The sequence below is a fragment of the Erwinia sp. V90_4 genome, from assembly GCF_029967685.1.
In the GTDB taxonomy this organism is placed as follows: Bacteria; Pseudomonadota; Gammaproteobacteria; order Enterobacterales; family Enterobacteriaceae; genus Erwinia; species Erwinia aphidicola.
This window is the reverse complement of record NZ_JASCAQ010000052.1, coordinates 112,639-170,309: the sequence shown is the minus strand read 5'-3', so window position 1 is coordinate 170,309 and position 57,671 is coordinate 112,639. Positions and strand designations below refer to the sequence as shown.

The 57,671-nt window shown below is 56.1% G+C and carries 53 protein-coding genes (2 of these 53 only partly in view); 23 read left to right on the top strand and 30 right to left on the bottom strand.

The features are described 5' to 3' along the window. Positions 1-467 carry the 5' portion of an HMP-PP phosphatase gene (gene cof, locus QLG07_RS14035; protein WP_282469473.1) on the bottom strand. It extends 352 nt beyond the left edge of the window, so 467 of the gene's 819 nt are visible here — the first part of the coding sequence; its start codon is at positions 465-467; its stop codon lies off the left edge, out of view. Positions 468-570: 103 nt separating this feature from the next. On the opposite strand from cof, the gene QLG07_RS14030 reads away from it, so the two are divergent. Both QLG07_RS14030 and queC read left to right on the top strand, forming a co-directional pair. Then, positions 571-2,271: an SgrR family transcriptional regulator gene (locus QLG07_RS14030; RefSeq protein ID WP_282469461.1), complete on the top strand. Its 1,701-nt coding sequence runs from the start codon at positions 571-573 to the stop codon at positions 2,269-2,271. Between the two features lie 65 nt (positions 2,272-2,336). Then, a complete protein-coding gene (gene queC / locus QLG07_RS14025; protein ID WP_048916926.1) occupies positions 2,337-3,032 on the top strand; it encodes a 7-cyano-7-deazaguanine synthase QueC in 696 nt (231 codons plus the stop codon). A 76-nt stretch (positions 3,033-3,108) separates the two neighbouring features. On the opposite strand, the gene QLG07_RS14020 is transcribed toward queC, so the two are convergent. From QLG07_RS14020 to clpX (QLG07_RS13995), 6 genes are all read right to left on the bottom strand, one after another. Then, positions 3,109-3,510 carry a thioesterase family protein gene (locus QLG07_RS14020; protein WP_048916927.1) on the bottom strand — a complete coding sequence of 134 codons (402 nt, stop codon included), beginning with the start codon at positions 3,508-3,510 and terminating at the stop codon, positions 3,109-3,111. A gap of 102 nt (positions 3,511-3,612) precedes the next feature. Next, positions 3,613-3,951, bottom strand: a complete 339-nt coding sequence (locus tag QLG07_RS14015; RefSeq protein WP_282469460.1) for a helix-hairpin-helix domain-containing protein — start codon at positions 3,949-3,951, stop codon at positions 3,613-3,615. A gap of 140 nt (positions 3,952-4,091) precedes the next feature. Then, on the bottom strand, positions 4,092-5,963 hold the full coding sequence (gene ppiD / locus QLG07_RS14010) for a peptidylprolyl isomerase (protein ID WP_133624273.1): 1,872 nt from the start codon (positions 5,961-5,963) through the stop codon (positions 4,092-4,094). Between the two features lie 257 nt (positions 5,964-6,220). Next, entirely contained in the window at positions 6,221-6,493 is a 273-nt protein-coding gene (hupB, locus tag QLG07_RS14005; RefSeq protein ID WP_062744954.1) for a nucleoid-associated protein HU-beta, read from the bottom strand. A 221-nt stretch (positions 6,494-6,714) separates the two neighbouring features. After that, positions 6,715-9,069 carry an endopeptidase La gene (lon, locus tag QLG07_RS14000; RefSeq protein WP_048916931.1) on the bottom strand — a complete coding sequence of 785 codons (2,355 nt, stop codon included), beginning with the start codon at positions 9,067-9,069 and terminating at the stop codon, positions 6,715-6,717. A 190-nt stretch (positions 9,070-9,259) separates the two neighbouring features. Then, the gene (clpX, locus tag QLG07_RS13995) at positions 9,260-10,534 is read right to left on the bottom strand and encodes an ATP-dependent protease ATP-binding subunit ClpX (RefSeq protein ID WP_048916932.1); all 1,275 of its coding nucleotides are present in this window, start codon (positions 10,532-10,534) and stop codon (positions 9,260-9,262) included. Between the two features lie 306 nt (positions 10,535-10,840). On the opposite strand from clpX (QLG07_RS13995), the gene QLG07_RS13990 reads away from it, so the two are divergent. Beyond that, positions 10,841-11,434: an ATP-dependent Clp protease proteolytic subunit gene (locus QLG07_RS13990; protein WP_048916933.1), complete on the top strand. Its 594-nt coding sequence runs from the start codon at positions 10,841-10,843 to the stop codon at positions 11,432-11,434. 72 nt (positions 11,435-11,506) lie between these two features. Here QLG07_RS13990 and clpX (QLG07_RS13985) read toward each other — a convergent pair whose 3' ends face one another. The 4 genes from clpX (QLG07_RS13985) to bolA all read right to left on the bottom strand — a co-directional run bounded on the left by clpX (QLG07_RS13985) (position 11,507) and on the right by bolA (position 15,785). Further along, on the bottom strand, positions 11,507-12,781 hold the full coding sequence (gene clpX, locus QLG07_RS13985; RefSeq protein WP_099754980.1) for an ATP-dependent protease ATP-binding subunit ClpX: 1,275 nt from the start codon (positions 12,779-12,781) through the stop codon (positions 11,507-11,509). A 109-nt stretch (positions 12,782-12,890) separates the two neighbouring features. Continuing rightward, the gene (gene clpP, locus QLG07_RS13980) at positions 12,891-13,514 is read right to left on the bottom strand and encodes an ATP-dependent Clp endopeptidase proteolytic subunit ClpP (RefSeq protein WP_048916936.1); all 624 of its coding nucleotides are present in this window, start codon (positions 13,512-13,514) and stop codon (positions 12,891-12,893) included. 331 nt (positions 13,515-13,845) lie between these two features. Next, the gene (tig, locus tag QLG07_RS13975) at positions 13,846-15,150 is read right to left on the bottom strand and encodes a trigger factor (protein WP_282469459.1); all 1,305 of its coding nucleotides are present in this window, start codon (positions 15,148-15,150) and stop codon (positions 13,846-13,848) included. A gap of 320 nt (positions 15,151-15,470) precedes the next feature. Continuing rightward, positions 15,471-15,785: a transcriptional regulator BolA gene (gene bolA / locus QLG07_RS13970; RefSeq protein ID WP_048916941.1), complete on the bottom strand. Its 315-nt coding sequence runs from the start codon at positions 15,783-15,785 to the stop codon at positions 15,471-15,473. 288 nt (positions 15,786-16,073) lie between these two features. Here bolA and QLG07_RS13965 point away from each other — a divergent pair, with 288 nt between their 5' ends. From QLG07_RS13965 to QLG07_RS13930, 8 genes are all read left to right on the top strand, one after another. Next, positions 16,074-16,652 (top strand): lipoprotein, encoded by a 579-nt coding sequence (locus QLG07_RS13965; RefSeq protein ID WP_048916942.1) that lies wholly within the window; start codon positions 16,074-16,076, stop codon positions 16,650-16,652. Between the two features lie 44 nt (positions 16,653-16,696). Next, on the top strand, positions 16,697-18,184 hold the full coding sequence (ampG, locus tag QLG07_RS13960) for a muropeptide MFS transporter AmpG (RefSeq protein WP_282469458.1): 1,488 nt from the start codon (positions 16,697-16,699) through the stop codon (positions 18,182-18,184). A 523-nt stretch (positions 18,185-18,707) separates the two neighbouring features. After that, positions 18,708-19,646: a cytochrome o ubiquinol oxidase subunit II gene (gene cyoA / locus QLG07_RS13955; RefSeq protein ID WP_048916944.1), complete on the top strand. Its 939-nt coding sequence runs from the start codon at positions 18,708-18,710 to the stop codon at positions 19,644-19,646. A 4-nt stretch (positions 19,647-19,650) separates the two neighbouring features. Beyond that, the gene (cyoB, locus tag QLG07_RS13950; protein ID WP_048916945.1) at positions 19,651-21,642 is read left to right on the top strand and encodes a cytochrome o ubiquinol oxidase subunit I; all 1,992 of its coding nucleotides are present in this window, start codon (positions 19,651-19,653) and stop codon (positions 21,640-21,642) included. Beyond that, positions 21,632-22,246, top strand: a complete 615-nt coding sequence (locus tag QLG07_RS13945) for a cytochrome o ubiquinol oxidase subunit III (RefSeq protein WP_048916946.1) — start codon at positions 21,632-21,634, stop codon at positions 22,244-22,246. The genes cyoB and QLG07_RS13945 overlap by 11 nt, the downstream gene beginning before the upstream one ends. Continuing rightward, positions 22,246-22,575 (top strand): cytochrome o ubiquinol oxidase subunit IV, encoded by a 330-nt coding sequence (locus tag QLG07_RS13940; protein ID WP_004156287.1) that lies wholly within the window; start codon positions 22,246-22,248, stop codon positions 22,573-22,575. Before QLG07_RS13945 ends, QLG07_RS13940 begins: the two co-directional genes overlap by 1 nt. 13 nt (positions 22,576-22,588) lie before the next feature. Next, positions 22,589-23,476 carry a heme o synthase gene (gene cyoE / locus QLG07_RS13935; RefSeq protein WP_048916947.1) on the top strand — a complete coding sequence of 296 codons (888 nt, stop codon included), beginning with the start codon at positions 22,589-22,591 and terminating at the stop codon, positions 23,474-23,476. Positions 23,477-23,636: 160 nt separating this feature from the next. Beyond that, positions 23,637-25,004: an MFS transporter gene (locus QLG07_RS13930; RefSeq protein ID WP_282469457.1), complete on the top strand. Its 1,368-nt coding sequence runs from the start codon at positions 23,637-23,639 to the stop codon at positions 25,002-25,004. A 54-nt stretch (positions 25,005-25,058) separates the two neighbouring features. Here QLG07_RS13930 and QLG07_RS13925 read toward each other — a convergent pair whose 3' ends face one another. Further along, positions 25,059-25,550, bottom strand: coding sequence for a YajQ family cyclic di-GMP-binding protein (locus QLG07_RS13925; protein ID WP_048916949.1), 492 nt, complete (start codon positions 25,548-25,550; stop codon positions 25,059-25,061). Positions 25,551-25,687: 137 nt separating this feature from the next. On the opposite strand from QLG07_RS13925, the gene panE reads away from it, so the two are divergent. Next, positions 25,688-26,608, top strand: coding sequence for a 2-dehydropantoate 2-reductase (gene panE / locus QLG07_RS13920; protein ID WP_133624281.1), 921 nt, complete (start codon positions 25,688-25,690; stop codon positions 26,606-26,608). Further along, on the top strand, positions 26,562-27,158 hold the full coding sequence (gene yajL / locus QLG07_RS13915; RefSeq protein ID WP_048916951.1) for a protein deglycase YajL: 597 nt from the start codon (positions 26,562-26,564) through the stop codon (positions 27,156-27,158). The genes panE and yajL overlap by 47 nt, the downstream gene beginning before the upstream one ends. A 56-nt stretch (positions 27,159-27,214) precedes the next feature. On the opposite strand, the gene thiI is transcribed toward yajL, so the two are convergent. Then, positions 27,215-28,663, bottom strand: coding sequence for a tRNA uracil 4-sulfurtransferase ThiI (gene thiI, locus QLG07_RS13910; RefSeq protein WP_282469456.1), 1,449 nt, complete (start codon positions 28,661-28,663; stop codon positions 27,215-27,217). A gap of 245 nt (positions 28,664-28,908) precedes the next feature. On the opposite strand from thiI, the gene xseB reads away from it, so the two are divergent. From xseB to QLG07_RS13890, 4 genes are all read left to right on the top strand, one after another. Continuing rightward, positions 28,909-29,151: an exodeoxyribonuclease VII small subunit gene (gene xseB / locus QLG07_RS13905; protein WP_048916953.1), complete on the top strand. Its 243-nt coding sequence runs from the start codon at positions 28,909-28,911 to the stop codon at positions 29,149-29,151. Next, positions 29,151-30,050, top strand: coding sequence for a (2E,6E)-farnesyl diphosphate synthase (gene ispA, locus QLG07_RS13900; protein ID WP_048916954.1), 900 nt, complete (start codon positions 29,151-29,153; stop codon positions 30,048-30,050). The genes xseB and ispA overlap by 1 nt, the downstream gene beginning before the upstream one ends. An 18-nt stretch (positions 30,051-30,068) precedes the next feature. Further along, complete coding sequence (gene dxs, locus QLG07_RS13895) at positions 30,069-31,934, top strand: 1-deoxy-D-xylulose-5-phosphate synthase (protein WP_048916955.1); 1,866 nt, start codon at positions 30,069-30,071, stop codon at positions 31,932-31,934. Between the two features lie 75 nt (positions 31,935-32,009). Then, positions 32,010-32,984 (top strand): aldo/keto reductase, encoded by a 975-nt coding sequence (locus tag QLG07_RS13890; protein WP_282469455.1) that lies wholly within the window; start codon positions 32,010-32,012, stop codon positions 32,982-32,984. 49 nt (positions 32,985-33,033) lie between these two features. Here QLG07_RS13890 and pgpA read toward each other — a convergent pair whose 3' ends face one another. The 6 genes from pgpA to nrdR all read right to left on the bottom strand — a co-directional run bounded on the left by pgpA (position 33,034) and on the right by nrdR (position 37,098). Next, positions 33,034-33,540 carry a phosphatidylglycerophosphatase A gene (gene pgpA / locus QLG07_RS13885; protein ID WP_099754249.1) on the bottom strand — a complete coding sequence of 169 codons (507 nt, stop codon included), beginning with the start codon at positions 33,538-33,540 and terminating at the stop codon, positions 33,034-33,036. Continuing rightward, complete coding sequence (gene thiL / locus QLG07_RS13880; protein WP_253538590.1) at positions 33,518-34,495, bottom strand: thiamine-phosphate kinase; 978 nt, start codon at positions 34,493-34,495, stop codon at positions 33,518-33,520. The genes pgpA and thiL overlap by 23 nt, the downstream gene beginning before the upstream one ends. Positions 34,496-34,546: 51 nt before the next feature. Continuing rightward, positions 34,547-34,966, bottom strand: coding sequence for a transcription antitermination factor NusB (gene nusB / locus QLG07_RS13875; RefSeq protein ID WP_048916958.1), 420 nt, complete (start codon positions 34,964-34,966; stop codon positions 34,547-34,549). A gap of 16 nt (positions 34,967-34,982) precedes the next feature. Then, a complete protein-coding gene (ribE, locus tag QLG07_RS13870) occupies positions 34,983-35,453 on the bottom strand; it encodes a 6,7-dimethyl-8-ribityllumazine synthase (RefSeq protein WP_048916959.1) in 471 nt (156 codons plus the stop codon). An 87-nt stretch (positions 35,454-35,540) separates the two neighbouring features. After that, positions 35,541-36,644 (bottom strand): bifunctional diaminohydroxyphosphoribosylaminopyrimidine deaminase/5-amino-6-(5-phosphoribosylamino)uracil reductase RibD, encoded by a 1,104-nt coding sequence (ribD, locus tag QLG07_RS13865; protein ID WP_191149991.1) that lies wholly within the window; start codon positions 36,642-36,644, stop codon positions 35,541-35,543. A gap of 4 nt (positions 36,645-36,648) precedes the next feature. Then, positions 36,649-37,098, bottom strand: a complete 450-nt coding sequence (nrdR, locus tag QLG07_RS13860) for a transcriptional regulator NrdR (RefSeq protein WP_048916961.1) — start codon at positions 37,096-37,098, stop codon at positions 36,649-36,651. 190 nt (positions 37,099-37,288) lie between these two features. On the opposite strand from nrdR, the gene QLG07_RS13855 reads away from it, so the two are divergent. Beyond that, positions 37,289-37,840, top strand: a complete 552-nt coding sequence (locus QLG07_RS13855) for a DUF3251 domain-containing protein (RefSeq protein ID WP_048916962.1) — start codon at positions 37,289-37,291, stop codon at positions 37,838-37,840. Positions 37,841-37,924: 84 nt separating this feature from the next. On the opposite strand, the gene secF is transcribed toward QLG07_RS13855, so the two are convergent. The 5 genes from secF to queA all read right to left on the bottom strand — a co-directional run bounded on the left by secF (position 37,925) and on the right by queA (position 43,396). Continuing rightward, positions 37,925-38,893 carry a protein translocase subunit SecF gene (gene secF, locus QLG07_RS13850; RefSeq protein ID WP_048916963.1) on the bottom strand — a complete coding sequence of 323 codons (969 nt, stop codon included), beginning with the start codon at positions 38,891-38,893 and terminating at the stop codon, positions 37,925-37,927. A 10-nt stretch (positions 38,894-38,903) separates the two neighbouring features. Continuing rightward, complete coding sequence (secD, locus tag QLG07_RS13845) at positions 38,904-40,751, bottom strand: protein translocase subunit SecD (RefSeq protein WP_099754246.1); 1,848 nt, start codon at positions 40,749-40,751, stop codon at positions 38,904-38,906. A 27-nt stretch (positions 40,752-40,778) separates the two neighbouring features. Next, the gene (gene yajC, locus QLG07_RS13840; protein ID WP_048916965.1) at positions 40,779-41,108 is read right to left on the bottom strand and encodes a preprotein translocase subunit YajC; all 330 of its coding nucleotides are present in this window, start codon (positions 41,106-41,108) and stop codon (positions 40,779-40,781) included. A 17-nt stretch (positions 41,109-41,125) separates the two neighbouring features. Beyond that, positions 41,126-42,256: a tRNA guanosine(34) transglycosylase Tgt gene (gene tgt, locus QLG07_RS13835; RefSeq protein WP_048916966.1), complete on the bottom strand. Its 1,131-nt coding sequence runs from the start codon at positions 42,254-42,256 to the stop codon at positions 41,126-41,128. Between the two features lie 69 nt (positions 42,257-42,325). Further along, positions 42,326-43,396, bottom strand: a complete 1,071-nt coding sequence (gene queA, locus QLG07_RS13830; RefSeq protein ID WP_099754251.1) for a tRNA preQ1(34) S-adenosylmethionine ribosyltransferase-isomerase QueA — start codon at positions 43,394-43,396, stop codon at positions 42,326-42,328. A gap of 103 nt (positions 43,397-43,499) precedes the next feature. On the opposite strand from queA, the gene QLG07_RS13825 reads away from it, so the two are divergent. The 3 genes from QLG07_RS13825 (at position 43,500) to QLG07_RS13815 (ending at position 46,299) form a co-directional block, all read left to right on the top strand. Continuing rightward, positions 43,500-44,081 carry an ACP phosphodiesterase gene (locus QLG07_RS13825; RefSeq protein WP_048916967.1) on the top strand — a complete coding sequence of 194 codons (582 nt, stop codon included), beginning with the start codon at positions 43,500-43,502 and terminating at the stop codon, positions 44,079-44,081. A gap of 196 nt (positions 44,082-44,277) precedes the next feature. Then, on the top strand, positions 44,278-44,880 hold the full coding sequence (locus QLG07_RS13820; RefSeq protein WP_048916968.1) for a peroxiredoxin C: 603 nt from the start codon (positions 44,278-44,280) through the stop codon (positions 44,878-44,880). Between the two features lie 144 nt (positions 44,881-45,024). Next, positions 45,025-46,299, top strand: coding sequence for a histidine-type phosphatase (locus QLG07_RS13815; protein WP_282469454.1), 1,275 nt, complete (start codon positions 45,025-45,027; stop codon positions 46,297-46,299). A gap of 100 nt (positions 46,300-46,399) precedes the next feature. On the opposite strand, the gene proY is transcribed toward QLG07_RS13815, so the two are convergent. From proY to phoB, 6 genes are all read right to left on the bottom strand, one after another. After that, on the bottom strand, positions 46,400-47,752 hold the full coding sequence (gene proY / locus QLG07_RS13810; RefSeq protein WP_062818371.1) for a proline-specific permease ProY: 1,353 nt from the start codon (positions 47,750-47,752) through the stop codon (positions 46,400-46,402). A 55-nt stretch (positions 47,753-47,807) separates the two neighbouring features. After that, positions 47,808-49,130 carry a branched-chain amino acid transporter carrier protein BrnQ gene (gene brnQ / locus QLG07_RS13805; RefSeq protein ID WP_253538577.1) on the bottom strand — a complete coding sequence of 441 codons (1,323 nt, stop codon included), beginning with the start codon at positions 49,128-49,130 and terminating at the stop codon, positions 47,808-47,810. 404 nt (positions 49,131-49,534) lie between these two features. Beyond that, positions 49,535-50,635 (bottom strand): cobalamin-independent methionine synthase II family protein, encoded by a 1,101-nt coding sequence (locus QLG07_RS13800; RefSeq protein ID WP_048916970.1) that lies wholly within the window; start codon positions 50,633-50,635, stop codon positions 49,535-49,537. A gap of 236 nt (positions 50,636-50,871) precedes the next feature. Continuing rightward, a complete protein-coding gene (locus QLG07_RS13795; RefSeq protein WP_099754244.1) occupies positions 50,872-51,795 on the bottom strand; it encodes a phosphate ABC transporter substrate-binding protein PstS family protein in 924 nt (307 codons plus the stop codon). A 19-nt stretch (positions 51,796-51,814) separates the two neighbouring features. Then, the gene (gene phoR, locus QLG07_RS13790) at positions 51,815-53,128 is read right to left on the bottom strand and encodes a phosphate regulon sensor histidine kinase PhoR (RefSeq protein WP_048916972.1); all 1,314 of its coding nucleotides are present in this window, start codon (positions 53,126-53,128) and stop codon (positions 51,815-51,817) included. Between the two features lie 23 nt (positions 53,129-53,151). After that, a complete protein-coding gene (gene phoB, locus QLG07_RS13785; protein WP_048916973.1) occupies positions 53,152-53,841 on the bottom strand; it encodes a phosphate response regulator transcription factor PhoB in 690 nt (229 codons plus the stop codon). A gap of 179 nt (positions 53,842-54,020) precedes the next feature. On the opposite strand from phoB, the gene sbcD reads away from it, so the two are divergent. After that, the gene (gene sbcD, locus QLG07_RS13780; protein ID WP_253538566.1) at positions 54,021-55,244 is read left to right on the top strand and encodes an exonuclease subunit SbcD; all 1,224 of its coding nucleotides are present in this window, start codon (positions 54,021-54,023) and stop codon (positions 55,242-55,244) included. After that, on the top strand, positions 55,241-57,671 hold the 5' portion of the coding sequence (locus tag QLG07_RS13775; RefSeq protein WP_282469453.1) for an AAA family ATPase. The gene runs 929 nt beyond the window's last position; only the first 2,431 of its 3,360 coding nucleotides appear in the window; its start codon is at positions 55,241-55,243; its stop codon lies off the right edge, out of view. Before sbcD ends, QLG07_RS13775 begins: the two co-directional genes overlap by 4 nt.

Sequence of the window (57,671 nt, the reverse complement as noted above, 5' to 3'; positions counted from 1 at the left end):
CATAGCGCCTGATAATCAGCAATAAAGCAGACTTTCGTCACCTGATGCGCGGGGATCCGGCGCAGGTCGGTGAGCTGATAACGAAAACCACTCAGCTGATGCGCCCGCAGGATTTCTGGCACATCGTACTGCGTAAACCAGCCATTATCGTTAAACACGTGCAGGCTGGCGCGCGTCTCCCAGTGGCTGTGAAGAACCTGCCAGGCAGCATCGGGAGGGAGATCGCAGGCGTACAAAGGGTTCCCCAGCGGGTCGTGAATGCGGGTGCCGTTGCCGCTGATCAGATACGCCGGCAGATCGTACTGCTGCATCAGCGGCTGCATCTCAAGAAAATGGCGTCCTGTGGCAAACGTGAGATGAACCGGATGCGATCTCAGCGCCCGCAGGCTTTGCAGGGTCTGCTCACCCAGTTTGTGGTCTGGCAGCAGCAGCGTACCGTCCATATCAAAAGCAGCAAGGCGCACCATTTTCTCTCCAAGTGGTCGATTTTTCATCTACCAGGAGTATCCCCTGGTATTTGCGGAACTAATAGTGAATACTTTTTAAAAATTGTTCCGGGTTTGGGGCGAGATGCGACAGCTCAATCGATTGAACCAGTACCAAAGGCTCTGGCAGCACAGCGCCGGGCAGCCGCAGTCCACCAGCGTAAGCGAAATTGGCAGCCGCTGTTTTTGCAGCGAGCGCCATGCCCGAACCCTGTTACGCCAGTGGCAGCAGAGTGGCTGGCTGGACTGGCAGGCCAGTTCAGGGCGCGGCAAGCGCGGCACGCTGATTTTTCTGCAGTCCCCCGCCGCGTTACGCAGCGATCTGATGCTGCAACAGCTGGATAACGGCCAGCCGCAGCATGCGCTGCAAATGGTGGCGCTGGCGCCGGAACAGCTTAGCCAATTACTGCAGCCCTTTATGGGCGGCCAGTGGCAAAATAACCAGCCAACGCTGCGTATTCCCTACTATCGTCCGCTCGATTCGCTGCGCCCCATGCAGCAGGCCGGGCGCGCAGAGCAGCATCTGGCCCAGCAGGTGTTTGCCGGGCTGAGCCGCCTGGCGGGTGATGAGGCCATTCCCGACCTCGCCCATCACTGGCAGGTGAGCGATGATGGGCTAAGCTGGTATTTCTTTTTACGCCCGCAGCTACGCTGGCATCACGGTGAAGCCGTCAGCGCCGGACAGCTACAGCAGCGCCTGCAGGCTATCGTCGCCAGTCAGGTCGGCCAGCAGCTACTCCCGGCGGTAAAAACCGTCTGCGCCGCGCACCGGCTCTGCCTGCGGATTGATTTACTGCGGCCAGACTGCTGGCTGGCACATCGCCTCGCCAGCGTTCACTGCCTGCTGCCCCATCCGGACAATCCGGATATCGGCTGCGGCCCCTGGCGCGTGATGATCAACACACCCGCACTGCTGCGCCTGGAAAGCCACGGCTGGTATCACGCCGCGCACCCGCTGATGCAGGCCATTGAGTACTGGATAGCGCCGCAGCTCTTTGACCGTGAGCTCGGCACCAGCTGCCGTCATCCGGTGCAGATTGCCATTGGCACTCAGCACGAGCTGGCGCAGCTTCAGCCGGTCAGCCAGCGTATCAGCCTTGGCTTTTGCTATCTGGCGAGAGGCCAGCACAGCCCGCTGTCGGCCGCGCAGGCGCAGCAAATTATGGCGCTGGTACATCAGCCTGAAGTGATTGAACAGCTGCCGCTGGAAGAGGGATTAATTACGCCGAGCCGGGAAATGCTGCCGGGCTGGCAGATCCCCGACTGGCAGCCGCAGGCGCAGCTCTCTCTGCCTGCGCACCTTAGCCTGCACTACCATCTGCCGGTTGAACTGCATGCGATGGCGGAAAAATTACGTCAGCTGCTGGCGCTGCATGGCTGTGAGCTGACGCTCTGTTTCCATGCGGCAAAGAACTGGCAGGATTACCCGTCGCTGGGCCAGGCCGACCTGGTGATGGGCGACCGTCTGATTGGCGAAGCGCCGGTGTTTACCCTGGAAAGCTGGCTGCGGCTCGATCCGCTCTGGCCGGAGATGCTTGGCCAGCAGCGCTGGCAGCGCCTGCTGCACCAGCTTGACCATTTACAGCAGCATACTGAACTGACTCAGCGACACGCCGGGCTGCAGGCGCTGTTCCAGCAGCTGATGAGCGATGCCATCATCACCCCTCTGTTTAACTACCGCTATCAGGTCAGTGCCCCGCCGGACGTGGAGGGTATTCACCTGAATGCCTGGGGCTGGTTCGATTTCTCCCGTGCGTGGATCCCGCCTCCGGTTGCTATCTCCTGAGCAGTGCTGTTTTTATTGCGCATCAGGCAGTACCATAGCCGGCAGCAAATTATGAGGAAAAGATAATGAAACGTGCAGTGGTGGTATTCAGCGGTGGGCAGGACTCAACGACCTGCCTGATTCAGGCTTTGCAGCAGTATGATGAAGTGCACTGCATTACCTTTGATTATGGCCAGCGCCACCGTGCGGAAATCGACATTGCCGGCGAACTGTCGCAAGCGCTGGGCGCAAGGGCGCACAAAGTGCTGGATGTCACCATGCTCAACGAACTGGCAGTCAGCAGCCTGACGCGCGACAACATTCCGGTACCGACTTACGACCCTGAAGCCAGCGGCTTGCCAAGTACCTTTGTTCCGGGCCGTAATATTCTGTTCCTGACGCTCGCCTCGATTTACGCTTACCAGATCGAAGCGGAAGCGGTGATCGCCGGCGTATGCGAAACCGATTTCTCGGGCTATCCGGACTGCCGCGATGAGTTTGTTAAAGCGTTGAATCATGCCGTGGCGCTGGGAATGGCGCGGGATGTCAGATTCGAAACCCCGCTGATGTGGCTGAATAAAGCCGAGACCTGGGCACTGGCCGACTACTGGCAGCAGCTGGCGCTGGTGCGTGACCAGACGCTGACCTGCTATAACGGCATTAAGGGCAGCGGCTGTGGTGACTGTGCCGCCTGCCACCTGCGCGCCAACGGGCTGCAGGAGTACCAGCAAAATCCGTCAGCGGTGATGCAGGCGATGAAAACAAAAACCGGACTTCAGTGACTAAAACCAGGGCGAGGCATGCTTAAAACCAGGGCGAGGCATGCCTCGCCCCTACGGGTAGGTTAGTGATATTCAGTCAAGCTAGCATACTTTCGAGGTGGGCTTTCAGTTCCCCTTCCAGCGGCAGCGCTTTCTGGCTGTGCAGATCGATGCAGACAAAGGTCAGCTGCGCATCAGCCACCTCAGTGCCATCGCCATCCAGCGTAATGCGCTGAGCAATCACTCCGCTTTTCCCTCCCAGCTTCAGCAGCTGACTGTCGATATTCAGCACATCGCCCATCACCGCCGGGCGGCGATAGTTAATGTTAATATTTACCACCACAAACGCCAGATTTCTCTGCGTCATCCACTGAAAGGCGCTTAGCTGTTCAAACCACGCCCAGCGCGCTTCTTCGAGGAATTCCAGGTAGCGGGCATTGTTCACGTGTTGATAGATATCCAGATGGTAGCCGCGTACTTTAATGGTGGTGGTTGTCACGATAATCTCCCGATAAAAAAGGCCATACCAACTGGTATGACCTCTGAGATTAGCAGCCAGGCCGCATTTGTTGCAGGTCGAATTAAAGACTCTGGATGCGGATCACAATTTAATATGTGACAGATTCCTTTCCACCAGCGTGTTGCCCATCCCCGGCACCTCTTTCAGCTGATCCAACTGAGTAAAGGGACCGTACTTCTCGCGGTAGCTAACTATCGACTCCGCCTTTTTCAAGCCGACGCCGTTCAGCGCTGCCGCCAGCTCCTGCGCGCTGGCGCTGTTAATGCTTACCTGCCCGGCGCTTTCCGCGCTGCCTTTATCATGCGGCGCCGTTTTGACCTCGGCGACCGCCTCTTTCGGTGCCGCAGCGCTGACCGCGACGGGTAACGTGATGCCGATAGCCAGCGCCAGCGAAAGTGCCTGTAAAGTACGATTAAACATGCTGTTTTCCTCCATGTGTTTGACAGCACCGCCACCCTACTCCCGCACCGTCACCCCGACAAACAGCCGATCCCAGAAATGGAAAAGGCCGCATAAGCGGCCTTTGGGTGTTGCAGTAAGTTGCAGTGAATTTGCGAGGCTTATTGCGCCTGCGCTGCTGCACCGTACTTGATCTTGGCTTCTTTGCGCAGGTTGCTCAGCAATGCAGCGAAAGCCAGCTGGGCATTGTTCTGGGTGATACCCTGAACCATTGCCTGCTTCTGCGCCTCCGGCATGTTGCCGCTCTGCACTTTATCCAGCGCCAGCAGTACGACGTTGCCCTGAGCATCTTCACTGATGCCGTACGACGGCTTGTCTGCGGCTGGCAGTGGCAGCGTGAATGCCGCCTGTGACAGTGCATCCTGACCGGTACGTGCCAGCGTCTGCTGAGCACCGAAGGTCAGACCGGCCGCTTTCAGCGCTTCATCGCCCTTACCTGCTTTCAGCTCGGCCAGCAGTTTCTCTGCCTGAGCTTTCGCCTGCTGCTGAGCTTTCTGCTGCTTCAGCGCAGCGGTGATCTGCGCGCTGACCTCAGCCAGTGGTTTTTCCGCTTCCGGTTTGTGCTCGCTGATGCGCAGTACGAAGGCACGGTCACCATCGACGGTAATAATGTCAGAGTTACTGCCCGGAGCACCGCCCTGACCAACCAAACCGCCGTTGAAGATAGCATCCTGCACCGCTTTAAAATTCAGCTCGGCAGGCACGTTGTCGTGACCAAACCAGCTGGTTTCAACCGCTTTCACGCCCGCAACCTGCTCTGCGCTGGCCAGTGACTCATTGTCATTGCTGGCAGCATCGCTGACTTTGGTCTGCAGTTTGTAATAGGCATCGATGGCTTTTTCCTGCTTCACTTTCGCCGCGATGTCGTCGTGAACTTCAGACAGCGCTTTGATTTTTTGCGGCTGAATATCATCCAGACGGGCAATAATGAAGCCAACGGAAGATTTGATCACCTCAGACAGCTGGCCTTTCTCTTTCAGACCTGCGCCTTTCAGCTCGTCCGGCGTGGTATCCGGCTCAAGCCAGCCCATATCACCGCCGTTACGGGCAGAGATTGGGTCAGCGGATTTCTCTTTCGCCAGTGCGGCGAAGTCAGCGCCTTTTTTCAGCGCATCCAGTACCGACTGTGCTTCAGCTTCGGTTTTGGTCTGAATGATGCTGTAGCGCTCGCGCTGTGGCTGCGTGTAGTCCTGCTGATGTTGATCGTACCAGCTCTGAATATCCGCTTCGCTGACCGGCTGCTGCATGCTGGCTGCATCCAGCTTGATATAGCTGACTCGGAACTGCTCCGGCGACATAAACTCATTTTTATGCTGCTGGTAGTAGCTGTTAATCTCATCCGCGGTCACATTCTGCTTCGCCGCCAGTGCATTGACGTTAATCGTCACTTCCCGCACCAGACGCTGCTGAGCGACCAGCGCTGCCAGCGAGTCTGCTTCGTTCCCCAGCACAAAATCTGTACCGGTAACGGACTGGATCAGCTGCTGAGTGGTCAGCTGCTTACGCAGCGCTTCCGCATACTGATCGGCCGAGAAGCCCAGGTTGCCGATCATGCCAAGGTATTTCGCATTATCAAACTTACCGTTGGTCTGGAAAGCGGGCTGGGTGAAGATTGCCTGTTTGATCTGGTCATCGCTAATCGCCAGGCCAATATCTTTCGCGTACTGGTCAAGCAGCTGCTCATCAATCAGCTGCGACAGTGCCTGCTGGCGGATCTGCTGCATGTAGCCTTCATTGCCTGCCAGCTGAGAGAACTGCTCGCCCAGCATCTGCTGCTGACGAGAACGTTCGCTGCTAAAGGCGCGCTCAAGCTGAGCACGGCTGATTTCCTGACCGTTCACTTTCGCGGCGTAATCACCGTTACCGCCCGTCAGATAACCGCCTACGCCGGTGAGGACGAAGGAAAGGATGATCAGACCCAGTAAAATTTTGAGCACGACATTGTTCGACGCCGCGCGTAAATTGTCCATCATGGTGTGACAACACTCCGCTGTAGTATGAATGTAAAACCCTGCGCTTATCATCCCTCCAGGGACGGACTACGCCGATGCGCTGCGGCAACTCAAAAACAACGTGGAGTTGCACTTTGTCGACAACCGCATTGCGCGTTTGTCATTGAAACATAAAAAAAGGCACATCATTATGCTGATGTGCCCGGTATGTTACATGAGAACGCGCGGGCGATCCTCACTCCGCCGAAGAAATCTGCTTCAACGGCAGCTTAATTAACTTAGTTTACGGAATCTTTCAGTGCTTTACCGGCACGGAAGCCAGGGACTTTGCCCGCAGCAATAGTGATCTCTTTACCGGTTTGTGGGTTACGACCGGTACGCTCAGCGCGCTCACGCACAGAGAAGGTGCCAAAACCAACCAGCGCTACTTCGTCGCCAGCCTGCAGAGATTCGGTGACTGAACCGATAAATGCATCTAATACACGTCCGGCTGCCGCTTTAGAAATATCGGCGTTTGCAGCAATTTTGTCGATCAACTGTGACTTATTCACTCACTCATCCCCTATTATTTTATACACCGTGAGTCGGACTCTTCCGCTCAACTGGGTGCAATCATTTGTTATGGCCGTTTAGCCTGAGTTTGTTGAGCCTCAGAGACTCGCAACCTTGCCGTCACTGGCTTAACAGCACTTAAAGTAGCGGCACATAAAAAAGCTGGCAAGCACCATTTCACTCGCCAGCCTTAGTTTTACAGTGAATTTGCCTTAAATCACTATTTCGCGGTGACAACCTGCATGCCGTAAGGGGCATTTTGCAGGGCCAGAGCCAGAACTTCCTCGATGCGCTTCACCGGGTGAATATCCAGATCGGCAATCACGTTGTCCGGGATCTCTTCCAGATCGCGCTTGTTCTCATCCGGGATCAGCACGGTTTTGATGCCGCCACGGTGAGCCGCCAGCAGTTTCTCTTTCAGGCCACCGATCGGCAGCACCTGGCCACGCAGCGTGATTTCACCGGTCATTGCCACATCGGCACGTACCGGGTTACCGGTCAGGCAGGAAACCAGCGCAGTACACATGGCGATACCGGCACTTGGACCATCCTTCGGCGTTGCCCCTTCCGGAACGTGGACGTGGATGTCGCGCTTCTCGTAGAAATCTGCGTTGATGCCCAGCTTCTCCGCGCGGGCGCGCACCACGGTCAGTGCGGCCTGGATAGATTCCTGCATCACTTCACCGAGCGACCCGGTGTAGGTCAGTTTGCCCTTGCCCGGAACACAGGCGGTTTCAATGGTCAGCAGATCGCCGCCCACTTCCGTCCATGCCAGACCGGTCACCTGACCGACGCGGTTTTCGCTGTCGGCACGACCGTAGTCGAAACGCTGCACGCCGAGGAAATCTTTCAGATTGTCGGCGTTGATTTCGATATGTTTGATCGACTTATCCATCAGCAGGGTTTTCACCGCCTTACGGCACAGCTTGGACAGTTCACGCTCAAGGCTACGCACGCCCGCTTCACGGGTGTAGTAACGAATGATGCCAACGATGGCGCTGTCGTCCACGGTCAGCTCATTTTTCTTCAGCGCATTGCGCTCAATCTGCTTGGACAGCAGGTGCTGCTTAGCAATATTGAGTTTTTCGTCCTCGGTGTAGCCGGACAGGCGAATCACTTCCATACGATCCAGCAGCGGTGCCGGAATGTTCATCGAGTTTGAGGTCGCGACAAACATCACATCGGAGAGATCGTAATCCACTTCCAGATAGTGATCGTTAAAGGCGATGTTCTGCTCAGGATCAAGAACTTCCAGCAGCGCCGAGGCCGGGTCACCGCGCATGTCCGAGGACATTTTGTCGATCTCATCCAGCAGGAACAGCGGGTTTTTAACGCCCACTTTTGCCATTTTCTGGATCAGCTTACCTGGCATAGAGCCGATGTAAGTACGGCGGTGGCCGCGAATCTCTGCTTCATCACGCACCCCACCCAGCGCCATACGCACGTATTTACGTCCGGTGGCTTTGGCAATCGACTGCCCCAGCGAGGTTTTACCCACGCCAGGCGGTCCAACCAGGCAGAGGATTGGGCCTTTGATTTTGCTGACGCGGCTCTGGACGGCCAAATATTCCAGGATACGGTCTTTCACACGCTCAAGGCCGAAGTGGTCGGTATCCAGCGTTTCCTGTGCTTTCAGCAGGTCTTTCTTCACCTTGCTGCGCGCATTCCACGGCACCTGCACCATCCAGTCGATATAGCCGCGCACGACGGTCGCTTCTGCCGACATCGGCGACATCATCTTCAGCTTCTGCAGCTCAGCTTCCGTTTTGTCGCGCGCTTCTTTCGGCATTTTGGCCGCGTCGATTTTGCGCTTCAGCGCTTCGTTTTCGTCCGGGGCATCGTCCATCTCGCCGAGTTCTTTCTGAATCGCCTTCATCTGCTCATTCAGATAGTACTCACGCTGGCTCTTTTCCATCTGTTTTTTGACGCGGTTACGGATACGTTTCTCAACCTGCAACAGGTCGATTTCCGATTCCATCATCGCCATCAGATATTCCAGACGCTCGTTAACGTCGGACATTTCCAGAACGGACTGCTTATCAGCCAGCTTAAGCGGCATATGCGCCGCAACGGTATCTGCCAGGCGTGCAGCGTCATCAATGCTGTTCAGGGAAGTCAGCACTTCCGGCGGGATCTTCTTGTTCAGTTTGATGTAGCCTTCAAACTGATTGATCGCCGTACGCACCAGCACTTCCTGCTCGCGCTCTTCGATTTCCGGCGACGCCAGGTACTCTGCCTGGGCGGTAAAATGGTCGCCGTTATCAGATAACGTAGTGATATGTGCGCGCTGCAACCCTTCCACCAGCACTTTCACCGTGCCATCAGGGAGTTTCAGCATCTGTAAAATTGAGGCAACGGTCCCGACTGAGAAGAGATCGTTAATGCCAGGTTCATCCGTTGAAGCTTCTTTCTGAGCGACCAGCATGATCTTTTTGTCATGATCCATGGCGGCTTCGAGGCAGCGAATTGATTTTTCACGACCGACAAACAACGGAATGACCATGTGCGGATAAACCACTACGTCACGCAATGGCAACACAGGGATTTCAATGCGTTCAGAACGCTCAGGATTCATAGAGCTCTCTCTTAGTTTAATTTCCGCCAGGGTAAGGGGAACCACATCATCCAGAAAAAGTGCAGTTTGACCCACAGGTATCTGAGTATATGGGGATGAACGGAATAGATTCAATGTTGGGGTAACGAGAAAAGCAAAAGGGGGAACATTTTCCCCCTTTTAAGATAACTGACTGGATTGATTTGGTTATTTATTCGCCAGATGCCTGCTGCGCTTCCGGTTTTCCATAAATCAACATCGGCTGGCTTTCACCGGCGATCACCGATTCATCAATTACCACCTTCTCGACGTCGTCAATCGACGGCAGATCGTACATGGTGTCCAGCAGCGCGCCTTCCACGATTGAACGCAGGCCGCGCGCGCCGGTTTTGCGCGACATCGCCTTTTTAGCGATCGCCGTCAGCGCTTCATCACGGAACTCCAGCTCCACGCCTTCCAGATTAAACAGCGCCTGATACTGCTTGGTCAGCGCGTTTTTCGGCTCGCGCAGGATCTGGATCAGCGCGTCTTCACTCAGCTCGGTCAGCGTCGCCACCACCGGCAGACGGCCGATGAACTCCGGGATCAGACCAAACTTGATCAAATCTTCCGGCTCCACCTGCGCCAGCAGCTCGCCTTCGGTGGCTTTCTCTGACTTGCCCTTAACCGAGGCGCCAAAGCCAATCCCGGTGCCGGTATCCACGCGCTGCGACACCACTTTGTCCAGGCCGGCAAACGCCCCGCCGCAGATAAACAGAATTTTCGAGGTATCAACCTGTAAAAACTCCTGCTGCGGATGCTTACGCCCGCCCTGCGGAGGAACCGCCGCCACCGTGCCTTCGATCAGCTTCAGCAGCGCCTGCTGCACGCCTTCGCCGGAGACATCGCGGGTAATCGACGGGTTGTCAGATTTACGCGAAATCTTGTCAATTTCATCGATGTAAACAATGCCGCGCTGCGCTTTCTGCACGTCGTAGTCGCACTTCTGCAGCAGCTTCTGAATGATGTTTTCCACATCCTCGCCCACATAACCCGCTTCGGTCAGCGTGGTGGCATCCGCCATGGTAAACGGCACGTCCAGCAGGCGCGCCAGCGTTTCCGCCAGCAGGGTTTTACCGCTACCGGTCGGGCCGATCAGCAGAATGTTACTTTTGCCCAGCTCGATACCGTTGCTGGTGTCGCCGTTACGCAGGCGCTTGTAGTGGTTATACACCGCCACCGACAGCACCTTTTTCGCCCGCTCCTGGCCGATAACGTAATCGTCAAGGTGGTGGCGGATCTCATGCGGCGTAGGCAGGGAGTTACGCTCACGGTGCGGCGCAACCTCTTTAATCTCTTCACGGATGATGTCGTTACATAAGTCGACGCATTCATCGCAGATATAGACTGACGGGCCGGCAATCAGCTTACGCACTTCATGCTGGCTTTTGCCGCAAAAAGAGCAGTACAGCAGCTTCCCTGAACCGTCTTTGCGCTTCTCTGTCATCAGTTAACCTCATGCCTTATCAACAGACCTGAAGTGGGCTGTCTCATTTATGCGTATCAGCCCTTAATATAGCCCATTTCCCCCGACCAATGGCAGTAAAACTCCATAACACCGGGTTAAAGGTGCACAGGATAGTGCGCAGAGCGCGACTGTACTAAAAGTGAGCAAGCGGCTGAACATGATGCCAGATTTCGATTTAACATGCTGTTTTAGATAAGAAATAGGGGTCAATGTTACTGTTGATTTAGCTGATAATTGGATTATGCTAAACTCTGGTCACTTATGATAATCCGATGGAGTGTAAACATGCCGCAAGAGCCAGAGAAAGAAGAAACCGGCCAGGAAGAGAAGAGTTCAGCGCTGGCAGTCAATAAACTGCTGCAGTCACGCTCTATTATCATTTCCGGTGAGATTAATCAGGCACTTGCCGAGAAAGTTACCGCTCAGCTGCTGATCCTGCAGGAAATGGGCGATGAGCCGATCAAGCTGTTCATCAACAGCCAGGGCGGTCACGTCGAAGCGGGTGATACCATCCACGACATGATCAAATTCGTTAAGCCGAAAGTGATGGTTATCGGTACCGGCTGGGTCGCCAGCGCTGGGATCACCATCTTCCTTGCTGCCGAGAAAAATGACCGTTACTCGCTGCCTAATACTCGCTTTATGATCCACCAGCCGTTGGGCGGCGTGCGCGGTAAGGTTTCAGACATTGAAATCGAGGCCAAAGAGCTGCTGCGCGCCCGTGAGCGTATTAATAAGCTGATCAGCAATGCAACCGGTCAGCCGCTGGAGAAAGTCGAGAAAGACACCGACAGCAACTACTGGATGAGTCCGCAGCAGGCCGTTGATTACGGTATTGCTACTCACGTGGTCAGTAGCTGGGATGAACTGGAAGCCTGATTTACGTGCTCCGGGGATAAAAAAACGGCCCGTATGTTTATACGGGCCGTTTTTATTTGCCTCGCTCGCCGCTTATTCGCCGGAAGCCTGCTGGGTTTCGTGCTGACCGTAGATCACCTTAGGCTCACTATCACCTTCGATAACCTGAGCATCCACCACCACTTTCTCGACGTCGTCCAGCGACGGCAGATCGTACATGGTATTCAGCAGTGCCGCTTCCACGATTGAACGCAGGCCGCGCGCGCCGGTTTTGCGCGACATCGCTTTCTTAGCAATCGCCGTCAGCGCATCCTCACGGAACTCCAGCTCCACGCCTTCCAGGTTAAACAGCGCCTGGTACTGCTTGGTCAGCGCGTTTTTCGGCTCGCGCAGGATCTGGATCAGCGCGTCTTCACTCAGCTCGGTCAGCGTTGCCACCACCGGCAGACGGCCGATGAACTCCGGGATCAGACCAAACTTGATCAAATCTTCCGGCTCCACCTGCGCCAGCAGCTCGCCTTCGGTGGCTTTCTCTGACTTGCCCTTCACCGAGGCGCCAAAGCCAATCCCGGTGCCGGTATCCACGCGCTGCGACACCACTTTGTCCAGGCCGGCAAACGCCCCGCCGCAGATAAACAGAATTTTCGAGGTATCAACCTGTAAAAACTCCTGCTGCGGATGCTTACGCCCGCCCTGCGGAGGAACCGCCGCCACCGTGCCTTCGATCAGCTTCAGCAGCGCCTGCTGTACGCCTTCGCCGGAGACATCGCGGGTAATCGACGGGTTGTCAGATTTACGCGAAATCTTGTCAATTTCATCGATGTAAACAATGCCGCGCTGCGCTTTCTGCACGTCGTAGTCGCACTTCTGCAGCAGCTTCTGAATGATGTTTTCCACATCTTCGCCCACGTAACCCGCTTCGGTCAGCGTGGTGGCATCCGCCATGGTGAACGGCACGTCCAGCAGGCGCGCCAGCGTTTCCGCCAGCAGGGTTTTACCGCTACCGGTCGGGCCGATCAGCAGAATGTTACTTTTGCCCAGCTCGATACCGTTGCTGGTGTCGCCGTTGCGCAGGCGCTTGTAGTGGTTATACACCGCCACCGACAGCACCTTTTTCGCCCGCTCCTGGCCGATAACGTAATCGTCAAGGTGGTGGCGGATCTCATGCGGCGTAGGCAGCGAGTTGCGATCGCGGTGCGGCGCAACCTCTTTAATCTCTTCGCGGATGATGTCGTTACATAAGTCGACGCATTCATCGCAGACATACACTGACGGGCCGGCAATCAGCTTACGCACTTCATGCTGGCTTTTGCCGCAAAAAGAGCAGTACAGCAGCTTCCCTGAACCGTCTTTGCGTTTATCGGTCATTTACTTTCCCCTCATTGTCACACTCACCTTCCCACTTGGGGTCAGCTTCGCAGGCCGCCACCTGAACGGCCTGCAGAGGCAACGGCACTATGTCACAACAACATGTTAATCAGTTACGCTGGGACAACACGGAATCCACTAAGCCGTACTCTACGGATTCGCTCGCCGACAGGAAACGGTCGCGATTGGTATCGCGCTCGATCGTTTCAATCGTCTGACCCGTATGTTTCGCCATGAGTTCATTCATCATGTGCTTGGTTTTGATAATTTCACGCGCATGGATATCAATATCAGATGCCTGGCCCTGGAAACCGCCCAGTGGCTGGTGGATCATCACGCGTGAATTTGGCAGGCAGTAACGCTTACCTTTCGCCCCTGCGGTCAGCAGAAATGCTCCCATGGAGCAAGCCTGGCCCATACAGATGGTGCTGACATCAGGTTTAATAAACTGCATGGTGTCGTAAATCGACATCCCTGCGGTGATCACGCCACCAGGAGAGTTAATATACAGGTGGATGTCTTTTTCTGGATTCTCCGCTTCCAGAAACAGCATCTGTGCGACGATCAGGTTGGCCATGTGGTCTTCAACCTGGCCAGTCAGGAAAATAATGCGCTCTTTCAGCAGGCGCGAGTAGATGTCGTATGAACGCTCTCCGCGAGAAGTTTGTTCAACCACCATTGGCACTAAAGCCATCTGAGGTGCAGTTAGTTCACGTTCGCCGCTGTATGACATTATCGTCTCCTGGATAAATTTCATTTGGCAACACTCTGTAGTGATATTACTTGAGAGCGATCAGGAACACTATGATTCCAGGCCTTACACCCGATGCCGCCCGGACAGTTATCGGGCTGGTGACTTCGTGGTTACGATTTGGGGATGATCCCCTGCTATTTCAAGCATAACAACGTTTTTATCAACTGCTAACCAGGAAAAGTAGCTTACGCGATAATTTGCAGATTAAATGAGCAAACAACCGTTAAAAGTAGTCGGATTTTTCCCTATAAATGACAAAAGCCCGCAACCGGGAGGTTGCGGGCTTCACGTCAACTTACAGATTTGATAATCAGGCCGGCTGGCTCTGGTTCATCAGTTCCTGGAAGTTAGTGGCTTTTTCAGTCACTTTCGCTTTTTCCAGCACGGCTTCAACAGCCTGCTCTTCCAGCGCGACATTACGCATGTTGTTCATCAGCTCGTTGTTCTTGCTGTAGAACTCGATGACTTCTGATGGATCTTCGTAAGCAGAAGCCATCTCTTCGATCATCGTTTTCACGCGCTCTTCGTCAGCTTTCAGCTCGTGGGTACGAATCACTTCACCCAACAGCAGGCCAACAACTACGCGGCGTTTTGCCTGCTCTTCGAACAGCTCGCGTGGCAGCTCAAGTGCCTGCGCTTCGTTGCCGCCAAAGCGCTGTGCAGCCTGGCGCTTCAGCACGTCGATTTCACCGTCGATCAGTGCAGCGGGAACGTCAATGTCGTTCGCTTTCACCAGACCATCGATTGCCTGAGTCTTCACGCGGTTACGCACGGCGCCTTTCAGCTCACGCTGCATGTTTTTACGCACTTCTGCACGCAGACCGTCGACAGAACCATCTTCAACGCCAAAGCGTTTGATGAACTCTTCGGTGAATTCTGGCAGCTCACGCTCTTCAACTTTCTTCAGCACGATTTCAAACTTCGCTGCTTTCCCTTTCAGGTTTTCAGCGTGGTAATCTTCCGGGAAGTTGACGTCGATAGTGAAGGTTTCGCCCGCTTTGTGGCCAACAACACCCTCTTCGAAGCCTGGGATCATACGACCCTGGCCCATCGCCAGTACGAAGTCAGACGCTTTGCCGCCTTCGAACTCTTCACCGTCTACAGAACCGGAGAAATCGATGGTTGCGCGGTCTTCAGCTGTCGCTGCTGCGTCGGTTTCTTTCCAGGTGGCCTGCTGCTTGCGCAGGGTGTCCAGCATGGTGTCAACGTCAGCATCAGTCACTTCAACAACCGGTTTTTCAACTTCGATTGCGTCCAGACCTTTCAGCTCAACTTCCGGATAAACTTCGAACTCTGCAGAGAAAGTGAAGTCTTCGCCGATTTTGTATTCGCCCGGCACATACTGAGGTGCGCCAGCCGGATTGATTTTTTCATTGATGATCGCGTCAACAAAGTTGCGCTGCATCAGATCGCCCAGAACATCCTGGCGAACGGAAGCACCGTAACGCTGTGTCACTACGCTCATCGGCACTTTTCCTTTGCGGAAACCGTCGATGCGCACTTTCTTAGCTACGCTGACCAGCTCACTTTTCACCGCGTTCTCGATCACATCTTTATCAACGGTAATCGTTACGCGACGGCCCAGGCCCTGAGTTGTTTCTACTGAAACTTGCATCTTATTACCTCAAAAAATCACGTGCTCGGTCAACTTCAGACGCCGCCAGTGGTGAACACAGGCGGCGTCTAAGAACCGGGACGGCTTCTGGTGCCAGAACCGCATTCCCTGTTAACAGAAGCGTCCCGAAGACATTCCGGAAAAATAGACGCAGCATTATAGCGACAACGTCTAAGCGAGTCGAGGCTACACGCCCCTCCAAATCGCGCTACTTTTACCCTTTTTGTCGATATTGCGTCAGATAATACTGAGGACAAGGGGTTTTGGCGGCTATAAATGAAAAAACGGCCCGTAGGCCGTTTTCTGTGAGTGCGCTTAATTTACGCCAGGGTTCCGGCGCCACGGCAGTTCGGTGAGGCGGGTACGGTATCCTGTAACCCCTCCCACTCCTTCAAGGTGTAGCTGTGTAATGCCAGTGCATGCACGCTGCCCGCCAGCTCCTCAGACAACACGCCATAAATAGCGCGATGCCGCGTGAGGAAACGCTGATCGACAAAGCTGTCGCTAACGATCACAACTTTGAAATGACTCTCTGCACCCGCCGGCACGTTATGGCGGTAGCTTTCATCATGCACTTCAAGGTGCACCGGCGAAAACGCCGTACGTAACTTTTCTTCTATTTGTTCGCGGATCATACCTGAACTCCTCTGATGCAGAGAACTACGCCCCATCCCTTTAAATCGTAGTCTGTTTTTAGCTAAAACTGGCCCGTTTTACTGAATTTTTCCCACCATGGCAGATAACTCTGACGGCACAAAGAAACCTAACGCGGTTCCGAAGGTCAAAGCGTCACGCGTTCAGATGTCTGAAAAATCCGCAACGCGATGAATTTACGCGCTATCAGGGCTTCCACTGGCTACTGGCGATGTTATGATGACCGCAGTTTTGTCAGCAATACTACTCACGTTATCGAGAAAATAAGCATGTTAAAAAAATTATTTTTCCCTCTGCTGGCCGCATTTATTCTGGCTGGCTGTGCGAGTAACAGCAATACGCTTGATGTAGCACCAAAAATTCAGCTGCCGCAGCGCGACCCAAGCCTGATGGGCATCACCGTCAGCATCAACGGGGCCGATCAGCGCAGCGATCAGGCTCTGGCGAAGGTAAACCGCGACGGCCAGCTCATCACGTTGACGCCATCACGCGACCTGCGCTTCCTGCTGCAGGAAACGCTGGAAAAACAAATGACGGCCCGTGGTTATATGATCGGCCCTAACGGCGCGGTTGACCTGCAGATCGTGGTTAACGGTCTGTATGCCGATGTCACCGAGGGCAACGTGCGTTACAGCATTACGACCAAAGCGGATATCTCGATCATTGCCACCGCGAAAAACGGCAGCAAACAGGTCAAGAACTACCGTCAGACTAACAGCGTTGAAGGGGCCTTCTCCGCCACCAATCAGAAAATCACTAATGTCGTGAACCAGAGTCTGGGCGACGTGATTGCTGATATGGCGCAGGATACCAGCGTGAGCGAATTCATTAAGCAGAACGCGCGTTAATCCCCCCTGGCCCGGCAGGAAGCCGGGCCTGATTTAAGGTCCGTATGTCCAATCACTATCTGCAGATTTTCACCCGGCGCAATTCTGCCCTCCTTCTATTACTCGGTTTCGCCTCCGGCCTTCCGCTGGCTCTGACATCCGGTACGCTGCAGGCGTGGATGGCGGTGGAAAATGTCGATATCAAAACCATCGGCTTCTTTTCACTGGTCGGTCAGGCCTATGTCTTTAAGTTCCTCTGGTCCCCGCTGATGGACCGCTACACGCCGCCGTTTCTCGGGCGCAGGCGTGGATGGCTATTACTCACGCAGCTGCTGCTGATTATCGGCATTGCGCTGATGGGCTTTATGCAGCCCTCACGTGACCTGACCATGCTGGCTGCGCTGGCGGTGCTGGTGGCGTTCTGCTCGGCCTCCCAGGATATCGTTTTTGATGCATGGAAAACCGACGTGCTCTCCGCTGCTGAACGCGGTAACGGTGCGGCCATCAGCGTGCTGGGCTACCGGCTGGCGATGCTGGTTTCTGGCGGTCTGGCGTTGTGGCTGGCAGACCGTTACCTCGGCTGGCAGGCGATCTGGTGGCTGATGGCAGCGATGATGGTGCCCGGCGTGATTGCCACGCTGCTGGCGAAAGAGCCAGACAGCAGCATTGCCCGGCCTAACACGCTGGAAGAAGCGGTCATTGCTCCCCTGCGCGACTTCTTTAACCGTAATAATGCGTGGCTTATCCTGTCGCTGATTGTGCTCTACAAGCTCGGGGATGCCTTTGCGGCCAGCCTGACGACTATCTTCCTGATCCGCGGCGTTGGCTTTGATGCCGGCGACGTTGGGCTGGTGAATAAAACGCTGGGGCTGATCGCGACCATTATTGGCGCACTGGCAGGCGGCGTGCTGATGCAGCGGCTCAGCCTGTTCCGTGCCCTGCTGCTGTTTGGCATTTTTCAGGCAGTTTCTAACCTCGGTTATTGGGTACTTTCAGTCACCGACAAACATCTCTACAGCATGGCTGTCGCGGTGTTTGTTGAAAACCTGTGCGGCGGAATGGGCACGGCGGCCTTTGTCGCTTTACTGATGACGCTGTGCAATAAGTCATTTTCCGCCACCCAGTTCGCGCTGCTCTCTGCCCTCTCTGCCGTCGGGCGGGTCTATGTCGGGCCGGTGGCAGGATGGTTTGTTGAAAGCTGGGGCTGGCCTACCTTCTATGCATTCTCGGTGATCGCTGCGCTACCCGGTCTGTTACTGCTGCTCGGGTGCCGAACCACGCTGGAATATGCGCAGAATAATGCTGATTTTCTGCCACGCACAGACTACCCTTCAGGGTATCGCTGGGCGGTGCGCGGGCTGATCGCCGGCTGCGCGCTGCTGATCGCGTGGCTGCTGACGCTGGCGGTAAATGCACTGGGCTGGCTGACGTTACAGGGCATCAGTTCTGCTCTGTTTGAAGGCGGGATCGCGCTGTTGCTGGCGGGCATTGTCTGTGGGACCCTGCTTGACTTCCTCTCCCTGCGTAAAACGCACAGACGGTTAAATTTGTAGCGTTTTTTGCCTGAAGCGAGAATGTTAATAAAATTATCCGTACAACAATGAGTTAACAAACCCGGATCGGCCGTTGGCCATCCGGGCGCCAGCCCAGCGGAAACCCATCAGCGATACTGATAGCTTCGCCCGAATATTATTTTGCCTATTTATTAATTCGCTCAAAAAAAAATCGCGCTCATCCGGCCTGTCATTTTGAGGTATTAAAACCCGGTGAGTAATTATTTTAAGTTAATTTATATCGCTTAAATGATGCGTTTTTGTTAAATAATTGGTGCATTGAATGGCTGGTTATAGCAGATACAATTTCTGTAGGGTTTTTTTCATCGGATTTTGTTATATTAGCGCCAACCCTTTGCCAGCATTCATATTTTGTCACCTCCGGCAACATATGTGACAGCGTTTGCAAAAGGTGTCAACACGCCGCTGACACAACCTGTTGCAGGTTTACAGTACTGAAACCTTCCCGTAAAATGCCGCCACACTTAAACGACAATAGAGCCCTTGTCATTGAGGTCGTTAAATGAGACTCAGGAAATACAATAAAAGTTTGGGGATTTTGTCATTAATCGCAAGCATGGTTTTGTTAAGTGGTTGTGATAGTGCGTTATTAAGTCCCAAAGGACAGGTTGCAATGGAGCAACGCTCGCTGATTTTGACGGCCTTTGGCCTGATGATGATCGTCGTTATTCCGGCAGTCTTAATGGCCATCGTGTTCGCCTGGAAATATCGGGCATCGAACACCAATGCAAAATACAGCCCTAACTGGTCCCACTCGAACAAAGTGGAAGCCGTGGTCTGGACTGTGCCGATCTTGATCATTGTCTTCCTTGGTATTCTGACGTGGAAATCAACCCACGCGCTGGAACCGAGCAAGCCACTGGCGTCGGATGCTAAGCCTGTAGTGATTGAAGTTGTGTCACTTGACTGGAAATGGTTGTTCATTTACCCAGAGCAGGGTATCGCTACCGTGAACCAGATTGCTTTCCCGGCTAACCGCCCGGTCAGCTTCAAGATTACTTCAAACACCGTAATGAACTCCTTCTTTATTCCAACCCTCGGTAGCCAGATTTACGCTATGGCGGGCATGCAAACTAAACTGCATCTGATTGCGAATGAAGCCGGCACTTTTGACGGTATCTCCTCCAACTTCAGTGGTCGTGGTTTCTCTGGTATGAAGTTTAAGGCGATTGCTACCCCTGACGAAGCGACTTTCGATCAGTGGGTTGCCAAAGCTAAGCAGTCTCCAGATACCCTCACTACGATGGATGATTTTAAAAAGCTGGCAGCGCCTAGCGAAAATCACCCGGTTGAATTCTTCTCAAGTGTTAAACCTGAACTGTTCCAGGACATCATTGGTCAGTTCAAGATGAATCACGGCGGAAGCATGGACATGTCACACGGCGAAGGCCATGAAGGCATGGATATGAGCAACACCGCTAAAGCGGGAGCCGAGGAATAATACGATGTTAGGAAAATTAACACTGGATGCAGTGCCGTATCATGAACCTATTATCATGGTTACGGTTGCCGCTATCATCCTGGGCGGTTTGGCGCTTGTCGCCGCTCTGACTTACTTCGGTAAGTGGAAATACCTGTGGACCGAGTGGCTGACCTCAGTTGACCATAAAAAACTCGGTATCATGTACATCATCATGGCTTTCGTCATGCTGCTGCGCGGCTTTGCCGATGCAGTAATGATGCGTACTCAGCAGGTACTCGCTTCTGCGGGTGAAGCTGGCATTCTGCCACCGCACCACTACGACCAGATCTTCACTGCCCACGGCGTGATTATGATCTTCTTCGTAGCGATGCCGTTTGTTGTTGGTCTGATGAACATCGCTGTTCCTCTGCAGATCGGCGCACGCGACGTGGCCTTCCCGTTCCTGAACAACCTGAGCTTCTGGTTCACGGCTGTCGGTGTGGTGCTGGTTAACCTGTCACTGGGCGTGGGCGAATTCGCTCAGACCGGCTGGCTGGCTTATCCACCACTTTCGGGGGCGGAATACAGTCCGGGGGTCGGTGTTGACTACTGGATATGGAGTCTACAGCTCTCCGGTATTGGTACGACCCTGACAGGTATCAACTTCTTCGTGACCATCATGAAGATGCGTGCGCCTGGCATGACTATGTTCAAAATGCCGGTGTTCACCTGGGCTTCCCTGTGTACTAACGTGCTGATCATCGCTGCGTTCCCGGTTCTGACCGTGACGTTGGCTCTGCTGACCCTTGACCGTTATCTTGGTTTCCATTTCTTTACCAATGATATGGGCGGCAACATGATGATGTACGTCAACCTGATTTGGGTTTGGGGTCATCCGGAAGTTTACATTCTGGTTCTGCCGGTCTTCGGTGTGTTCTCAGAAGTTGTTGCTACCTTCTCGAAAAAGCGTCTGTTTGGTTACACCTCACTGGTGTGGGCAACGGTGGTTATTACCGTACTGTCCTTCATCGTGTGGCTGCACCACTTCTTCACCATGGGTGCGGGTGCCAACGTCAACGCCTTCTTCGGTATTATGACGATGATCATCGCCATTCCTACCGGGGTTAAAATCTTTAACTGGCTGTTCACCATGTATCAGGGTCGCATTCAGATGCACTCCTGCATGCTGTGGACCATTGGCTTCCTGGTGACCTTCTCTGTAGGTGGTATGACCGGGGTTCTGCTGGCCGTGCCAGGTGCAGACTTCGTGCTGCACAACAGTCTGTTCCTGATTGCTCACTTCCATAACGTGATTATCGGTGGTGTTGTATTCGGTTGCTTTGCTGGTGTGACTTACTGGTTCCCGAAAGCATTCGGCTTCAAGCTGAATGAAACCTGGGGTATCCGTGCGTTCTGGTTCTGGATTATCGGCTTCTTCGTTGCCTTTATGCCGCTGTACGTACTGGGCTTCATGGGTATGACCCGTCGTATTAGTCAGGATATCGATCCACAGTTCCACCCGATGCTGGTTGTTGCGGCATGCGGTGCTGGCCTGATCGCCTGTGGTGTTATCTGCCAGATTACCCAGTTCTACGTTTCGGTCCGTGACCGTGAACAGCTGCGTGACCTGACCGGTGACCCGTGGGGTGCGCGTACTCTGGAGTGGGCAACCTCTTCACCACCGCCGTTCTATAACTTTGCTGTAGTACCTGAAATTCACGAGCGCGATGCGTTCTGGGAAATGAAGGAAAAAGGCGAAGCGTATAAGCAGCCGGCTCACTATGAAGAAATTCATATGCCGAAGAACAGCGGCGCTGGTGTGGTAATTGGTTTCTTCAGCGTACTCTTTGGTTTTGCAGCGATCTGGCATATCTGGTGGCTGGTAGGCCTGTCATTCCTGGGCATGATCGTGTCCTGGATCGTCAAGAGCTTTGACGAAGACGTGGATTACTACGTTCCTGTTGCTGAGATTCAAAAAATCGAGAATCAGCACTTTGACGAAATTAGCAAAGCAGGTCTGAAAAATGTCGACTGAAACTGTGACTAAACACCACGACGCCCATGCGGAGCATGGGCATCACGATGCAGGAGCCAATAAAGTCTTCGGCTTCTGGATCTACCTGATGAGTGACTGCATCATCTTCGCAACGCTGTTTGCGACCTATGGTGTGATGGTAAACAACACCGCGGGTGGCCCGGCAGGGAAAGATATCTTTGAACTGCCGTTCGTCCTGGTGGAAACCGCCCTGCTTCTGTTGAGCTCCATTACCTATGGTTTTGCAGTTATCAACATGAACAAAGAGCAGAAAGGTGCAGTTATCGGCTGGTTGGCGATGACGTTCCTGTTCGGCCTGGGCTTCATCGGTATGGAGATCTATGAATTCCATCACCTGATTAAAGAAGGTTTCGGCCCTGACCGTAGTGGCTTCCTGTCTGCCTTCTTTACGCTGGTAGGAACTCACGGTCTGCACGTGACGTCTGGTCTGATCTGGATGCTGGTGCTGATGTATCAGATTGCCACTCGTGGACTTAACGCAACTAACCGTACCCGTATCATGTGCCTCAGCCTGTTCTGGCACTTCCTGGATGTGGTTTGGATCTGCGTATTCACCATTGTTTACCTGATGGGGGTTATGTAATGAGCCATCCTGCAACTGAACATGGCGCTTCTCATGGTAGCGTGAAGTCTTATATGATCGGCTTTATCCTGTCGATCATTCTGACCGGTATCCCATTCTGGATGGTGATGGACGGTGGCGCTTCTAAAGCCACTATCCTTGCTGTGGTTCTGGTATGTGCCGTAGTCCAGGTGCTGGTGCACCTGGTGTACTTCCTGCACCTGGACAGCAAGTCCGAGGGGGGCTGGAACCTGATTGCTATCGTGTTTGCAGCACTTATCATCCTGATTGTTGTTGTCGGCTCGCTATGGATCATGTGGAACCTCAACTACAACATGATGAGCCACTAACCGAGCTACTGTGATGATTAAGCAATACCTGCAAGTAACAAAACCAGGAATTATTTTCGGAAATTTAATTTCTGTCATCGGGGGATTTCTGCTGGCTTCGAAAGGCAGCATTGACTATGCCCTGTTTGTCTCCACCTTAGTCGGTGTTTCGCTGGTGGTCGCATCGGGTTGTGTTTATAACAACTTTATCGACCGTGATATCGACAAAAAAATGGAGAGGACCAAGAATCGGGTGCTGGTAAAAGGCCTTATCTCTCCGAAATTAAGCCTGGTTTATGCAACCGTTCTGGGTATTGCTGGCTTCGCGCTGTTGTATTTCGGAGCAAATCCGCTGGCGATGTGGCTGGCGGTGATGGGCTTTGTGGTTTATGTCGGCGTCTACAGCCTGTACATGAAGCGCAACTCCGTATACGGCACGCTGATTGGTAGCCTGTCCGGCGCTGCGCCGCCGGTCATTGGCTACTGTGCCGTGACCAACCAGTTTGATGCTGGTGCGTTGATCCTGCTGGCTATCTTTAGCCTGTGGCAGATGCCGCATTCTTATGCGATTGCCATCTTCCGCTTTAAAGATTACCAGGCAGCTAACATCCCGGTTCTGCCAGTGGTGAAAGGTATCTCGGTGGCGAAAAACCATATTACGCTCTATATCCTGGCGTTTATGGTTGCCACGCTGATGCTGACGCTGGTGGGTTATGCGGGCTACAAATATCTGGTCGTGGCAGCCGCCGTGAGTGTCTGGTGGCTGGGGATGGCACTGTCAGGTTACAAAACTCAGAACGATCGTGTCTGGGCGCGTAAGCTGTTTGTGTTCTCGATTGTGGCCATCACTGCGCTTAGCGTGATGATGTCCATCGACTTTATGACCCCAGCGTCAAAAGACCTGCTGACGATGGTCAGATAACAGCACGAACCATCACTACTAAGGGCGCGATTTCGCGCCCTTTCTTTTTGTTACCACTGCTTAAAAAGTAATGTTTTACCCGCCCTCTCCTGCCACTTAAAATAGACAAAAATTACCCCAAAGATTTCCAGATGAAGGGTATCCCCGCATTGAGGTAGTAATGAACGATAATAAAATGACCCCGGTCGAGCTGCGTGCGACATGGGGTTTAGGAACGGTCTTTTCCCTGCGCATGCTGGGAATGTTTATGGTATTACCCGTTCTCACCACTTATGGCATGGCATTGCAGGGAGCAAGTGAAGCACTGATCGGACTGGCTATTGGTATCTACGGCTTAGCCCAGGCCATCTTTCAAATTCCATTCGGGCTGCTGTCCGACCGCATAGGTCGTAAGCCGCTCATCGTTGGCGGCCTGCTGATCTTTGTTATTGGCAGCGTGATTGCCGCGATGACCACCTCTATCTGGGGGGTGATCCTTGGCCGCGCACTGCAGGGATCCGGCGCCATTGCCGCTGCCGTGATGGCGCTGCTGTCCGACCTGACGCGCGAGCAGAACCGCACCAAAGCGATGGCGTTTATCGGCATCAGCTTCGGGATTACCTTCGCGATTGCCATGGTTCTTGGCCCGATTATCACCAACGCGCTTGGCCTGCATGCGCTGTTCTGGATGATTGCCCTGCTGGCAACTGCGGGTATTGTTATCACGCTGCTGGTGGTTCCCTCTGCCTCCAACCACGTGCTGAACCGCGAATCCGGCATTGTAAAAGGCACTATTCGTGACGTGCTGGCCAACAGCCGTCTGGTCAAACTCAATATCGGTATTCTCTGCCTGCACATCCTGCTGATGTCGAGCTTCGTTGCCCTGCCCGGCCAGTTTGAGCAGGCCGGCCTGCCCGCCGCCGAGCACTGGAAAGTCTATCTGGTCACTATGCTGGTGGCCTTCGCCGCCGTACTGCCGTTTATCATCTACGCCGAAGTGAAACGCCGCATGAAGCGGGTATTTGTCGGCTGCGTGGCGCTGGTGCTGGTGGCTGAAGTGGTGCTGTGGGGCGCAGGTAACCATTTCTGGACGCTGGTGATTGGCGTTCAGCTGTTCTTTATTGGCTTTAACCTGATGGAAGCCATCCTGCCCTCGCTGGTCAGTAAAGAGTCCCCTCCGGGCTACAAAGGGACGGCGATGGGTCTCTACTCCACCAGCCAGTTCCTTGGGGTGGCCATTGGCGGCAGCATGGGCGGCTGGGTATATGGTCATATCGATGCACAAAGCGTGTTCCTGGTCGGGGCGCTGGTGGCGTTCGTCTGGCTGCTGGTGAGTCTGACCATGCAGGAACCGCCATACGTCAGCAGCCTGCGCGTTACTTTGGAAGGAAGTTCGCTGGATAAAAGCGAGCTGGAGCGCCAGCTGAAGGCTCAGCCAGGCGTTTCCGCGGTGTTTATCGTGGCGGAAGAGAAAAGTGCCTACATCAAAATCGACAGCAAAGTGACCAACCGTGCCGAGATTGAGAAACTCATCGCGACAGCAGCTTAATTAACAGGCGGGGAGAAAGCAGGGGCCGATGGTTTTCCAACCGGCCCCTGGAAGTTAGTCGCGGAAGTTCTTGAACTGGAACGGCTGGCCCAGATCGGCTTTGCGCACAATCGCCATCGCACTCTGCAAATCATCACGTGATTTACCGGTGACGCGCAGTTCATCACCCTGAATCTGCGTCTGCACCTTCACTTTGCTGTCTTTAATCTGCTTCACCAGCTTTTTAGCGATGTCAGATTCGATGCCTTTTTTCATTTTGGCTTCGACGCTCCAGCTTTTACCGCTGTGGACGATCTGCTCCGGCACATCAAGCGCTGCACCTTCGATGCCACGCTTCAGCAGCTTCTCGCGCAGAATGTCCACCAGCTGCTTAACCTGAAAATCAGATTCGCTCAGCACCTTGATGGATTCGTTCTTATCATTCAGCTCAAAGCTGGCTTCCACGCCGCGAAAGTCAAAGCGGGTAGCGATTTCACGGTTAGCAGTATCTACTGCGTTACGCACTTCCTGCATATCAATTTCAGAAACGATATCGAAAGATGGCATGATCTATTCTCCTGATACTAAAGTGACAGGCATAATACCTGCTTGCCGCGGGTAAATAAAATGACAGGCGCTGATAGCTATAATAATGAGCAGGCGGGCTGCACGGCAATGAACATAACCCGCACGCGGGAGGAACAATGAAAATTACCGTACTCGGATGCGGCGCTTTAGGGCAGATCTGGCTGGCTGCTCTTGATAAACAGGGACACGAGGTACAGGGCTGGCTGCGGGTTCCGCAACCCTACTGCTCGGTGAATGTGGTTGACCTTGACGGTCACACCGTCAACAAAACCTTTATTGCCAACGATCCGGCTTTTCTCGCCGCCAGCGAACTGCTGATTGTGACGCTGAAAGCCTGGCAGGTTTCTGAATCGGTTAAAAACCTGCAGGCTATTCTGCCGGAAAATTGCCCAGTGCTGCTGCTGCACAACGGTATGGGTACGTTGGATGAGTTGAGAGGCCTGCCCCAGCCGCTGCTGCGCGGCGTGACCACGCATGCGGCTAAGCGCGACGGCACGGTGATCGTCCATGTTGCTTCCGGCATTACTCATATTGGCCCAACATCGCCCGCGAGCGAAGCGATGAGCGATCTGGCAGAAATGCTGCATCTCGCCCTGCCCGACGTTGCGTGGCATAACAACGTGGCTTCCGCCGCGTGGCAGAAGCTGGCGGTTAACTGCGTGATAAACCCGCTCACAGTGCTGTACAACTGCACCAACGGCGAGCTGGCGCACAGGCGTGCGGAGATTGAGGCGCTGTGCGACGAAGTCGCCAGCGTGATGGAGCGTGAAGGTCAGCATATTTCACGCGAATGGCTGGTCGACTATGTCCTGGAAGTCATTCGCACCACCGCGGGTAATACCTCGTCAATGCTGCAGGATATCCGCGCCCAGCGCCGCAGCGAAATCGACTATATCAACGGCTACGTCATCCGCCGCGCCCGTGCTCAGGGCATCGCCACGCCGGAAAACAACCGTCTTTATGAATTTATTAAACGAAAGGAACATGATTATGACCGCGAATCCATCGGTTCTGGTTTGCCTGGCACCTGGCAGTGAAGAGACAGAGGCCGTCACCACCATCGATTTGCTGGTCCGTGCCGGGCTGAGGGTGGTCACCGCCAGCGTTGCCGATGACGGCAGCTGCGAAATCGTCTGTTCACGCGGCGTGCGCCTGCTGGCCGACGCGCCGCTGGTTGAAGTTGCCGACGATGACTACGCCGCCATCGTGCTGCCCGGTGGCCTCAAAGGCGCCGAGTGTTTTCGCGACAGCCCGCTGCTGGTGGAGACCGTGCGCCAGTTCAACCTGGCAGGACGCATTGTTGCCGCGATCTGCGCTGCGCCCGGCACCGTACTGATCCCCCACAATCTGTTCCCGGTCGGCAATATGACCGGCTTTCCGGCTCTGAAAGAGACCATTCCGGAAGAGAAGTGGATGGACCGCCGCGTGGTATGGGACCGCCGCGTCAATCTGCTGACCAGCCAGGGGCCGGGCACGGCGATCGATTTCGCACTGAAGCTGATTGATTTAGTGGCAGGGAAAGAGAAAGCGCGTGAAGTGGCTGAACAGATGGTGCTGGCGGCGGGAATTTACGATTATCGCGATTAATGGCGCGAGGCCGGATTTGCATACGGGCGGACCGAAAAAAGGTCCGCCCCTACAGGTTATGGGCGATAAACCTTGACGTTTTTGAAGCCCTGCTCGTGCAGATAGAGTGCCTGCAGGCGGCTCATCACACCACGCTCACAGTACAGCAGCCAGGTTTTGCTCTGATCGAGGTCGCCAAACTGCGTACCCAGCTTGTAAAACGGCAGGGATTTAACCTCGACGCCGTCTACGCTCAGCGGGCGGGCTTCCTGCTCGTCGTTCGAGCGAATATCCAGCACCACATCGTTTTCCGCAAACGAAGCCACCGTTTCGACTTCCACCACTTCCTCTTCGGTTTTCTCTGCAATCTCGCGGATATCCACGTTAGTTGTCTGCTCAACCATGCGGTCGAGAATAGAGAAATCAAAGTTCTGCTCTTCGGCCTCAATTTTCGCCTTCACCGCTTTCACGGTCGGGCTTTTTGAGATCACGCCGCAGTATTCCGGCATGGTGCGGGCAAAATCTTCGGTGCCAATCTCACGCGCAATCTTAATAATGTGCTCTTTATCGTGGGAGATTAGCGGGCGCAGGATCAGGGTATCGCTGGCATTGTCGATCAGGCGCAGGTTAGTCAGCGTCTGGCTGGAGACCTGCCCCAGCGCTTCGCCTGTCACCAGTGCCTGCACGCCGTAGCGCTCAGCAATTTGTGACGCGGCACGCACCATCATACGCTTCAGCACCACGCCCATCTGGCCGTCATCCACTTTTTCCAGAATCTCACCCACCACCGGCTCAAAGTCGATAGCGACAAAGCGCACGCGGTGCGAGCTACCGTAGCGCTTCCACAGATAGTGGGCCACCTGACGAACGCCAATCTCATGAGCAGCGCCGCCAAGGTTAAAGAAGCAGTAGTGCACGCGACAGCCGCGGCGCATCAGCATATAGCTGGAAACCCCGGAGTCAAAGCCGCCAGAAATCAGCGACAGCACATCCTCCTGAGTACCGATCGGATAGCCGCCGATGCCTTCGTAACGTGCGGTCACCAGCACCAGCTTGTCATCTTCAATTTCAAGATTGACCGTCACTTCCGGGCGGTTGAGCTGCACCTGGGCGCTGGCCACGTGCTGATTCAGCCCGCCACCCACATAGCGTTCCACGTCCTGCGAGCTGAACTCGTGCTTCCCGCGGCGCTTAACGCGCACGCAGAAGGTTTTGCCTTCAATGCGCTCGCGATTCATCTCCAGCACCTGCTCAAAGATATTATGCACATCGGTATACGGACGATCTTCTACCGCCAGCACATGGTGGATACCGGGAATGCGCGTCAGCTCGGCGATAATCGCCGCACGCTGGCTTTCATCTTTTGCACGCACTTCAATGTTGTCCCAGTGGCGCACCACGGCAAGGGTTTCATCGAAAGGTTTTAGGACGTTGCGAATATTTCCGGTCAGGATTTTGATAAAACGCAGGCGAACTGACTGACTTTTAATCGTAATTTCAGGGAATAACTTAATGATAAACTTCATGGCGGTATATATTCGTCAGGTAATTAAGTGCTGAAAAGAGGGGCGCTTAACTGATAAAATCAGAGTCTTGCAACGGGCTTGCGCTCTTTGCATCCAGGAAAAACAGTATATCATCTTTGACCGGTGGCTGCTGCCGATATCACCCTTCCCCGCCGCGTGAAAAATGCAGGGGATATTTTGCTAATCATTTAGAGTCGGCTACCATGAGCGCTTGCTGATGAAAAATGATAAGTCAGGATCTAAAAATGCCGAAAAAAGCCGAACCGCCTGCCAGTTTTGAAACATCGCTACAGCAGCTGGAGCAGATCGTCACCCGTCTGGAAAGCGGCAACCTTCCGCTGGAAGAGGCGCTGAATGAGTTTGAGCGTGGTGTGCAGCTGGCACGTGCCGGGCAGCAGACGCTACAGCAGGCCGAGCAGCGGGTACAGATATTACTCAGCGATGATAAGAACGCCGAACTGACGCCTTTCACGCCGGAAAATGAGTGATGGATTTTAACCTGATCCTTAGCGCGCACTTTCAGCGGGTTAATGCTGCGCTTCAGCGCTTTATCTCCGGGCAACCATTTCAGAGTTCTCCTCTGGTGAATGCCATGGAATATGGTGCATTATTAGGGGGTAAAAGGCTGCGCCCTTTCCTGGTTTACGCCACTGGCACCATGCTACATGCTGACGATGCAGCGCTGGATGCCCCGGCGGCTGCGGTTGAATGTATTCATGCGTATTCCCTGATCCATGACGATTTACCGGCCATGGATGACGACAGCCTGCGGCGTGGCCAGCCCACCTGCCATATTAAGTTTGGCGAAGACACGGCGATTCTTGCCGGTGATGCCCTGCAGACTCTGGCTTTCTCCATCCTTGCCGATACCCCGATGCCAGGCGTCACGGCGGAGGCACGTATTGCAATGCTGTCCGAACTGGCCCAGGCTAGCGGCGTAGCGGGCATGTGCGGAGGACAAGCACTGGACCTGGCCGCTGAAGGCCAGCAGGTTGATTTAGCCGCGCTGGAGCAGATCCACCGCCACAAAACCGGGGCATTAATCCGCTCGGCGGTGCGTCTCGGTGCATTAACCGCTGGCGAACGCGGGCGCGATGCCCTCCCTGCGCTTGACCGCTACGCCAACGCCATTGGCCTGGCTTTCCAGGTGCAGGACGATATTCTGGACGTTATTGGTGATACCGCCATTATCGGTAAGCGGCAGGGAGCCGATCAACAGTTAGGCAAGAGTACCTACCCGGCCTTAATGGGGCTTGACAGTGCGAAGGCAAAAGCATGGGATCTGTATCAGGAATCCCTCAGCGCATTAGAAACGCTGGCCGCGCAGTCGTATGACACTACCCCACTGCGGGCGCTGGCAGGCTTTATAATTGAACGCGATAAATAACTTCCAAATGAGTCTTCGATGAGCTTTGAACCTGCAAAATACCCGACGCTTGCCCTCGCAAGCACGGTGCAAGAATTACGTTTGCTACCGAAAGAGAGTCTGCCAAAACTCTGTGACGAGCTGCGCCAGTATCTGCTCGACAGCGTTAGCCGCTCCAGCGGTCATTTTGCTTCCGGCCTCGGCGTGGTTGAGCTCACCGTTGCGCTGCATTATGTCTACAACACGCCGTTCGATCATCTGGTGTGGGACGTTGGCCATCAGGCCTATCCGCATAAAATCCTGACCGGCCGCCGTGACCGTATCGGCACCATCCGCCAGAAAAATGGCCTGCACCCGTTCCCGTGGCGTGATGAGAGCGAGTACGACGTGCTGAATGTCGGCCACTCCTCAACCTCAATCAGTGCAGGTCTGGGCATGGCAGTCGCCGCCGGCAAAGAGGGCAAAGGCCGCCGTACCGCCTGCGTGATAGGCGATGGGGCGATCACTGCCGGGATGGCGTTCGAAGCGATGAACCATGCAGGCGATATCAAAGCCGACCTGCTGGTGGTGCTGAACGACAATGAGATGTCGATTTCAGAAAACGTGGGGGCGCTTAACAACCGTCTGGCACAGATCCTCTCCGGCAAGACCTATTCCCGCCTGCGTGAAGGCGGTAAAAAGGTGCTCGGCGGCCTGCCGCCGATCAAAGAGCTGGTGAAGCGCACCGAAGAGCACCTGAAAGGTATGGTGGTGCCGGGAACGCTGTTTGAGGAACTGGGCTTTAACTATATCGGCCCGGTCGACGGCCATGACGTGCTGGCGCTGGTGCAGACCTTAAGCAATATGCGCGCGCTCAAAGGCCCGCAGTTCCTGCATATCATGACCAAAAAAGGCAAGGGCTATGCCCCGGCCGAAAAAGATCCGATTAGCTGGCACGCGGTACCTAAATTTGACCCGGCCAGCGGCCTGCTGCCAAAAAGCGCCGACGGTCTGCCAAGCTACTCTAAAATTTTCGGCCAGTGGCTGAGTGAAACCGCCGCGGAAGACAGCAAGCTGATGGCGGTCACCCCGGCGATGCGCGAAGGTTCCGGTATGGTGAGCTTCTCGCGCGACTATCCGCAGCAATATTTCGACGTGGCAATTGCCGAGCAGCATGCGGTGACGTTCGCTGCGGGCCTGGCAATTGGCGGCTACAAGCCGGTAGTGGCGATCTACTCCACCTTCCTGCAGCGCGCCTACGATCAGCTGATCCACGATGTGGCAATCCAGAAACTGCCGGTGCTGTTTGCCATTGACCGCGGCGGCATCGTCGGCGCCGACGGGCAGACGCACCAGGGTGCCTTCGACATCGCGTTCCTGCGCTGCATTCCGAACATGGTGATCATGACGCCAAGCGATGAGAACGAGTGCCGCCAGATGCTGTTCACCGGTTACCACCACAGCAGCGGGCCAAGCGCAGTGCGCTATCCGCGTGGCACCGGCACCGGGGCCCCCCTCGAACCGCTGGCATCATTGCCGCTGGGTAAAGGCCGCGTGCTGAGCCGCGGTGAAAAACTGGCGATCCTCAACTTCGGTACGCTGCTGCCTGAAGCCCGCGCGGCGGCTGAAGCCCTGAATGCCACGCTGGTGGATATGCGCTTTGTTAAGCCGCTCGACGAGGCGTTAATCCTTGAGCTGGCTGGCAGTCATGAAGCCCTGATCACCCTGGAAGAAGGGGCGATCAAAGGCGGTGCCGGTAGCGGCGTCAATGAACTGCTGATGGCAAAACGTCAGCCGGTTCCCGTGTTGAATATCGGCCTGCCGGATGAGTTTATTCCACAGGGCACCCAGGACGAGATCCGCGTAGATTATCAACTGGATGCCGCCGGTATCCAGCAGCAGATCGCCGACTGGCTGGCGCAGTAACTCCCCTTCGGCTCCCCCGCGGGGGAGCCTGTCACCTGCTATGCTTAGGGTAAATCACCAGCAGGAGCGACCCGAATGAAAACCCTTAAGTTAGCCAATACCGACCTGACCGTCTCCCGCCTGTGCCTCGGTTGCATGACCTATGGTGAGCCCGATCGCGGCCGCCATGCCTGGACACTGCCGGAAGAGAGCAGCCGCCCGCTGATCAAGCAGGCGCTGGAAGCCGGGATCAATTTTTTCGACACCGCCAACAGCTACTCGGACGGCAGCAGCGAGGAGATCGTCGGCCGCGCCCTGCGTGACTTCGCCCGCCGCGATGAGGTCGTCGTCGCCACTAAGGTCTATTTCCCGATGAGCAATCTTTCCGGCGGGCTGTCGCGCGCCAATATTTTGCAGTCGATAGACGACAGCCTTGAACGTCTCGGTATGGATCATGTCGACCTGCTACAAATTCACCGCTGGGACTACGACACGCCGCTGGAAGAGACGCTGGAGGCGCTGCATGACGTGGTGCAGTCCGGCAAAGCGCGCTATATCGGTGCCTCTTCCATGCATCCCGAGCAGTTTGACCGCGCGCTGCATACGGCGGACAGCAACGGCTGGACGCGGTTTGTCAGCATGCAGGATCAGTACAACCTGATCCAGCGCGAGGAGGAGCGGGAAATGCACCCTCTGTGCCTGAAAGAGAACATTGCGGTGCTGCCGTGGAGCCCGCTGGCGCGAGGTCGCCTGACGCGCCCGTGGGGGGAAACCACCGCCCGCTCCGTCTCTGATGAATATGGCGCCACGCTTTACAGCCAAAGTGAACAGAATGACGCTGAGATTGCCGAACGGCTGGCCAATATCGCCAGCGATAAAGGCGTCAGCCGGGCGCAGGTTGCACTCGCCTGGCTGCTGAGCAAACCGGTCGTCACCGCGCCGATTATCGGCGCATCGCGCAGCGAACAGCTGGCCGACCTGGTGAAAGCGGTAGAGGTGGAGTTAACGCAGGAAGAGATTTTCGAGCTGGAGAGCGTGTATCAGCCGCACAGCGTGGTGGGATTCGAGTAACGGATAACGGCGTATCGCGTGAGGGTCGGGCATGCCCGACCCGGAACATTTAGAGCGGCCAGTAGTGCGCGGCCGCAAACAAAATTCCTGCTGAGATCACCCCGGCGATAATATCATCCACCATGATCCCCATACCGCCGTGCACGTTACGGTCGAACCAGCGGATTGGCCACGGCTTCCAGATATCCAGCACGCGGAAAACCACAAAACCGGCCAGTACCCACTGCCAGCTGTTAACCGGGATCGCCATCAGCGTGATCCACATGCCGATAAACTCATCCCAGACAATGCTCCCGTGATCGTGCACGCCCATATCTTTCGCCGTGCGGTGACACAGGTAGACACCAATGCAGATCCCCAGCAGTACCACCAGTGAATAGAGGTCCTGTGGCAGGAAGCTCATCAGATACCAGAGCGGTATTGCGGCAACGGAACCCACGGTGCCCGGCATCCACGGGCTTAAACCGCTGCCAAACCCGGTCGCCAGCAGGTGCCACGGGTTACTCATCTTCAGGCGACTTTTCGCCACATCCTTAGCGCGTGCCAAAATGGTCAAATCCTTTCAGGTTGAACTCTACCGGCTTGTCGTTCTGCAACAGCGTCAGGCCTTCCGACTGCGGAGCAATCTGACCGATGCAGGTGAACGGCACGCCATGATAGCCCAGCGCCACGTCCAGCGCGCCGCGGTTAATTTCCGGTACCGTGAAGCACAGCTCATAATCCTCGCCACCGCTCAGCGCCCAGCGGATAGCCTGCTGCGGCTCGAAGTGCTGCTTCATCGCCGCAGAGAGCGGCAGCGCGTCCAGATTAAGGCGTGCGCCACAGTCGCTGGCTTTGAGAATATGGCCGAGATCGGAGATCAGTCCATCAGAAAGATCGATAGCCGAGCTGGCGAGATCGCGCAGCGCCTGGCCCTGCAAAATGCGCGGCATCGGGCGCAGATGGCGCTTGATCAACGCTTCGTGCGCCGCCGGATCGTTAATTTTCACGTGGTGCTGCAGCAGTTCCAGCCCCGCCGCGCTGTCACCCAGCGTGCCGGTCACGTAGATCCAGTCACCGACGCGTGCGCCGCTGCGCTTCAGCGCTCTGCCCTGCGGCACCAGGCCGTGGATGCCCAGCGTCATGCTGAGTGGGCCACGCGTGGTATCACCGCCGACCAGCTGCATATCGTAGTAGTCGAGCAGTTCAAACAGGCTGTCGCTGAAATCCTTGAGCCACTCTTCGTTAATTTCCGGTAGCGTCAGTGCCAGCGTTAACCAGGCAGGATCGGCCCCCATCGCCGCGAGATCGCTTAAATTGACGGCCAGGGCTTTGTAACCGAGATCGGCGGGGTGGATGTCGCGCAGGAAGTGAACCCCTTCCACCAGCGTGTCGGTGCTGATAGCCAGAGTCTGTTTTTCAGGTACGCTGAGTAGCGCACAGTCATCGCCGATGCCTTTTTCCACATCGCGACGGGAGCTTGTCACGCGGTCAAAGTAACGCGCGATCAGTTCAAATTCGCCACATGCCATAGTGCATTCCGGGAGTATAAAAGAAGAGGCCGGGTTAGCGGCCTCAGAGAATTATTTGCGGTTTGGGCGGATCTGCGGAGCGGCTTTATCCAGCACGCCGTTGACAAACTTATGGCTGTCTTCAGCGCCGAACACTTTGGCCAGCTCGATCCCCTCATTGATCGCCACTTTATAGGGAACGTCTGCACGCTTGCTGAGTTCAAACAGTGAGATACGCAGAACGGCCAGTTCAACCTGTCCCAGCTCTTCCAGCTGGCGCGACAGGTAAGGTTTCATCAGGCCGTCGAGGTATGCACTGTTAGTTGCAACGCCGCCGACCAGCTCACGGAAGTAAGTAATATCGACGTCTTTGACGTCCTGTTCCGCCAGAAACTGGTATTCGACATCAGCGATGTCGTTTTTGGAGATTTGCCAGGAGTAAAGTGCCTGAACAGCACATTCACGGGCGCGGCGACGAGCAGCAGGTTTCACGAAATTCCCCTTAAAATCAGGCTTTGATGGCTTTCAATACGTTAATCATTTCCAGAGCGGTCAGGGCTGCTTCAGCACCTTTATTACCCGCTTTGGTTCCGGCGCGTTCAATGGCCTGCTCGATGCTTTCCGTCGTCAGCACGCCAAAGGCAACCGGGATATCGCTGTTCATGGCAACGCTGGCCAGGCCAGAACTGGCCTCACCTGCCACATATTCGAAATGAGCAGTACCGCCACGGATCACCGTGCCCAGTGCCACAATCGCATCATGCTTACCGGCTTTCGCCACGGCACGTGCAGTCATTGGCAGTTCGTAAGCGCCCGGAACCCAGATGACGGTGATGTTTTCATCTTTCACCTGGCCGATACGCTTCAGGGCATCGATGGCACCGCTCAGCAGGCTGTCGTTGATAAAGTTGTTGAAACGCGCAATAACCAGGGCAACGCGCGCGTCAGGGGTAGCAACAGCAGCTTCAATAACGTTCATAATCTTCCTTTCAGGGTTCTGTTTGGCCCCGCAGGGGGGCGGATTCTATCACACTCTTCGGCGCTCTGCTTGTTTTTGCAGAAACCGTCATAACGGGCTCAGCGTGAGGCGTAAATCAGGCCCCAGCTGACGAATATCACTAAAGGTAAAGGCCGGGGCGGCGGCCAGCTGCTGCAAGCCCGGCAGGTGGCACAGGCCACGCCCGGCATCGCCCAGCAGCTTCGGCGCCAGGTAGACGATCAGCTCGTCTACCACACCGGCCTGCAGCAGCGCCCCGGCAAACTGTGCTCCGGCCTCCACCCAGACGCTATTAATCTGTTTTCTGCCGAGCAGCATCATCATCGACACCAGATCGAGGCGATCGTGATGACGCGGCACGCAAAACTGCGTCACGTTCTCCGGCCAGCTTTGCTCGTCACACTGCGTGCGTGCCAGCCAGGTTTCCCCCGATTGTGCAATCAATCGGTGCCCGGGCATGACGCGATTCTGGCTGTCGACGATAATTCTCACCGGCTGACGCAGCAGCTCGGGCGGGTATTCCGCCTGCGTGCCGCTGTCCAGCTCGTCGTACCGCACGGTCAGGGAAGGATTATCCGCCAGCACCGTGGCGCTGGTGCTGAGGATAGCCGAGCTCTGCGCGCGCAGCCGCTGCACATCGCGCCGCGCCTCGGGTGAGGTGATCCACTGACTTTCGCCGCTGGCCATTGCCGTACGGCCATCCAGCGATGCCCCCAGCTTAAGCTGCACCCACGGGAACCCGGTGCGCATGCGCTTGAGAAAGCCACGGTTCAGCGCTTCCGCTTCCTGCATCATCAACCCGTGGCTGACCTCAATACCCGCCTGCTGCAAACGATAAAGACCGCGGCCCGCCACTTCCGGGTTTGGGTCCTGCATGGCGGCAACCACCCGGCTGACGCCCGCGGCAATCAGGGCATCACAGCACGGCGGCGTGCGTCCGTGGTGGCTGCACGGTTCCAGCGTGACGTAAGCGGTGGCCCCTTTGGCACGATCTCCTGCCATACGCAGGGCATGCACCTCCGCGTGCGGTTCACCGGCGCGCAGGTGATAGCCCTCGCCGACGATGGCGCCATCGCGCACGATCACGCAGCCGACGTTAGGGTTCGGCGTAGTGGTAAAGCGGCCGCGACGCGCCAGTTCCAGCGCGCGCGCCATGTAGATTTCATCACGCATCGCGTCAGTCCTGTAAGCGGGCAATCTCTTCGCCAAATTCACGAATGTCTTCGAAGCTGCGGTAAACCGAAGCAAAGCGGATATAGGCAACTTTATCCAGTTTTTTTAGCTCATCCATTACCAGCCCACCGATAAGCTTGCTGGCAACTTCGCGTTCACCGGTGGCGCGCAGCTGGCTTTTAATGTGGCTGAGGGCGGTTTCTACCGCGTCGGAATTGACCGGGCGCTTCTCCAGCGCCTTCATCAGCCCGCTGCGCAGCTTGTCTTCGTTGAACGGTTCGCGCACATCATTGCTCTTGACCACGCGCGGCATCACCAGCTCCGCCACTTCAAACGTGGTAAAGCGCTCGTGACACACCAGGCACTGACGACGACGGCGCACGGAGGTGCCTTCCCCGACCAGGCGGGAATCGATCACTTTGGTATCGACGGCGGAACAGAATGGGCAATGCATGTCGCGTCCTGATAATCCTGAAAATTAGCGGTTAGTGTACCGCGATCGTGTCCTGCTGCCAAAGCCGGCTCGGTAATTACGCACCAATTTTATCGGTCTTGCGCAACAAAACAGAGGATTTATCTGCGGGCGGTTAAGACGCGTTTGCTCTAAGATAAAGTGAATCGGTTTAATCACAAGGAAATGAACAATGACAACGGCTTATCTCAGACTTTCGCTGGTCAGTTCTCTGCTGCTTTTGGCAGGGTGTGCCGCTACGCCGCCGCAGCCGAAAATCAGTCAGCTGCATAATGAGGTCGGAAAGCTGAGCCAGGAGATGCGCCAGCTGACGAATCAGGCCAGCGCACTGGAAAGGCAGGGTAATCTCAATAGCGGCTCAGCGCAGGGTGCCTGGCTGTTACCCGCAGCAAAAACCGGCGTGGTATTGAAAAGCCAGGCCGGTGACCTCAAGCTGTCGCTAAGCCATGTGGAGGCGGAAGCCAACGGCACGCGCGCGATCCTGCAAATTCATGCCACCAATGACGCCCCGCTCCCTGCCTTCACTGCCGAAGTGGAATGGGGCGAGCTGGACGCCGCCACCGGCAAACCCCTCACCGTCAACAGCCAGTCACAGCAGATTCAGGTCGACAGCGCGCTGCTGCCTAAGAGTGAAGAAACTGTCTCGCTGCGCCTGAGCAACCTGCCGCCGGAGCAGCTGGGCTATGTGCGCATCCATGATGTGGTAGTGAAAACCGCGCCATAAAAAAAGCCGCATCATCCGATGCAGCTTTTTTGTCGGGGCGGACCTCTTTTTCGGTCCGCCCGCTCTGGCTCCCAACCCGTCTGGTTAAGGCAGAATCGAAGGCTGATCTGCGCCCTCTTTTTCCACTTTCTGCTGCAGCATGTGCTCACGTTTCATACCCAACTTCAATGCCAGCGCCGAAGCCACATAGATTGAAGACACGGTACCAATGGAAACACCGATCAGCATGGTCAGCGAGAAGCCTTCCAGCAGCGCACCGCCGAAGATAAACAGCATCAGCACCACCACCAGCGTGGTGGCAGAGGTCATGATGGTACGGCTCAGCGTCTGCGTCAGCGAGACGTTGACGATATCGTAAGGCGTGCCGCGACGGATCTTGCGGAAGTTCTCACGGATACGGTCCGATACCACGATACTGTCGTTCAGCGAGTAGCCGATAACCGACATCAGCGACGCCACGATGGTCAGGTCAATCTCAATGTGGAACAGTGAGAGTATCCCCATGGTGATCACCACGTCGTGCGCCAGGGCCAGTACCGCCCCCAGTGCCAGACGCCATTCGAAGCGGAAGCCAACGTAAATCAGGATGGCAATCAAAGCCACCAGCAGCGCCATACCGCCCGCCTGCGCCAGATCGCTACCCACGCTCGGGCCGACGAACTCAATACGCTTAACGGTGGCATTCTGCTGGCTGGCCTGGTTGATGATAGTCACCACCTTGTTGCCCAGCTCCTGACCGGCATTGCCTTCGTTTGGCGACATGCGAACCAGCACGTCGCGGCTGCTGCCGAAGTTCTGCACCTGCGGGTCGACGAAGCCGGATTTCTCCAGCGCGCCGCGCAGCTGCTCGATATCAGCCGGTTTTTCCAGGGTAATTTCAATCACCGTACCACCGGTGAAGTCCAGACCCCAGTTAAACCCTTTCAGGCCCATAATCAGGCAGGAAGCGATCAGCAGCAGCCCCGAAAGAGTAAAGGCCACTTTGTCCCAGCGCATAAAGTCATGGACTTTACGGCCGTAGTTCAGTTGTTCAACGCTATAGTCCTGTGCCACATCGCACTCCTCAGATAGACAGCTTGTTGATGCGTTTGCCGCCGTACAACAGGTTTACGATGGCGCGGGTACCGACAATGGCAGTAAACATTGAGGTCACAACGCCGATGGCGGTGGTGATCGCAAAGCCTTTAATCGAGCCGGTGCCCACAGCGTACAGAATGATCGCGGTAATCAGCGTCGTGACGTTGGCATCAATAATACTGGAGAACGCGCCTTTATAGCCTTCATGGATCGCCTGCTGAATGGATCGCCCATTCTTCAGCTCTTCCTTGATACGTTCGTTAATCAGTACGTTGGCATCAACGGCTACCGCCAGCGTTAACACGATACCGGCAATACCCGGCATGGTCAGCGTTGCGCCCGGCAGCAGTGACATGATTCCGACAATCAATACCAGGTTCGCCACCAGTGCAGAGGTCGCAATCACACCGAACTTACGGTAGTAAACCACCATAAAGACGATGGAAGCGATCAGGCCCCACAGGCAGGCTTCCAGACCCTGAGTGATGTTCTGCGCACCCATGGTTGGACCAATGGTACGTTCTTCCACAATCTGGATTGGCGCAATCAACGCACCGGCACGCAGCAGCAGCGACAGCTGACGGGCCTCATTCGGGTTGTTGATACCGGTAATACGGAAGCTGTTACCCAGTCGGGACTGGATGTTCGCCACGTTAATCACCTCTTCCTGCTTCGCCAGAATGGCACGGCCGTTAGCATCTTTCTTCCCGCTGTCTTTGTACTCAACAAACAGGGTTGCCATCGCTTTGCCGACGCTGTCCTTGGTGAAGTTGGACATGATGTTACCGCCAGCGCTGTCCAGGGAGATATTAACCTGAGGCTGGTTGTATTCATCGGTGCTTGAGGTGGAGTCGGTAATATGGTCACCGGTGAGGATCACACGTTTGTACAGCACCACTGGCTGGCCATCACGCATGTCTTTCACTTCAGAGTCACCCGGTACGCGGCCGTTAGCTGCAGCGGTGGCATCCACGCTGGTGTTAACCAGACGGAATTCCAGCGTCGCTGTCGCGCCGAGGATCTCTTTAGCACGTGCCGTATCCTGAATACCCGGCAGTTCAACCACGATACGGTCAGAACCCTGACGCTGTACCAGTGGTTCCGCTACGCCAAGCTGATTAACACGGTTACGCAGAATGTTGATGTTCTGCTGAACCGCATATTCACGCGCTTCACGCATACGCTCATCGCTCATTACCGCCGTCAGGGCATTGCTGCCGCTGCTGTTGATAACCATATCGCGATGGCGGCCGGTCAGATAACTCACCGCTTCGTCACGTGCGCCTGCGTCGCGGAAACGAATTTCCAGACCGTAGTTGTCGGTCTTGCGCACGTTAACATAAGGAATATTTTTATCACGCAGATCGCTACGCAGGTTGTCGATGTTCTGCTCCTGGAGTTTACCCAGAGCGGTATCCATATCGACTTCCATCAGGAAGTGAACGCCGCCGCGCAGATCGAGACCGAGTTTCATCGGCTCTGCGGCCAGCATCGCGAGCCAGGTTGGAGTAGCCGGGGCGAGGTTAAGCGCCACTACGTAATTCTCGCCAAGAGCCTGCATAATCGCTTCACGCGCGCGCAGCTGCACGTCGGTATTCGCGAAACGCGCCAGAATAGCGCCATTTTCCAGTGCCAGTGATTTGCTCTGGATATTATCTTGTTTTAATGCATTCTGGATCTGAACCAGCGTTTGCTCACTGGCGGCGCTTCCGCGCGCACCAGTGACCTGAACAGCCGGATCCTCACCATACAGGTTGGGCAGTGCATACAGCAGACCGACGAGTAATACGACGATCAGCATGATGTACTTCCACAAAGGATAACGGTTTAACACGGCAGTTCCCTTAGGGAAATCAAAAGATTACAGCGCCTTCATGGTACCTTTCGGCAGAACGGCAGCTACGAAGTCACGTTTGACTACAACTTCAGTGGTATCGTTCAGTGCGATAGCAACATAGCCAGTTTCAGCTACTTTGGTCACGCGACCGACCAGGCCACCGGTCGTCAGCACTTCATCACCCTTAGAGATAGAGTCCATCAGTTTCTTGTGCTCTTTTGCACGTTTCTGCTGTGGGCGCAGGATCATGAAGTAGAAAATCAGGCCAAATACCACCAGCATGATCACCAGAGAATAAGGACTTCCCTGAGATGGAGCTGCGGCTGCCACGGCATCAGAAGTGAAAAAGCTCATTAAATTTCCCTCATTGTTTAATTATCAGACGGCAATGGCGGAACCGCCAGCCCCGTCCGTTGGTAGAATTCGGTCACGAAGTGCTCTAACTTACCTTCTTCGATAGCCTGGCGTAAACCGGCCATCAGGCGCTGATAGTAACGCAGATTGTGGATGGTGTTCAGACGCGCACCCAAAATTTCGTTACAGCGATCAAGATGATACAGGTATGCACGGCTGTAATTGCGACAGGTGTAGCAATCACACTCAGCATCCAGCGGCGACGTGTCATCTTTGTACTTCGCGTTGCGGATTTTTACCACCCCGTCGGTCACAAACAGATGGCCGTTACGCGCATTACGCGTCGGCATCACACAGTCAAACATATCAATACCGCGACGGACGCCTTCCACCAGATCCTGTGGCTTACCGACGCCCATCAGATAGCGCGGTTTATCCTGCGGAAGCTGCGGGCAGACGTGCTCCAGAATACGGTGCATATCTTCCTTTGGCTCACCGACCGCCAGGCCGCCCACAGCGTACCCATCAAAGCCAATCTCTACCAGTCCTTTAACTGACACATCTCGTAAATCTTCGTAAACACTGCCCTGGATTATGCCAAATAAGGCATTTTTATTCCCTAAGGAATCAAAGCGATCGCGGCTACGTTGCGCCCAGCGCAGCGACATCTCCATCGAACGCTTCGCGTAATCCCAGTCGGCCGGGTACGGTGTGCATTCATCGAAAATCATTACGATATCAGAGCCGAGATCGTACTGAATTTCCATCGATTTTTCAGGATCGAGGAAGATCGCATCGCCGTTAATCGGGTTGCGGAAGTGCACGCCCTTTTCGGTGATCTTACGAATGTCGCCCAGGCTGAAGACCTGGAAGCCGCCGGAGTCAGTCAGGATCGGCCCTTTCCACTGCATAAAGTCGTGCAGGTCGCCGTGCAATTTCATGATCTCCTGACCTGGACGCAACCATAAATGGAAGGTGTTGCCGAGGATGATCTGCGCACCGGTATCCTGTACTTCTTCCGGAGTCATGCCTTTTACGGTGCCGTAAGTGCCCACGGGCATAAATGCCGGGGTTTCTACCACGCCACGGTCAAAGACCAGGCGGCCACGACGCGCGCGGCCGTCAGTTGTGTCTAATTCAAACTTCACATTGCCTCCACCGGATAAACAGTCCGATGCAAATGGTTATAAAGGACGGGAGTGTCCCGTCCAGGGAGATTACTGGCCCGGGATCTCGGCGTAGGCCTCAGGATTTCGGGTGATAAACATGGCATCGCCATAGCTGAAGAAACGGTACTGCTCTGCCACCGCCTGCTGATAAGCATGCATGGTGTGCCGATAACCGGCAAACGCCGATACCAGCATAATCAGCGTTGATTCTGGCAGGTGGAAATTGGTCACCAGCGCGTCAATCACCTGGTAGTGATAGCCAGGGTAGATAAAGATTTTGGTATCGCCGAAGAACGGGGCAATCAGCGCGTTCTCTGCCGCCTGCGCCGCGCTTTCCAGCGAGCGTACCGAGGTAGTGCCAACCGCGATCACCCGGTTGCCACGCGCCTTACAGGCCAGCACCGCATCGACCACCTCCTGCGGCACTTCGGCGTATTCGGCATGCATAATGTGATCTTCAATACTGTCGACGCGTACCGGCTGGAAAGTGCCCGCCCCGACGTGCAGGGTGACGAAAGCCGTCTCAATCCCCTTCTCACGCAGCGCTTCCAACAGCGGCTCATCAAAGTGCAGGCCGGCGGTTGGGGCTGCCACCGCACCCGGCTTCTGGCTGTAAACCGTCTGGTACAGTTCGCGGTCGGCATCTTCATCCGGGCGATCGATGTACGGCGGCAGCGGCATATGTCCGATGGCGTTAAGGATATCCAGCACCGGGCGCGCATCGTTAAATTCAATTTCAAACAGCGCATCGTGACGGGCAACCATTGTCGCCTGCACGCTCTCATCGTCGCCCAGCAGCAGCGCTGTGCCCGGCTTTGGCGCTTTTGAAGAGCGCACGTGGGCCAGCACGCGAGTGTCATCAAGCATGCGTTCAATCAGCACTTCAATCTTGCCGCCGCTGGCCTTGCGGCCAAAAATACGCGCCGGGATCACCCGCGTATTATTAAATACCAGCAGGTCGCCTGGATTGAGTTTGTGCAATAAATCGGTGAAAACCCCGTGCGACAGCGCACCGTCCGGGCCGTTAAGGCTCAGCAGGCGGCAACCGCTGCGCTGAGCCTGCGGGTAGTGGGCAATCAAAGATTCAGGTAACTCAAAGGTAAAATCGGCAACGCGCATGATCATTCACAGTCTGGGAAATCAGGGCGCACATTCTAGCTGAAAACTGACCATAGCTAAACAATCTGCGTAAACTCTGCGAAAAGTGGGATAGAATCATCTCATGAACTATCTTGCACACCTTCACCTTGCCCACCTGGCCGACAGCTCACTGCTTGGTAATCTGATGGCCGATTGCGTTCGCGGCAACCCCTATCCGCAGTGGCCGGAACCGATCGCTGACGGCATCGCGATGCATCGCCGCGTTGATGTGATGACCGACTCTCTGCCGGAGGTTCGTGCGGCGCGCCAGTTTTTCCGCACGGAAACCCGCCGCGTCGCGCCGATTACGCTGGATGTCATCTGGGACCACTTTCTGTCATTACACTGGGATAAACTGGTGCCGGAAATTTCCCTGCCAGATTTTTTAGGTGATGCCAGAAATGTGATCGCCCCGAAATTAGCCAGCACGCCGGAGTCCTTCCAGAATCTTAACCGCTATTTATGGCAGGACCGCTGGATGGAGCGCTACGCGGAGGCCGCTTATTTGCAAAAGGTGCTGCGCGGCATGGCCAGCCGTCGCCCACGGCTGGCGGCACTGGCAGAGAGCTACCAGGATTTCATTGATAACTATCAACGGCTTGAAGATTTTTTCTGGCAGTTCTATCCGCGCATGATGGCGCAGGCAGTGCTGAAAGCGCTGTAAACAGGCGAGCGCAGTTTTACACCTTGCCCTTTTTGTAAAAAAGGTTATTGTATGAAACTGCTTTATTATTCAAAGATTTTTGATAGGTACAGCCTATCTCAATAATCGGCGTTTATCGCTGGTTAGCAGCGTGACGCAGATCATATACTGCCTGCGTCTTGTCCCCTTATTTCAACTTACTTCTACAGGAGTGAACATGGTCCTGGTAACTCGTCCAGCCCCTGATTTTACCGCCGCAGCTGTGCTGGGCAACGGTGAGATCGTAGAAAACTTCAACTTTAAAAAACACACCGCTGGTAAAGCCACCGTTGTGTTCTTTTGGCCAATGGACTTCACCTTCGTCTGCCCTTCTGAGCTGATCGCTTTCGACAAGCGTTATGCAGAATTCCAGAAGCGCGGCGTGGAAGTAGTCGGCGTTTCCTTCGACTCAGAGTTCGTGCACAACGCATGGCGCAAAACGCCAGTTGATAAAGGCGGCATCGGCGAAGTTCAGTACGCGATGGTTGCTGACATCAAACGTGAAATCCAGAAAGCTTACGGCATCGAGCACCCGGATGCGGGCGTTGCTCTGCGTGGTTCTTTCCTGATCGACAAAGCCGGTGTGGTTCGCCACCAGGTTGTTAACGATCTGCCACTGGGCCGTAACGTTGATGAAATGCTGCGCATGGTTGACGCGCTGCAGTTCCACGAAGAGCACGGCGAAGTGTGCCCGGCTCAGTGGGAAAAAGGAAAAGAAGGTATGGGCGCATCTCCAGAAGGTGTGGCTAAGTACCTGTCCGAGAACGCAACTAAGCTGTAATTGCTGGCGTTTTCAAAAAAGCTCGCTTCGGCGGGCTTTTTTTTCGCCCGTGCTTTACTCTCTCCCCACCTCTTATGTCCCTTTTGATGCTGAAAATTTGCCATCATATCTGTCGAATAGCGCGTTCCCTGCAAGGATGACCTGATGAAAAAATCCCTCCGCACTCTCTCACTTGCCGCCTGCTGCCTTACCGCCAGCCTGAACGCCGGGGCAGAACCTCACTACGTGCTGGAAAAGGTGGTGGAGGTCAGCCGCCACGGCGTGCGCCCACCGACCGCCGGCAACCGTAAAGAGATGGAAGCGGCCAGCGGTCGGGCGTGGGCAAGCTGGCTGACTGCTGACGGCCAGCTGACCGGGCACGGTTACACTGCTGCCTGGCTGAAAGGCAAGTATCAAGCCGAGAGCTATCGCCAGTATGGCTTACTGGGCGCTGGCTGCCCGAGCGCAAAAGAGGTCTACGTCTGGTCCAGCCCACTCAAGCGCACTCTGGCCACGGCGGAGGCGCTGACTGACGCCGCCTTCCCCGGCTGCGGTATCCGCGTGCATCACTCGGCACAACATAACGACCCGCTGTTCCAGAATGACAGCCCGGGCTATGCCACGCTGGATGAAGAGACACAGCGCAAAGGTGCGCTCAACGCGCTGGGCGGCAGCCTGGCTGCGGCGCAGCAGCGGTTTAAACCAGAAATAGACCTGCTGAAAAATGCCGTATGTCAGGCCGGTTCGCCTTGCCCGGTGTTTGATCAAGCCTGGGAGATTAAATTTGCCCGCGATGGCCGCATTATGATTAGCGGGCTGGATACGCTGGCTGCGATGGCAGAAACGCTGCGGCTGGAGTGGAGTGAGAATAAACCGCTGAGTGAAGTGGCCTTTGGGCATGCCGCCAGTGCGGCGCAGATCGGCAAACTGATGGCGATGCAGACGCCAAAATATGATGCCACTAACGATCAGCCCTATGTTGCACAGCGCGGCGGCTCACTGTTAATGGACCAGATAGCCAAAGCGTTGCAGAGCGGCGTCACGCCGCAGGAGAATGCGCCACCTGACACCCGCTGGCTGCTGTTTGTGGCGCACGACGTCAATATCGCCTACCTGCGCACCCTGCTCGACTTCAGCTGGACCCAGGGCGATTACCCGCGCGGCAGCGTGCCACCGGCGGGCAGCCTGATTTTCCAGCGCTGGCAGGATAATAGCAGCGGTAAGCGCTACCTGCGCATTCTGTTCCAGGCCCAGAGCCTAGATCAGATCCGCAACCTGACGCCGCTCAGCGCTCAGCAGCCACCTTTGCTGACCGAACTGACCTTTAACGGCTGTAAGATGACGCCAGTGGGTACGCTCTGCCCGTATCAGGCCACGCTGCAGCGTATCAGGCAGCATATCGACCCTGCGCTGGCGATCCCGGTAAATTACCCGCAATAAACAGAAAGGGCCGACGCAAACAGCGATCGGCCCAGATAATTATCCGTCCCATTACTCGTAGGGGCCGATCCTCTTTTTCGATCGGCCCGACCGCAGAGTATCAATAAATCCGGCGTTTCACCCACTGCCAGCTAATCACCAGCAGCGCTATCCACGCGATGCCGACATACAGCGACACGCGAGTATCCGGGAAGTAGCCAATCAGGCAGATCACAAAGGCGAGGAAGATAATTCCCACCACCGCCGTGAACGGCCCCCCGGGCAGCGTAAACTTCAGCTGCTGGCGCTGTTCCGGCGTCAGCGTGCGGCGGAAACCTATCTGCGAAAACAGGATCATAATCCACACCCAGACGGTGGCAAAGGTAGCCAGCGAGGCGATGACCAGGAACACTTTCTCCGGCATCAGATAGTTGAGATAAACCGCAATTAACATTGCCGCCATCATTGCCAGCACCGTGACCCACGGAATGCCCCGGTTAGAAACGGTGGAAAATATCTTCGGTGCATGCCCCTGCTGCGCCATACCGTGCAGCATGCGCCCAACGCCAAACACATCGCTATTAATCGCCGACAGGGAGGCGGTAATCACCACAAAGTTGAGGATCGCTGCCGCAGCCGCAATCCCCATATGCTGGAAAGTCAGCACAAACGGACTGCCGTTGGTCCCTACCTGGTTCCACGGATAGATCGACATAATGACAAACAGCGTGCCGATGTAGAACACCAGGATGCGCAGCGGAACGGTGTTAATCGCCTGCGGAATCGACACCTGGGGATTTTTCGCTTCGCCAGCGGTAATGCCGATAATCTCAATACCGCCGAAGGCAAACATCACCACCTGCAGCGACAGCACTACGCCAATCCAGCCATTGGGCACAAAGCCGCCGTTGGTCCACAGATTGCTGATACCCGTTGCCTGGCCGCCGTTACCGATGCCCCAGAAGATAATGCCAAGACCCGCGAGGATCATCACAATTATCGTGGCCACTTTAAACAGCGACAGCCAGAACTCCACCTCCCCAAACACCTTTACCGTCGCCAGATTGATAGCACCAATAATCAGCACCACGCTCAGCACCCAGATCCAGTGCGGCACATCCGGGAACCAGACGCCCATATAGATACCAAATGCGGTCACATCAGCAATGGCTACAATTAGGATTTCAAAGCAGTAGGTCCAGCCTGTAATATAGCCGGCGAGTGGACCGAGATAGTCTTGTGCATAGCGTGAGAAAGAGCTGGCTTGAGGGTTATTGACCGACATTTCGCCGAGGGCGCGCATAATAATATACGCGGCGATACCGCCAATAACATAAGCAAGAAGAACGGCGGGACCGGCCATTTTGATGGCATCTGCCGAGCCATAAAACAGCCCGGTGCCGATAGCCGAACCCAGAGCCATAAAACGAATATGGCGGGTACTCAGTCCCTTTTTGAGTGTTGTACTTGTCATATTTCCACCTGTCGATTCCCCTTTTCCAAAGGGGAAAAGGGGAAAGTTTACAACGCTATTGCTGATGCGCAGTAACTGACTGGCGGCCAGAAATACGATCGTACACGGCTACCAATACCAGCATCACCAGTGAAGGCGGCAACCATGCCAGACCCTGATCGGCCAGCGGCAGATTTTGGGTAAAGGCAGGAAGCACGTCTTTAAAGTGGGTGGTTTTAATTGCATCAACGATACCGAACAGCAGGCTGACCAGCATGGTTGGCGCAATAATTCTCGTACTCTTATTCCACCAGCGCAGCGTAAAGCTCAAGAGTACCAGCACAATGCACGGCGGATAAATCGCAGTTAACACTGGAATTGAGAATTGGATTAGCTGGCTGAGGCCGAGGTTGGATACCACCATCGAGAACAAGCCAAGAATAAACACCAGCTGGCGATAGGTGAGTGGCAAATGATGCTCAAAGAACTCAGCACAGGCACAGGTCAGACCCACTGCGGTGACCATACAGGCGACAAAGATAAGCGCCGCAAGGAAGAAACTGCCCATATCACCGAAGGTGTGCTGCACGTAGGCATGCAGAATAGCGGCACCATTGGCGCTCTGATCGACGATAGCCGCGCTGTCTGAGCCAAGTTTAAACAGCGCCAGATAGACTAGCGTCAGGCCCACGCCGGCAATCAGACCGGCAATCACCGTGTAGCGGGTCAGCAGCTTCGCCTCGCTGATACCGCGCGAACGGGCAGCATTAACAATCACGATGCCAAACACCAGCGCGCCCAGGGTATCCATGGTCAGGTAACCATTGACGAAACCGCTGGAGAACGCCGCACGCTGGTAGTCAGCGGTTGCCGGTGCAAGACCGCCCGCAGGCCACAGCAGCGCCGCAACGCCAAGGATAGCCAGCGCGACAATTTTCAGCGGCGCCAGCACGTGGCCGACGGTATCCAGCAGTTTGCCCGGGTAGAGTGAAATGCCAATCACCAGCACGAAGTAAATCAGGCTGTAAATAAACAGCGGCAGCGGGCCGTCGCCGGTCAGCGGGGCAATACCCACTTCAAACGACACGGTGGCAGTACGCGGCGTGGCAAACAGCGGGCCAACGGCGAGGTAGCAGACGGTGGCCAGCACCAGGCCCGCAGCTTTACCGATTGGTGAGCTGAGAGCATCAATACCGCCCCCGACGCGCGCCAGCGCAATCACGGTGATCACCGGCAGGCCTACCGCGGTAATCAAGAAGCCAAGGGCGGCAATCCAGACGTGTTCGCCGGACTGAATCCCGACCATTGGCGGGAAAATAATGTTTCCTGCGCCGACAAACAGGGCAAAAGTCATAAAGCCCAGCGCCAGAATGTCTTTAGAAGTTAAACGATGCGTCATAAGAATCGTGTTGCCTGTGGTGATGTTAAAAGTCGTGATGCTGTAATACATCTGCCCCGCTTGCTCTAAAAACGTCGTCAGATCATAACAATGCAGTGAATTACACCGTTTATTGTTCGAACAGGCAGCGATTCTGAGCAGGTTATTCTCTGTATGCAGGGGATTGCGAAAAAACGGGGCTAAGTAGAACGTTTATAGGGGAGAAAGGCAATACGGGATCGGAAAAGCAGGATGATATAGCGCAAAAAACTGCATAAGCAGTGCATATCTTTATCTTCTGCAAAAAAGGCGTTACATGATTTGTATGTTTTTTACTCCCAACGCGCTTATTTTCTGCATTAACATCGCCTCATATGCACAAAAGGCGCGCAAATCCGCGCCCTGTACACTTTTTGCTGCACGGGTTACCAGACGCGATTAGCGATATCCACCACCAGGCGCAGCTTGGCCCACTGCTGCGCTTCCGTCAGGCTGTTGCCCTCTTCGGTCGAGGCAAAACCGCACTGCGGGCTCAGGCAAATCTGGTCAAGGCTGACGAACTGTGCGGCCTCTTTGATCCGCTGCTCCACGGTTTCCGCCGCTTCCAGCTCGCCGGTCTTGGTGGTGATCAGGCCCAGCACCACCTGCTGCTCTCCCTTTTTGATAAAGCGCAGCGGCTCAAAGCCCCCCGAGCGCTCATTATCATATTCAAGGAAAAACGCATCGATATTGACGCCGCCAAACAGGATTTCCGCCACCGGCTCGTAGCCGCCTTCAGAGATCCAGGTCGAGCGGAAATTACCGCGGCAGACGTGCAGACCGATAGTCAGGTCATCCGGCTTACCTGCGATCGCCTGATTCAGTACGCGAGCATAGGTGCGCGCCAGCTCTTCCGGGTCATCTCCACGTTCGCGGATCTGCTGCTTTTGATCGTCCGAGCACAGGTAAGCCCACACGGTGTCGTCAAGCTGCAGATAGCGGCAACCGGCATCGTAGAAGGCTTTGATCGCATCGCGGTACGTTTGCGCCAGGTCGTCGAAATAGGCATCCAGCGTCGGATAAACCTGCGCATCAATCATTTTGCGCCCGCCGCGGAAGTGCAGCACGCTCGGGCTTGGGATAGTCATTTTCGCCACAGCATCGCCGCTGATGCTCTTGAGGAAGCGGAAATCCTCCAGCATCGGGTGGTTGCTGAAGCCCAGCTTGCCGGTCACTTTTACGCCGCGAGCCTTGGTCTGCACGCCGTTAAACTGAATACCCTGCTCGGCTTCATAGCGCTCAACGCCGTCCAGACCATCGAAAAAGTCGAAGTGCCACCAGGCGCGGCGGAATTCGCCGTCCGTCACCACCTGCAAACCGCTGGCACGCTGCTGCGCCACTACCTGGCGAATCGCCTCATCTTCAACGCTGCGCAGCGCTGCGGCGTCAATTTCACCCGCTTCAAACTGCTTGCGCGCCTGCTTGATGGCGGCCGGACGTAAAAAGCTGCCAACGACTTCAGCACGGTAATGAATAGGATGAGTCATGAGTTTGCTCCTGGCTGCGCCACGGCGGGCGCGTAATTTAGTGACGTAACAATTACGTGAAGTTATTTATAGACTTCTGGACGTCTATATGTCTGTCACTAAGAGTGTCATGAGAGACCTGCCACGGCAAACGAGGAAATTTCATCACGCATGAATAAAATTCATCTCACCGCCCCTGTAGTGGCCGACCTTCTTTTTCGGTCGGCCTGACGTTCCGATTTTTCGGTCGGCCTTAATCACCGCGCCAACATCGCTCTGGCCTGGGTCATCTGTGCATCCGACAGCGGCAGATACCCGGCCTGGCTGACCAGCGCCTGCCCCTGCGGCGACAGCGCTAAACGCAGAAACGCGGCGGTTAACGGCTCCATCGGTTTACCCGGCGCCTTATTCACGTAGATATAGAGCGGGCGGGCATACGGGTAGCGGCCGCTGCGAATATTCTCCGCGCTCGGCGCGATCCAGTCGTGACCTTCGCGCGCCACCGGCACAATCTTCACCCCGCTGATATGAAAGCCGGCGCTGGCGTAGCCAATCCCATTCAGGGATGCGGCCACCGCCTGCACCACCGCAGCAGAACCCGGGTACTCACCGACATCGTTACGGAAATCCCCGTTGCACAGCGCCTGCTGCTTAAAGAAACCCCAGGTGCCGGACGCAGAGTTGCGGCCAAAGCGCTGCAGCCCGCGCTGCGCCCATCCCGGCTGATTCAGCTGCAGATCGCCCCAGGTTTTCGGCACGGAGCGCCCGCCGCAGCGGCGGGTAATGGAAAAAATGGCATCCAGCTGCTGCGCGTTCAGCCCGACCAGCGGATTGTCCTGATTCACCACCACCACCAGCGCATCCATCGCCACCGGCACGGCCAGCGGCGGGTAGCCGTAGCTGTCTTCAAACAGCTGGCGCTCTACCGTCTGCATCGGGCGGCTCATCGCGCCCAGCTGGGCAGCGCCCGCTGCCAGCGCGGTCGGTGCCGTTGACGATCCCGCCGCCTGGATCTGCACATTCACCCCGGGATAGAGGCGATTAAAATTCTCGCCCCACAGCGCCATCAGGTTGCCAAGCGTGTCGGAGCCGACGCTGGTCAGATTGCCGGCCAGCATCCCCTCTTTGGCATGGGAGCAGGCAGCCACCAGCAGGAGTACCAGGGCGATTCGCTTTTTCATTACGTCAGGTCCGGTTGTCTTATCGCAGGGCATTCTCAGCCAGTTCGGCAGTGACAATCAACCTCGGCGGCAGATGAAAGCTGAAACAGGTCTCGCGATGCGGCACGCTGCTGATCTCCAGCCGCGCATTATGGTGGCTGAGCGCATGTTTAACGATCGCCAGCCCCAGCCCGCTGCCGCCGGTCTGCCTTGAGCGGGCTTTATCCACCCGGTAGAAGCGTTCGGTCAGGCGCGGCAGGTGCTCAGCGGCAATTCCCGGCCCGTTATCCTTTACCCTGAACTCGGCGCCGTGGCTGCTGCGCAGCCAGCTGATATCGATGCGCGTGCCGTCCGGGGTGTGATTCACCGCATTGTAAACCAGGTTAGAGATGGCGCTGCGCAGCTGCTCGTCATTGCCGTACACGCGCAGCTGAGGGTCGGTATTGAAGTGGATCTCATGGCGACCATTGCTGAGGGTTTCCGCCTCGCGCTGCAGTACGCGCAGCATCATCGGCACGTCGACTTTTTCCTGCAGATCCAGCGCCGGCGCCGCTTCAATGCGCGACAGCGTCAGCAGCTGTTTCACCAGGCTGTCCATACGCCGGGTCTGCTCCTGCATGGTGTGCAGCGCTTTATCGCGCAGCGTGCCCTCCAGCACCGAGTCATTCATCATCTCCAGGTAGCCCTGCAGCACCGTCAGTGGGGTGCGCAGTTCATGGCTGACGTTGGCGAAGAAGTTACGGCGCGCCCCTTCCAGCTGGTGCATCTGCGTCACGTCGCGCGCCACCAGCAGCCACTGCCCTTCGCTGTAGGGCATTACGCGGAATTCGAGGTGGCGGTGGCTGTTAAGCACCAGCGTCAGCGGGCGGGAAAAATCGCGCTGGCGCAGATAGCGGGTAAATTCCGGGTAGCGCAGCAGGTTAAGGATGTTCTGACCGTTATCTTCCGGCCAGCGCAGGCCAAGCATCTGCTGAGCCAGGCCATTACACCAGAATATCGTCCCCTCTTCGGTGGTCAGCACCACCGCATCCGGCAGCGATTCGGCGCCGCTGCGAAAACGTTTGATAAGGTGGCCAAGCTCACGGCGGCGGCGGCGGTTACGCGCCTGCATCTGGTACAGGCCGTAAAACAGCGGCTCCCAGCTGCCGCGCCCGCTGGGTGGCGTCATGCTGCGGTCAACCCACAGCCAGTGGGAGAGGCGCAATAAATTGTTGAAGTGAAAACCCAGCACGCAGAGCACTGAGACTAACAGCAGCCAGGGCAGCCAGCCCACCAGCAGCCCGAGAATAAGCGCGGGCAGACCGGCAAGCAGCAGTTCCAGCAATAATCTCTTCCAGGAGAGGCGTTCCAGCACGGTTCAGACTCCAGCGTGAACGATCAGTAGCGTGCAGAGAAACGATAACCTGTTCCGCGAACCGTCTGCACCATGCGATCGTGCCCGGTCAGTTCCAGCGCCTTACGCAGGCGGCGAATGTGGACGTCGACGGTACGATCTTCGACGTATACGTTAGTGCCCCACACATGGTTTAGCAACTGCTCGCGGCTGTAAACGCGCTCGGGGTGAGTCATAAAGAAGTGCAGCAGTTTATATTCGGTCGGCCCCATTTCCAGCGGCTGCGTATCGGACATCACGCGGTGCGATGACGGGTCCAGGCTCAGCCCCTGCATCTCAATCACCTCTTCCACCGCCATCGGGGAGATGCGGCGCATCACCGCTTTGATGCGTGCCACCAGCTCTTTCGGTGAGAACGGCTTGGTAATATAGTCGTCAGCGCCCACTTCCAGGCCGCGCACGCGATCTTCCTCTTCACCCCGGGCCGTCAGCATCATCACCGGAATATCGCGGGTCATCGCTTCGCGCTTCAGGTGTTTAATAAACTGGATGCCGGAACCGCCGGGTAACATCCAGTCCAGCAGAATTAAATCCGGCCAGGGTTCGATCAACAGATTGACCGCACTGTCATAATCCTCGGCCTCGATCGGCTGGTAGTCATTTTGTTCAAGGACGAAACATAACATCTCACGGATTGGGGCTTCATCTTCCACGACCAGAATGCGCTTAGGCATTATTACTCCTGCTGCTGTTGACGGCTTTCACGGGGATATGCGGCGCCATTATGCGTCAGTTTTATGACACTTTTATGAAAAAAGCACCCCCTGAAATTGTGCGCGATTTAAAAAAAACAGGCCGATCGGTTTAGCCTGTTTATAATCGGGTTCACGTTTTTCTGCTGACAGGACGTTATATGCGCATCCTCCACACCGCTGACTGGCATCTCGGCCAGTTTTTCTACACCAAAAGCCGGGCGGCCGAGCACCAGGCTTTTCTCGACTGGCTGCTGGAGCAGGCGGAGGCGCAGCAGGCCGATGCGATCATTGTCGCCGGGGATATTTTCGATACTGGCTCGCCGCCGAGCTACGCGCGCGAGCTGTATAACCGCTTTGTGGTGAAGTTGCAGCAGACCGGCTGCCAGCTGGTCGTGCTCGGCGGTAATCATGACTCGGTGGCGACGCTCAACGAATCGCGCGAGCTGCTGGCCTGCCTGAATACCCGGGTGATCGCCGCCGCCAGCGACGATATCCGCCAGCAGGTGCTGATGCTGAATAAGCGCGACGGATCGCCGGGTGCGCTGCTGTGCGCCATCCCGTTTCTGCGCCCGCGCGATATCCTGCGCAGCCAGAGCGGCCAGTCGGGGCGCGAGAAACAGCAAAGCCTGCTGGAAGCGATTACCGAACACTACCAGCGCTGCTGGCAGGAAGCGTTAAGCCAGCGCCAGGCGCTGGACCTGCCGCTGCCGATTATTGCCACCGGCCATCTGACCACCATGGGCGTAACCAAAAGCGATGCGGTGCGCGATATCTATATCGGCACGCTGGATGCGTTTCCGGCTGACTGCTTCCCGCCCGCCGACTACATCGCCCTTGGCCATATTCACCGCGCCCAGCGCATTGCCGACAGCGACCATATTCGCTACAGCGGCTCGCCGATCCCCCTCAGTTTTGACGAGCTGGGCAAGGCGAAAAGCGTGTTTATGGTCGACTTTATTGACGGGAAATTCGCCTCAGCCGAAGCGCTACCGATCCCGCTGTTCCAGCCGATGCAGATGATTAAAGGCTCGCTGGAGCAGATTGAGCAGCAGCTGGCGGCGCTGCCTGAGGCTGGCGACGGCAAAATCATCTGGCTGGATATTGAGATCGTCACCGACTCCTGGCTCAGCGAGCTGCAGCGCCGCATTCAGGAGCTGACCGCCGCGCTGCCGGTAGACGTGGTGCTGCTGCGCCGCAGCCGCGAACAGCGCGAACAGACCCTCGCCCGACAGAATAACGAAACCCTGAGCGAGCTGAGCGTGGAGGAGGTGTTCAGCCGCCGCCTGGCGCTGGAAAGCGAACAGCCGGAGAAACTGCAGCGCGCCAGCCTGCTGTTTGCGCAGACGCTGGAAGCGGTGCGCCATGAGGAGCAGCCACAGTGAAAATCCTGACCCTGCGCTTTAAAAATCTCAACTCGCTGAAGGGCGAGTGGAAAATCGACTTCAGCGCGGAACCCTTTGCCAGCAACGGCCTGTTCGCGATCACCGGCCCGACCGGCGCCGGTAAAACCACCCTGCTCGACGCCATCTGCCTCGCGTTGTATCACGAGACGCCGCGCCTGAAGGGCATCACCCAGTCGCAGAATGAACTGATGACGCGCGATACCGCCGAGTGCCTTGCGGAAGTGGAGTTCGAGGTCAAAGGCGTGGCGTGGCGCGCTTTCTGGAGCCAGAACCGCGCACGCGGCGCCGCCGACGGCAACTTACAGGTCCCGCGCGTCGAGCTGGCGCGCTGTGATGACAATCAGATTGTCGCCGATAAGGTGAAGGACAAGCTGGAGATGATCGCCAGCCTGACCGGGCTGGACTTCGAGCGCTTTACCAAATCGATGATGCTGTCACAGGGGCAGTTCGCCGCTTTCCTCAACGCCGATGCCAACAAGCGCGCCGAGCTGCTGGAAGAGCTGACCGGCACCGAGATCTACGGTCGGCTTTCTGCGGCGGTGTTTGAGCGCCACAAAGAGGCCAGGGTGGCAGTGGAGACGCTGCGCGCTCAGGCGGGCGGCATGTCACTGCTAAATGAAGAACAGCAGCAGGCGCTCAACGCCCAGCTGGAACAGCTGCTTGCCGATGAGCAGGTACTCACTTCCCGGCAGCAACAGCAGCAGCAAAAGGTGCAGGAACTGCAGCAGCTGGAGCGATTACAGCAGGAGAAACAGCAGCTGACGGGCAACATCCGCCAGCTTGATGAGCAGCGGGTACAGGCGCAGCAGTCCCTGAGCGCCGCCGCTCAGCAACAGCAGCAGGCGGTGGCGGCACAGGAGCAGCACCAGGCGCAGCGCCAGCAGCAGGAAACGCTGATCGCCGAACAGGTACTGCCGCTCGATTTACAGCTCGCCAGCCTGCAACAGCAGCTGCAACAGCTGACGCAAGAGCGAAGTGAGTACCAACAAGCGCTTAAGCTTCGCCAGCAGGAAAGCGTCAAAAACCAGCAGCTTCAGCAGGAGAAGCAGGCGCAGCAGCAGCAGCTCGACGCCTGGCGCAGCGCGCATCCCCAGCTGGAGCACTACGGCGAGCATCTGCCGCTGTGGCGCGAACGCTTCCGCCAGCAGCAGGAAAGTGAGCAGTCACTGACCTCGCTACACCAGCGCGTGCAGGCCCAGCAGCAGCAGGTGCAGCAGCTGGAACAGGCCGGTTTGCAGCTGCAGCAGCAGCAGGCGCCACAGCAGCAAAACCTGGCCACGGCGCAGCACAACCTGACCCAGGCCGAGCAGCAGCTGGCCCCGCTACAGCAGCAGCACCCGGAAGCCGCGCTGCGCAGCGCGCTGGCGCAGTTTGCCCGGCAGCGGCCACAGCGCCTGCGGCTGGCGACGCTGATCCCGCTGTGGCAGCAGATGCACGCGCGCAGCACGCGCCTGCAGCAGGAGAGAGAGCAGCTGGCGCAGCAGATCCAGCAAAGCAGTGAGCAGTTACACACCCTGCGCACCCAGTGGGCAGAGAAGCATCAGCATCAAAAGGATTTAGATCAGCGCTGCAAGCTGGAGCAGCAGATTGCCGATCTCGAGCAGCATCGCGCGCGGCTGGAACAGGGGCAGCCCTGCCCGCTGTGCGGATCCACTGCGCATCCGGCGGTGGAGCAGTATCAGGCGCTGGTGCTGTCGGAAAACCAGCAGCGGCTGGAGGCGTTAAAGCGCGAAGTTGACGAGCTGAAAGATAAGGGCAGCGCCCTCGCCGCGCAGCTGAAGCAGCAACAGCTGCTGCAGGAGCGCCAGCAGCAGGAAGCCGACGAGCTGCAGCGCCAGGCCGCAGAGCTGGAGCAGCAGTGGCAAAGCGCCGCGCAGCCGCTGGCGCTTCACTTCAGCCCACAGCAGCACCCGGAGGCCAGCGACTGGCTGGCACAGCAGGAGCAGGAAGAAGTCACCCTGCAGCAGCAGTGGCAGCAGCTGGAGCAGGCGCTGCGCCACTGCCAGCAGCAGAAAGAGGCCTTACAGCTGCAGCAGCAGGCAGCGCAGGATCTGCAGCAGAAGAGCCAGCTGCAGCAGCAGCAATTGGCTCAGGCAGCGCAGAGCCTGCAAGAACAGCAGCAGCAGCTGGAGCAGGATCGGCAGCGCGCCCAGCAGCTGCGCGGGGAACTGGCCGACGCACTGGCGCCGCTGGGGCTGACGCTGCCGCAGGATGGCGACTGGCAGGGCTGGCTAAGGCTGCGCGAACAGCAGTGGCAGCAGTGGCGTAGCAACAGTGACGCGCTGGCCGCGCTGGTGCCGGAACTGGCGACGCTCAGCAGCCGCCTGCAGGCGCTGGACGAAGAGCTACAGCAGCAGCAGCAGCGCCTGAACGCGCTCGATCGGCGAGTTCAACAGCAGCAGACCA

Bases quoted from the DNA above. Each gene is read 5' to 3' on its own strand.
- QLG07_RS13930 (WP_282469457.1), top strand. From the start codon at position 23,637: ATGAACGATAATAAAATGACCCCGGTCGAGCTGCGTGCGACATGGGGT.
- QLG07_RS13890 (WP_282469455.1), top strand. From the start codon at position 32,010: ATGAAAACCCTTAAGTTAGCCAATACCGACCTGACCGTCTCCCGCCTG.
- queC (WP_048916926.1), top strand. From the start codon at position 2,337: ATGAAACGTGCAGTGGTGGTATTCAGCGGTGGGCAGGACTCAACGACC.
- queA (WP_099754251.1), bottom strand. From the start codon at position 43,396: ATGCGCGTTGCCGATTTTACCTTTGAGTTACCTGAATCTTTGATTGCC.
- QLG07_RS13945 (WP_048916946.1), top strand. From the start codon at position 21,632: ATGTCGACTGAAACTGTGACTAAACACCACGACGCCCATGCGGAGCAT.
- ribE (WP_048916959.1), bottom strand. From the start codon at position 35,453: ATGAACGTTATTGAAGCTGCTGTTGCTACCCCTGACGCGCGCGTTGCC.
- QLG07_RS13800 (WP_048916970.1), bottom strand. From the start codon at position 50,635: ATGACTCATCCTATTCATTACCGTGCTGAAGTCGTTGGCAGCTTTTTA.
- QLG07_RS13965 (WP_048916942.1), top strand. From the start codon at position 16,074: ATGTTAAAAAAATTATTTTTCCCTCTGCTGGCCGCATTTATTCTGGCT.
- QLG07_RS14030 (WP_282469461.1), top strand. From the start codon at position 571: ATGCGACAGCTCAATCGATTGAACCAGTACCAAAGGCTCTGGCAGCAC.
- tig (WP_282469459.1), bottom strand. From the start codon at position 15,150: ATGCAAGTTTCAGTAGAAACAACTCAGGGCCTGGGCCGTCGCGTAACG.
- QLG07_RS13940 (WP_004156287.1), top strand. From the start codon at position 22,246: ATGAGCCATCCTGCAACTGAACATGGCGCTTCTCATGGTAGCGTGAAG.
- clpX (WP_099754980.1), bottom strand. From the start codon at position 12,781: ATGACCGATAAACGCAAAGACGGTTCAGGGAAGCTGCTGTACTGCTCT.
- QLG07_RS13820 (WP_048916968.1), top strand. From the start codon at position 44,278: ATGGTCCTGGTAACTCGTCCAGCCCCTGATTTTACCGCCGCAGCTGTG.
- panE (WP_133624281.1), top strand. From the start codon at position 25,688: ATGAAAATTACCGTACTCGGATGCGGCGCTTTAGGGCAGATCTGGCTG.
- ribD (WP_191149991.1), bottom strand. From the start codon at position 36,644: ATGCGTGATGAAATCTACATGGCGCGCGCGCTGGAACTGGCGCGTCGC.
- yajL (WP_048916951.1), top strand. From the start codon at position 26,562: ATGACCGCGAATCCATCGGTTCTGGTTTGCCTGGCACCTGGCAGTGAA.
- cyoB (WP_048916945.1), top strand. From the start codon at position 19,651: ATGTTAGGAAAATTAACACTGGATGCAGTGCCGTATCATGAACCTATT.
- clpP (WP_048916936.1), bottom strand. From the start codon at position 13,514: ATGTCATACAGCGGCGAACGTGAACTAACTGCACCTCAGATGGCTTTA.
- nrdR (WP_048916961.1), bottom strand. From the start codon at position 37,098: ATGCATTGCCCATTCTGTTCCGCCGTCGATACCAAAGTGATCGATTCC.
- dxs (WP_048916955.1), top strand. From the start codon at position 30,069: ATGAGCTTTGAACCTGCAAAATACCCGACGCTTGCCCTCGCAAGCACG.
- clpX (WP_048916932.1), bottom strand. From the start codon at position 10,534: ATGACAGAGAAGCGCAAAGACGGTTCAGGGAAGCTGCTGTACTGCTCT.
- QLG07_RS13825 (WP_048916967.1), top strand. From the start codon at position 43,500: ATGAACTATCTTGCACACCTTCACCTTGCCCACCTGGCCGACAGCTCA.
- QLG07_RS14015 (WP_282469460.1), bottom strand. From the start codon at position 3,951: ATGTTTAATCGTACTTTACAGGCACTTTCGCTGGCGCTGGCTATCGGC.
- ispA (WP_048916954.1), top strand. From the start codon at position 29,151: ATGGATTTTAACCTGATCCTTAGCGCGCACTTTCAGCGGGTTAATGCT.
- sbcD (WP_253538566.1), top strand. From the start codon at position 54,021: ATGCGCATCCTCCACACCGCTGACTGGCATCTCGGCCAGTTTTTCTAC.
- QLG07_RS13855 (WP_048916962.1), top strand. From the start codon at position 37,289: ATGACAACGGCTTATCTCAGACTTTCGCTGGTCAGTTCTCTGCTGCTT.
- ampG (WP_282469458.1), top strand. From the start codon at position 16,697: ATGTCCAATCACTATCTGCAGATTTTCACCCGGCGCAATTCTGCCCTC.
- xseB (WP_048916953.1), top strand. From the start codon at position 28,909: ATGCCGAAAAAAGCCGAACCGCCTGCCAGTTTTGAAACATCGCTACAG.
- cyoE (WP_048916947.1), top strand. From the start codon at position 22,589: ATGATTAAGCAATACCTGCAAGTAACAAAACCAGGAATTATTTTCGGA.
- thiL (WP_253538590.1), bottom strand. From the start codon at position 34,495: ATGGCATGTGGCGAATTTGAACTGATCGCGCGTTACTTTGACCGCGTG.
- QLG07_RS13925 (WP_048916949.1), bottom strand. From the start codon at position 25,550: ATGCCATCTTTCGATATCGTTTCTGAAATTGATATGCAGGAAGTGCGT.
- lon (WP_048916931.1), bottom strand. From the start codon at position 9,069: ATGAATCCTGAGCGTTCTGAACGCATTGAAATCCCTGTGTTGCCATTG.
- cyoA (WP_048916944.1), top strand. From the start codon at position 18,708: ATGAGACTCAGGAAATACAATAAAAGTTTGGGGATTTTGTCATTAATC.
- thiI (WP_282469456.1), bottom strand. From the start codon at position 28,663: ATGAAGTTTATCATTAAGTTATTCCCTGAAATTACGATTAAAAGTCAG.
- brnQ (WP_253538577.1), bottom strand. From the start codon at position 49,130: ATGACGCATCGTTTAACTTCTAAAGACATTCTGGCGCTGGGCTTTATG.
- bolA (WP_048916941.1), bottom strand. From the start codon at position 15,785: ATGATCCGCGAACAAATAGAAGAAAAGTTACGTACGGCGTTTTCGCCG.
- proY (WP_062818371.1), bottom strand. From the start codon at position 47,752: ATGACAAGTACAACACTCAAAAAGGGACTGAGTACCCGCCATATTCGT.
- ppiD (WP_133624273.1), bottom strand. From the start codon at position 5,963: ATGATGGACAATTTACGCGCGGCGTCGAACAATGTCGTGCTCAAAATT.
- QLG07_RS13815 (WP_282469454.1), top strand. From the start codon at position 45,025: ATGAAAAAATCCCTCCGCACTCTCTCACTTGCCGCCTGCTGCCTTACC.
- yajC (WP_048916965.1), bottom strand. From the start codon at position 41,108: ATGAGCTTTTTCACTTCTGATGCCGTGGCAGCCGCAGCTCCATCTCAG.
- QLG07_RS13990 (WP_048916933.1), top strand. From the start codon at position 10,841: ATGCCGCAAGAGCCAGAGAAAGAAGAAACCGGCCAGGAAGAGAAGAGT.
- QLG07_RS13795 (WP_099754244.1), bottom strand. From the start codon at position 51,795: ATGAAAAAGCGAATCGCCCTGGTACTCCTGCTGGTGGCTGCCTGCTCC.
- phoB (WP_048916973.1), bottom strand. From the start codon at position 53,841: ATGCCTAAGCGCATTCTGGTCGTGGAAGATGAAGCCCCAATCCGTGAG.